The organism is Pedobacter sp. 22226 (assembly GCF_052045455.1).
GTDB lineage: Bacteria > Bacteroidota > Bacteroidia > Sphingobacteriales > Sphingobacteriaceae > Pedobacter > Pedobacter jeongneungensis.
In genome coordinates this window covers 1-57671 of the sequence record NZ_JBQEPB010000014.1, presented here as the reverse complement: position 1 = coordinate 57671, position 57671 = coordinate 1, and the positions used below count along the sequence as shown (strand labels likewise).

Genomic DNA, 57671 nt, shown 5'->3' with positions numbered 1-57671 from the left:
TTTACCATCACCTCGTACGACGGGTTTGATCCGGAAACAAAAGGATATTCAATGCCTCCAATAAGCGTTTACACCGCAGGTTTACAGGTTTCATTTTAACTTTAAATTAATTCCAATGAAAATTATCCCTTATATATTATCCCTTGTCTTGATCAGCACAGGCCTTTCATGCAAAAAATATGTAGAAATCGAAGATCCAAAAGACCAGCTGGCTACCGGAACCGTTTTCACTACCGATGCTACCGCAACTGCAGCGATGGTGGGTATCTACAGCGATATGAATGCATCAAATTACCAGTTTGCCAATGTGCTGACGAGTTTTACCTGCGCCATGGCGGCCGACGAGTTTGTGTATGCTTCTGTGTTGGCCAATTTTGATGAATTCAAAAACAATTCCCTCACCTCTGGAAATACCTATGTAGGAATTATGTGGTCTTCGCCCTATAATTTCATTTACCGGTCTAATGCGGTTATAGAAGGGGTTACGGCTTCTAATACGCTTACACCAGCAGTAAAGAGCCAGTTGCTGGGTGAAGCTAAGTTTATGCGTGCATTCTGCCATTTCTATCTGGTAAATTTCTTTGGTGATGTACCGCTTATCCTCAATACTGATGTATTGAACAACAGCAAGAAAGCCAGGACCCCAAAGGCTGAAGTTTATGCCGCAATTATCCAGGATTTAAAGGATGCAAAAAGTTTACTTGTAGCCGCTTACCCGGGCGCCGGTGAACGTACACGCCCAAATAAAACAGCGGCTACACTTTTGCTGTCGAGAGCCTATTTATATACCGGAAACAATGCTTTGGCAGAGTCTGAGGCCAATGAGGTAATTGCCAATACAGCGCAGTATTCGATTCTGAAAAATGCAGATCCGAATGACGCCGCACATATGACCAAGGCATTTCTGAAAAATTCAGGCGAAGCCGTTTGGCAGCTTCAGGTCGTCAACACCCTTGGTGGGAGGAATACCTGGGAAGGAAATACCCTTATCCCAACAGCCTCTCCGTTTTACAGGCTTACCAAAGGCGTCTATGGTCTGGAAACAGGTTTTGAAGCTGGCGATAAGCGGTTTAGTAACTGGGTTGGCAGCTACAGTACTGCTACAGCTCCTGTAGTTACCCATTATTATCCTTTTAAATATAAAGTGAGGGTTGGGGCAACAGGCGCGGCGGTAAGCGAATATTCAATGGTACTCCGCTTTGCCGAGGCTTTTCTGATCCGTGCAGAAGCCAGGGTAGGCCTTAACAGGCTTGCTGAGGCTGCAGATGATTTGAACGTACTCCGGGCCCGTGCCGGACTGATACCGTTAGCTGTTGCAGCAAGCCCCGCAGTTGCCATGGCCCAGGTTGAGCAGGAAAGGAGGGTGGAGTTGTTTTCGGAATGGGGACACCGCTGGTTTGACCTTAAACGCTAGAAAAGCCTTTCGGGGGATCCTTTAAAATCCCGGGCAGATGATATTCTTCCGCTGAGCAAACCGTCATGGAAACCCACTGCAGTACTGTTTCCTATTCCCGTTGAGGCCATGCGTACCAATCCAAATATGGTTCAGAACCCAGGTTACAATTAATTAATCCTTATGAAAAAGATTATTTTCACCTATATGCTCCTCGTGCTCGCCGTTGTGCAGGTGCTGGGGCAAAGCCTAACGGTTAAGCCCGAAAAAATAAATAGAGGAGATACTGTTACCATTAGTTACGACCCTACAGCTGCCTATGCTAAAATATCGCCTGATGCTTCCTCGGTAACAATTGTCTTCACTTACTCTACTTTTTACGACCTCCCCTGGAAAATGCCTATGGTCAAAAAAGGGAACATCTGGACAGCCTCTTTTGTAGCTGGCAGGTTCGCAACATTTGCAGCCTTTTATCTTCAGAGCGGAGAGCAAATTGAGCAGCCTGGTGCCGGTCAACACTATGCTTTGCGTGTATTTGATGGGGAAAAGAGAGTGAGAAGTGGTTTTCTGCACGAATCCTACAGCCTGTCTGCCCAAATGCCCAAAGCTTCCGATATTCAGGTCAAAAAGCTTATTCTGCTCGGCGAAGAACTAAAAAACAACCCTGATAATTATGAAGCGAAGGTAGCCAGGCTCAATACCATGATGGCTATGGCAAAAAGCAGTGAAGAAAAACTGCGGCTAAGGGAGCAAGCCAGAAAAATCATTGCAGCAAAATTTGAAGAAAATCCTACTTTGCCGGGAAATGTGAACCTGGTGACGATGGGCTATCTGATGATCGGCGAAAAGAGCAGGCTCGATTCCGTGCGAAAAGTAATTATGCAGCGCTTCCCGGATGCAGATATCTCCAGAGACTTGCGCGCCGCAGTCATTGCCAAAGAGCAGGATACTGCCGTTAAAATTGCAAAGCTGGAAGCGATGCTGAAGAAAAGCGATAAGCCTGGTGAAGAAGGATCTGAAAGTATCCATAAAATGCTCTTTGATTATTATGCTTCTGTCAGGGATTCTGCCAGGGCATTGTTTCATGCTGCAAAGCTGAACGTGAAAGTTAGCCCCTACACACCTCAGGTACTTAAAGATATCGCAGCCAGGCTAACCGAAAATAAAACCGCTCCCTCAGCAGCTATTGCCTATGCAGAGCGATCGTTAAAAATTTCCGGTAACTGGCCGGTAGGGATAATCCGCTATTTTCCTGAGTTCGGTTATATTCCTTCCTATGTACCGGATAGCACAAGAGAACAGGCTGTTGCGGAAGCGAGGTCTGCCTTATTATCCATCAAGGCGCTCAATTATATTGAGCTGCACCAGATCGATTCAGCAAGGCTGCTGGCAGACCGGGCGGCAGAACTTTCAGATGGCAGGGAGGGGCTGATCAATAGTGCAGAGGTAGCTGCAAGGCTAAATGAAAATCGTAAGGCATTTGATATCCTCTGGAAGCTGCTGATTAAAAATCCGACAGATTCAACTGTACTGAAAAGCGCAAGAATCAATTTTTTAAAATACAATCAGTCAGAAGCCAGTTTCAAATCAAAGATAGCAGAGCTGGAAGCTTTAGAGATCGCCCGGCTTACCGCTAAAACGAGGATGTTGATGATGAATAAGCCCGGACCTGAATTATCGGGCCTGGTAGACCTGGAAGGCCGGCCGGTGACCGCAGCAATGATGAAAGGAAAGGTTGTAATCCTTGATTTTTGGGCAACCTGGTGCGTTCCCTGCATGCAGGAAATGCCTTATTTTCATAAAGTGTTCGAGAAATACCGCAACAATAAGCAGGTCATGTTTATGGTGGTCAACAGCGGTTCCAACAACACCATCGAAGATGCTAGAAAGTGGGCAAAACAAAACCCTCAATATCAGTTTCCGATTTATTTCAACAACGATAAAAATATAGGAGAAAAAGTAGGATTTACAGTAATTCCTACCATCGCTGTTTTAGATCACCAGGGAAAAATGCAGTTCAGGACCATTGGATTTGAGGGTGAGATCCTCCAGAAAAAACTCGATGTCGAAATCGCTGTTCTGCTTGATGCCATGCAATTGGGTAAATAAAGATACTGGTCGGCATTGGATGGCCTTTGATTCCATCTCGTGCCGATCAGGTTTATGTAAATATTAAAAACCACTTATAAGTTCGACGAGACGCGATTAGATAAACTAGAGAATGAAGCTGACCAGGAGATCACTCTAAGCCGTCAGCGATTAGAAATTTTCAGGTAGCCGAACTGAGAGATAGTCTTAAGATTGCCATTTTTAATTAATAGTGGTAGCTATAGATCTATGCTAAGACTTCTCTGACTTTGGTGAAGGGGAGTGATTGAACCGAAACAAATAAAAACCTCGTAATAGCTGGCAATTTGATATTTTATATCAGTTTTCCTTATGTGCAAATCCGCAAGCGTCCATAAAAATTTAATTGATTAACCAGAAAGTTATTTATTTTTCTATGTGCTTTTTGAAATCACCACAGACGTAGCCCTCTGCAATAATCAGGTTATCTTCACCATCTATGACCACATGAATGGCCACCGTTGTGATATGTGCCCGCAAAAACTCCCTTGATTTCTTCTGATTTACCATCTGCTTTGAATAGCCGGTCTCTCCCTGGAATTAATTCATGAGCCTTCTTCAACGTCTGGTCCGCCAGGAACATTTTTTGATCTAAGCCAACGATGAGAGTAGAATTTTCGGTTCTTATAAACATAGCTGTCAACCTTCCTCCAGGCTCAGAACCACTACTAAAAATTATCGCTTTTTCAAGGACTCCTGTAGCTGTCCAGGCCAAGGCCAAGTCTCCAATTTTTAGATTAGAGATGGGAGTGAGACCTCCAGGAACAGCGATTAAAGTATTAGATGCTAGAAACGACATGGTTTAGATTTTCGTCTAAAATCAATATAATAATGAAGTTATGCTATAAAATGTATTAGACAATAAATCTGATTGATTCACTCATTACAATTTGAAATCGAAATACCGAAGTACAGTATCTGTTTCAGTTTAAATTCTATTATTCTCTTTTGAATAGCTGAAAAAAATACTGTAACTACTATAAGCTATAAAACGATTAGTGTATTTTGATTAACTGGCTAAATGAAAAAAGAAGGGTATTGTTGCTTTAGGTGTAGTTTTTAGCTAAAGAAATAGGAGTTCCTGAAAAAACCAATTGTACAAATTAATTATGGAAGCCTTTAAAATGAGAACTTAAGTTGTATATGGAGATATAGTTATATATGGCTCCTATTTGCGTTTAATTAGGTTTTTAACCTGATTTTGCTTCTGTTAAGCTCCTTTTAGGGGCTTTTTTTTATGGGTTAAATTTTAATAAGTGTTTTGATAGGGTTGCATTTAGGGTTACTTGTAGGGTTACAATCCGGCTAAAAAATAACTATTTCAAAGGTTATATATTGCCTTGAAAGCGTTAAAATAACAATGATTTATAATGATTAGCTACCCCAAATTACCTAAATAAATTAAGTGTTAAATAAGTTAAGTAATTATTGCATAGGTTGTTATGTTTCGTGATGCTTTTTAAGTGGTGTGGAGTGCTTTAAGACATATTATTTATCCTGATGCTTGCCTTTACTAAAGCTAAACTGTTAATACCATCTATTCTGATATCTTTAGCCTGGTGGTTGGAGTTTTGACTTACCAGTTTAATATATTCATCTCCTTTGTCTGATTTTTGAATGTATTTCACCGTCACCATTTCATCGCCATCAAATGAATAGGATAAAAGATACATCTCGCCCCAGAATATATTTTCAACAAAGTTTTGAATTACCTTGTATATTACGATATCTCCCGATTTTAACAAAGGATACATGCTATCTCCAACAATACTGATCGCGCCATCACATTTTGGCAGGTTGGGTATTTTAATGCGATCTAAAATGTTTGCTTTTTCATTAAATACCGAGGTTAAGCCTGCGGCCGCCTGAAAGTCATATAGGGGGATTTCCTGCAGTTCCTGTTTGATGTCTGTACGCATCAAATATTTTTTATTAACTATAGCAACTTGTTCGTTGTTGGGATTTTGAGGTTCTTTCATCATTAAGCCGGTTCCAGTTATTAACCACTCTAGATTTATATCTCTATACTTCGAGTAAAATTTCTCAACCGTATCCATCGTAAGTCCGCTGCTTTTATCCAGAACGCCATTAGAAATGCCAGTTTCAGTGTAAAATTTGTTCTTACTAACTCCTTTTGTTTCAAGGTATTGAATGATACGCTCCTTTTGGGTTGAGATATTTTTCATGATTTATTTTTAAAATTGAGATATTTATCTATACATTTGCTTTCGTATTAAAAGCAATAAGAGCAATGAACAAAAGTAATCAAAATCGTAATACCTACAATACCGTGGTCATCTCCGAATTATCATCGCGGCACGGATTTACAAAAATTTTCATCAGGCAATGCCTTAAGGGTGATCGTAATAGCCTTACAGCTGATACCATTAGAAAAGAATATAAACAACTGGTAAAGAAAGTAGAAACCGCATTAAACCACTAATATATGCATAACTCTCCGTACGAATTATTTAACAATCAATACGGTGTACGCTTGAGCTACATTGTAAGTGATGTAGATAAGCGTCATGCCGAGAGTGTGGCTTTATTAAGCTACAGTGCATATAAACTGCGTTCTCACCGTAAGGAAGGTTTCAGGATTAAAGAAGGAAGGGGCCCTGGGAACGAAGCATTGATAAATTTCTCAAAATTGCCTGTGCAGGAACAAAAGGTACTGATTGAAAAATGGGGTGATCCTGCTAAAACAACCAAACATCATCAATTTAAAGATTTTATTATTCCTGATGCTGCAGCGCTTAACTTTTTTAGTGCTTATCGTCTTGCTGACGGTCGGTCGCTGCCTAATGAAGTTATTTTAAATTATACGATGAACGCTTCTGTTTTAAACGCATGTCGTACCATCATTACCAATAACAATATAAAACGTAAAATAATGGGTGGTGTAAAAGCTAACATTTGGGAAAAACTGGCCGACTGCGTAATAAACTTAGATAAAAAAGAATTTGCTCATGCTTTACCGCCAAATTACCGCCGTTTACAGGAAAAATTTAGAAAGTATAAAAAAGAAGGATATACTGCATTAATACACAGGGGATTTTGCAATGATAACAGCAGAAAGGTAACAGTAGACGTTGAACGTTTGATTTTGAGCTTATACATTGCTCAGAACAAACCTTATGTGGGCGATGTGAGCAATGATTACCTTCGTTTTCTGGCTGGAGACATCGATATTTTTGATTTCGAGACAGGTGAGGTTTTTGACCGCAATCAATTCTGTGAAAACGGACAACCGATTACCTTAAGTGAAGCCACGGTTTGGAACTACATTAATGAACCTGGCAATAGAATTATTGTGGATAAGTTCAGAAGCGATAGTCTCACGTTTAATAGTACACATCGGCCGCATCACCACAGGCATTCGCCCAATTATTCTTTTAGTAAAATATCAATGGATGACCGTGATTTACCACGAAAAATGCCAAATGGTAATCGGGTTAAAGCTTACTATGCTTATGATATTACTAGTGGATGTGTAATTGGTGCAGCCTATAGTCAAACTAAAGATAAAGCATTATTTATCGAATGTATGCGCAATATGTTTCATTTCCTTGATAAGAACGGGTATGGCATGCCCATGCAGGTAGAGGTAGAACATCATCTGGTAAATACTTTCAAAGAAGATTTAATGCAGGCTGGAATAGTTTTTCCATTCGTACGCTGGTGTAACCCTGGCAACTCGCAGGAAAAGTGGGCTGAAACCGGTAACCGGATTAAAAAGTATGGTTACGAAAAACGTTATCAGGATGGTATAGGTCGTTTTTATTCTCGTTTGGAAGCCAATAAAACCAAAAGCGAGAAAATATTCGATGCGCAGAACGATAACTATAAAGAGAAAACATATTCATATCAGATGCTTGTGGCGGATGACAAAGAAATTATTGAGAAATATAATAATGACCTGCATCCAAACCAAAAAAAATTCAAGGATTTAACGCGCGCGCAGGTTTTGGCAATGTATATAAACCCTCAATTGGCCCGGATAGACCAGGCATTGTTACTGCGGTACATTGGCAATGTTGCGGCTACGAGTATCAGAAGAAGTCAGTATGTACAAGTGCAATATGCCAAGTACGCTTTACCCGATCCTGGAATTATGCAGCGCCTGGCACCTAACAATTATGAAGTGAAAGCTTACTTTTTAGCAAACAACCTTGGAGAAACCGAAAGTGTTTACCTCTACCAAAACGACTTATTTATCTGCAAATGCGATAAAATACAAGCATACAACAGCGCAAATGCCGAATGGACAGAAGAAGATCCGCTCAGGTATTCGAAACAGGCAAGCTATGTATCCAAATTCGATAGCATGGTCAAACAAAGAAAAGAGAGTTTATCAAGACTTAAAATCATCGAAAATACCAATTACTACAGAGAAGAAAAAGTAGAAACCATTGCCGAAAGTGCGGTGCAGCCGAACAAGCTATTTGATTGGCCAGATGAATACGATTACGAAGATTACAACAGATTAGACGCCATAAACGCATTATAATATGATACCCGAAAACATAAAAACTAAAATTGTTGCCGCTATTGAGCTGCAGCGATCAAAATTTGCAAGCGATGCTGCACAGGCGGTGACTTTAGGTATAAATGCCGCACAGCTTAACCGTATAAAAAAGGGAGACATTCAAAATGTGCTGAGCCATGGAAAATGGATCAATATCGCCCGGAAACTTGATGTACAATTAACTGATGCGCCAACCTGGGTAACCGCAAAAACCAATGTTTTTCACTTTGTATATACCCAGCTCGAAACTTGTCAAAATAATTCCCTGTCGGGAATATTGTGCGATATGGCTGATATTGGAAAAACCTATACCGCCCGCCAATATGTTAAAGAGCATCAAAACTCGGTGTATGTAGATTGTGCCCAGGTTAAAAGCCGTCAGAAATTAATTCGCTATGTAGCTCGGGAATTTGGAGTAAACCATACCAGCAGATATACAGATGTATATAACGACCTGATTTATTATCTGCGCAGCATTGATAAACCCATTATTGTACTCGATGAAGCCGGCGACCTGGATTACCCTGCCTTTTTAGAGCTAAAAGCTTTGTGGAATGCAACCGAGCGGTTTTGCGCCTGGTACATGATGGGAGCAGAAGGACTTGAAGCTAAAATAACCAGGAATAAAGACCTTAAAAAAGTGGGTTACACCGAAATATTCAGCCGTTTCGGCAATAAGTATCAGCAGGTGGTACCCCAGGGGAAAGAAGCAAGGGAAGATTTTATCAGACGCCAGGTGGCGATGGTAGCAAAAGTAAATGGAGCAATTGATATCCAGAAAATCTATGCCAGAACAGGAGGGAGCCTGCGCCGTGTATTTACTGAAGTTCAAAAATTAAAAGCAGTATAAAATGATTTTAAAAAGAGCATTAAGCGGTGCCGAAGTAAAAACCATGAAATTTAAAACCATGGATTTTACAGGTGGATGGCTGGATTTGCTGGGTAAACCAGAGCCTGCCGGTTGCTGGTTGGTATGGGGCAACTCCTTTAACGGTAAAACACGTTTTGTACTTACCCTATGCAAATACCTCACCGCTTTCGGAAAAGTAGCCTATGATAGTTTAGAAGAAGGTTTCTGTAAAGACATGCAGGATGCATTGATCGATGTAGGCATGGAAGATGTTAAAAACAAATTTCAGTTTTTAGGTAAGGAAAGTATTCCTGATCTGGTTACCAGACTCGATAAACCTAAAAGCGCAGCCATAGTGGTGATAGACAGTTTGCAGTATTCAGATCTCAACCTCAAATCGTACAAAGAACTGCGCGCCAGGTTCCCTAAAAAACTATTCATCATCATTAGTCATGCCGATGGTAAAGAGCCTGAAGGCCGGGTGGCAAAAAAAATTAAATATGATGCAGCTAAAAAGATCAGAATAGAAGGCTACCGTGCTTTTTCACAGGTACGCGGAAAAGGATCGGCACATTATGATATATGGCCTGCAGAAGCTGCAAGGTACTGGAACGAATTAACCTGATCAAAAATGGAAAACTTTAACCAGCACATCAAAGAGATGTCGCAGCATTTGAACATAAGCAAGGAAGAAGTTCATAACCTGTTTCTGGATCTGGCAGACGAATTTTTAATGGATTATGCCGGTAATGCAAATGCTGCTAAAATCTGGAAAGCAACACCTAAGTTTTGGTTGTGGTGGCAGCAAATGTGGCGAAACCGCGATAAGATGATTCTGAAGCGATACCCTGAACGGTTAACCGGTAAAAATACATTAAGCCTTTATTCGGTATGGCAAAATCCGAAATACAACGACATAAAACCAACCTGTGTGGTTTACGAAGCCTTTATACGCACTTTAAAACAAAAGAAAATTTTACTTAAACAACTCATATAACCATGGAATTACAACAAATTGAAAAGCTGCTGAAATATTACAACAACAGTGAAATAAGAGTAACTAACGATATGCATCCGCACTTTAATGCTGTAGGAGATGTGATTGGGGGTGAAGAATCAGGACTTAAAATAAAACGTTTCGATACCCAGCAAATCTTTCTTGTACAGGCCGCCGATATTAAGATTACCAAGCGAAAATAAACCCTGAAATATCGATAATATACAATTAACCTGATAAATATAAAGAAAATGCAAAACACATCAATCAACATTAACGAATTAAGCACTGCCCAACTGGAAAAATTACTTGCAGATAAAAAGAAAGCTGAAAAACAGCAGCGCATGGCAGAAAAAGCTGCCTACGAAAAAGATAAAGACAGCACTATCGAAGTACTCTGGGATGAAGCCAATGAACTGGCACTGGCCACAGCAAGGTTTAAAAATAAATTGCATACCATTATGGATCTGCAGGCCGAGAAACTGAACCAATATGGTGGCATTAGAGGTAATAGCAAAGGAGGTTTTGCAATTGTACATAGCAGTGGCGCTAAAAATATTACTCGTCGTAGAGATACCGATCGTTTCTGGGATGAACGTGCAACAAAGGCTGTTGGTTTAATTAGAGATTTTTTGAGTGATACCGTGAAAAAAAGAGACGCTCAGCTTCATGATATTTTAATGAGCTTCCTCGAGAGAAATGTTAAAGGTGATTTAGAATATGCCAAAGTAATGGACCTGCTTAAACATGAAGACAAATTTAACGATGTGCGCTGGGTAAATGGTTTACAACTGATTAAAGAAAGTTATAGCCAATCGTTTAAAGCCTTTGGTTACGAATTCAAAAAAAGAAATCAAACTGGTAAATGGGAGAGCCTGAGCCTTAATTTTTCAAGTCTTTAAACCCGGCTGTAATGAATAATACAACTACTAAAATCATACCTTCCGTTTTAGCATTTGGAATCATCTTTATTATTGGTATGCTTATAGACTACCTGAGCCGGAAAAAGGCATTAAAAATTACTGAAGGTATAGATGATACCTAAAATACAAATGGCTTTAAAAACAGCATATAAAATGCATTTACAAATTCACACATAACAATAAATCACATTTAATAAATTAATACCATGGCAAAACAGCAATTTAAATTACGGAACCAGGATGTTAAAACCTATTTCGACGATTTGTGCAGGAAATACCCGGAGTGGCGGTTAGATGCCCTTGAAGAGAAAACGGCACAACGTTTCTACATTAGTCCGCGTACAGTTAGGGCAATCTTAAAGGGCGAAGGCAATTACGCCCTTTAAGTGTTGTTTAAATCAGCTTTAAACCACATTAAGGCATGTATCATCGCTAAACTGTTCATGCCCTTAAGCCAAATTTTTAAAATTCAATCGGCTATTCTAAAGTAATTTTCTTCGTTGAGTATTTAGGAGCAGTTACTTTATAAACCATAGTCGAAAAAGTAAGTTTATAGATCGAAATATCTACAACACCGGCTTCTTCATCCTCAATTACATTTTCTTCTGCTAGCTGTTGCAGGGCGGTAAATGAATTGCCCTTTAAAAATTGCAGCCCATCTGCAATATGATCAATCAGATCAATCTCTGCCAATCCATCACTATTTCCTGTAGTACCCAGAATATGGTCAGCAAAACCATCTCTGGTATATAGTTTTACTTCAACTGTGGCAATCCCTTCTTGTCGGTGTTCCACCATAGTGGTCCATTGTATTGGTAAAATTTTAATCAAACAGGCGGTATGGTAATGAGTATAATTTTCGTTGCCTGGGCCAAACTGTTTACGGTGTAAATCAACATATTCAATCCCTGTTATAGCGGTAAGTTTATCTCTTACCGCCAAAAATAATTCCTTCCGTGGTGTCATAATTTTTGTCTCTTTTTAAGTGGTTTAACACAATGCCCTGTATTTATAATGGCATTGTGTTGTGCAAGTGTTTTTGCGATAAGCATCATTAATAGGTAGCCTCTATATGTAAACTGTTCTCGTCAGTAAACCTCAGCTCCTTTACCTTCATCCTATCGTATTCAAAATTCTGTTTGGCCTCAATCAGCATGGCCGTTGCATTCTCTCCGTTTAAGAGGTTTAAAATGCCTACCCCAAGTTCAGGGTATTGCTTGTACTCGCCTTTTTCGGCGATTAGAATGTGTTTTTGGTGCAACTCGTCTGAGAAGCCTACAAGGAAATCTCCTTGTTCCAATTCTAAGTCTGTGTTAAATATTAAGTCTTGCATGTTTTAATTATATCAGCAAATCTCTATCAAATTTAAGTCTTCGTGAAAACAGGAATCAGGCATTGTAGGCACACTTTACAAGGCTTGTTAAATAAAATACAATGCCTGATACCCAATTTTTTTAGCCCCCAAAATCGTTGCAGTTTTGTCCTAACAACGGGGGATAAACACATCAACTCCCGATAAAAATCAAAGAGAAAAATGGCAGACTGGATTAATGTAGCTCAAAAACAAATAGGCGTAGAAGAGTATCCAAAAGGAAGCAATGGCGGTAAACAAGTAGAGGTTTATTTAAAAGCGGTTGGGTTAGGTAAGGGTTACGCATGGTGTATGGCTTTTGTGTATTGGTGCGTGCTTCAGGCTTGCACGGCAAAAGGAACAAAAATGCTACTGAAACGTACCGGCGGTGTAAACGATCAGTATATCGCCTGCAAAAACTTAGCCGTAAGCACACCTCAGGCGGGTGACATATTTATCATGCTTAACCCGAACGGTACCGGACATACCGGCTTTGTTGAAAAGGTACTCGATAATGGGATTATACAAACCATTGAAGGAAATACAAATGCCGACGGATCGAGAGAAGGATATCAGGTGGCCAGACGTACCAGAAATATAAAAACCATTAAAGCATATATCAGATTAAATGGAGCGGTTTAAAATAGTTTTTTTCGGGTTGATTGTACTTTGTTTGCAGGTGGCTTGCCGAACCAGGCAGGTTGCCACAAACGAGGTATCAAAAACCAAAACCATTACACGGGTAAAACGCGATACCATTATAAAAACAGATCCGGACAGCAGCTTCTATAAGGCATGGATTGATTGCATTAATGGCAAACCCGTTCTCAAACCGAACAGCGAAACAAAAAAGGCAGGTAATTACCTCCATGTTCCAAATGTAAAAATAGAAAGCAACGATCTGAGTGTAGACTGCTATGCAGTTGCACAAAAACTATTTAAAACCTGGCAGCAGGAATACATAGAAGAGCACGAAACAGTATCCACTATAAGGTCCCCCATTCATGTGTCGAAACCTTTAACGTGGTGGCAGAAAATACAGATTTATCTGGGAAGGATAGCGCTTTTACTCAGCGTGGTGTACCTGGTTTATCGCTTAATCAAACAAAAATTAAAAATAAATTAAATAACGTTAAAATGAATTTACCTTCAGTAAAATTTAACATTCAAAACGGCGGTTTATTACAACAGCCAGCAACAAGCGATAAAGTTATCGGCCTTATTGCAACCGGTGTAGCCGTAACAGGAACTTCGGGCCTAACACTTGATACCTCGTATCAGTTATTCAGTTTAAGCGATGCAGAAAACATCGGAATTGTAGCAGGCGGTGCCAACGATTTTATCTACAAACAGTTAGAACAGTTTTATACCGAAGCTGGCCAGGGTGCCGAGTTATGGTTAATGCTGGTGTCGGCAGCAACCACTTATACCGAGATGCTCGATGTAACCAAAGCACACGCTAAAAAATTACTTGCCGATGCAGGTGGCGCAATTCGTGTGTTGGGTGCTTTGAAAAAATCGACTGGTAGCGAAGTAGCTGTAGAAGGCTTAGATAGCGATGTGCATACTGCAGTAGTTAAAGCGCAGGCTTTGGCCGACTATTACGCTGAAAAGTATATGCCTGTACGTGTAATTATTTCTGGTAACAATTACAGTGGAACCATTGCCGATTTAAAAGATTATACCACAACTGCATTTAACAGGGTAGCCTGCCTTTTGGCCAATACCGATGCCACTAAAGTAGCTTCAGTTGGTTTAGCATTAGGTCGCTTGGCAAAAACACCTGTACAAAGAAACCTTGGTCGTGTAGCCGATGGTGCAGTAGAAAATCTTACCGCTTACTTTACAAATGGCGAAAAGGTAGAAAGCCAGCAAGATGCCTGGGATGCCGTTTATAACAAGGGTTACATCTTTTTAAGATCATTTGTAAGTAAGAGCGGTTATTATTTCAGCGATGATTTAACCTTAACCAGCGAAACAGACGATTTTAACAGTTTAGCACGTGGTTTGGTATTGGATAAGGCTATTATTTTAGCCTACGCATCATTAGTAAATAACTTATTGGATGAGGTTGAAGTTGCAGCTTCAGGCGCAATCCATCCGGCAGTTGTAAAAAGCTGGCAAAGTCAGGTCGAAAATGCCCTAAACACCATGGTTGCCGCTGGTAACTTATCAAATGCAGAGGTTTATATCGACGAAAATCAGAACATTTTAAGCACAGGCATTATGCAGGTTGTAATCAGATTACAGCCAGTTGGTTATGCTAAGCAGATTACCGTAAACATTGGTTTTACCACAACAATTAATAACTAATATGACTTTTGGAAGTAAACAATATTCGTGGAGCGATGTAAGCATCGCCATAGGCGGAAAAATTATCAACGGTGTAACGGAGGTAGAGTACACTGTAAAGAAAGAAAAAGAGGCTCTTTACGGCCGTGGCTCTGATCCGCACGCTATTTTAAGTGGTAAAAACACTTACGAAGGGAAGCTGGGCATTTGGCAGAGCGAACTCGAAAGTTTGGTTCAATCTGCACCCAACCGCGATGTATTGTCACTAAAATTTGATGTAGTGATTACCTATGTACCAGAAGATGGTGGTGCTATTGTAGTTGATATTCTTAAAAACGTAGAATTTACGGAAGTAAAGAAAGCCATGAAACAGGGCGATAAAAATATGGTGGTAGACATGCCGATCGTTTTCACAAAAATTAAAACCCAACAATAACCCAATCATGAGTAAAGTTACAACCCAACAGATTGCTGACTGGAAAAAACAGCATACCGACGTGTATAAAATGCCTATCGATGATAAGGTATGTTATTTAAGAGCACCACTAATGGTAGACTGGAAAAGGGCATTTACGATTATGCAGAAAAGCGGCGACGTAGGTTTTGCCGAAGAAATGCTGGCCACCTGCTGGTTAGGAGGTGATGAAGAGATCAGAACAAAAGACGATTATTTTTTATCAGCGCGTAAAGAAATCGCCTCCCTGTTTAATTATTCGGAAGCAGTTGTTTCTCCTGTTGAGAACAAAAGCTCTAAAATTACAATCGACGAGTTTAACTGTGTTGTAAGGGTAATTACCAGGGAAGATTTGAAACTTGCAGATAAGAGAAATCCATCCAATAAGCCTTTTGTAACGCAAGAAGCCCTGTTTGATCTGATTTGTACCGAAAAGGATGAAGCATTTAATGATAAAAACAATGCAAGTTTAAGGTTCCCCCTTTATCAGGCCATCGAAAATTTACAAAATCAAAAAGCTGCTCAGCTAAAAAAGCTTTAACCGAGGCTGTCGTTGATCCCGACGACACCTCAGCTTACTCATTAGCTGAAATTAGTGTAAGGCTAGGTGACGCTTTTTTGAAATATTACATGCACATTCAAAGCCCTTCCTCTCTCTCTGATGAGGAATGGGCTGAAGAATTGCAAAACTTACACTACATCAGACAACAAGAAGCCGAGGCTTCAAAGCCCAAATAATAAATGAATCCAATTGAATATCTAATTAATCTAAATGACCAGAGCAGCCCTGCTTTAAACAAAATTGCAGAAAGCGTTGGATTGGTTATCGCTCAACTCAGAATAATTAGTGTTGAGTTAAAAACGATGGTGGAAAAAACAACTTCAAGCGTTGTAAACATCTCGAGGACGACAATGACAGCTGTTGCTTTCGGAGCCCAGAACTCTATTGCTGGGGTGAGGCAAACCATAGAAAGAACTGAATTCCGTTTTGAAAGCTTTTCAAAATCTATAAAAAAAAGAGCAACAAGTTTAAAAGAATCTATGTCATCCCTTTCTCTAAAACAGGAAGATTTATCAGAATCTAGCCCGGCAGTATCAGCTATAAGCGAAATTGGGAAAAAGATTTTGGAGTTAACCCAACAATATGATGGTTTCAAAAAAAACTTAAGCGAAACCTTTCAGTCTAAAGAAATTGGTGAAGAAGCCATGAATGCCATTACACAGTTTGTAACCAATTCTCCTTCTCAACTAGCAGATGTTGTGGGCGCATTCGATAACCTGGCGAAAAACGGAATTAATCCCACTTCTGCAGAGCTGATGTCGCTTGGAGATCTGGCTGCCGTTAAAGGTAAAAAGTTTGAAGATGTGGGTTCTGCATTATTAACAGCACAAAAAGGTGATTTTCAAGCCCTCAAGCAATTTGGCGTAGAAGCCAGCGCATCAGGAGATAAAGTGCGCCTTTCATTCAATGGTGTAACCAAAACGGTCGAAAATAATGGCCAAGCAATGAAAACAGCACTTGCTGAATTTGGGAATATGAATGGCGTTGCAGGTGCTATGGAAAAGGTTGGTAACTCAGTTGATGATATTAGCAATTTAAAATTTTTGTTAGAGTTTATCCCGGTAATTTCAAGGGCTTTCGAAATCTTGCAAAATGTGATTCAGCCGGTGATCAATTCTGTTTGGAATTTTTTAAGAATAATGCTTGGTTTGGACGAAAGCAGCAATGGGGTTTCGGTTTTTACCGATATCCTGACTGGAACCCTCTTTGTAGTCGACCTCATATCAACAGCGATTTCGGGTTTTATTGACCTGATATCACCACTTGCTCCCGAAATTTTTATGGTGGTAGGTGCAGTTATAGCATTAAATATAGCCATGGCGATGAATCCGATAGAATGGATCGTACTGGGGATTATTGCCCTCATTGCCATCATAGGTGTAGTGATTAAATATACCGATGGCTGGGGTAAATCATGGGAAGCATTAAAAACAATATTTACGCTGGTTTGGGATCAAATTGGTGCCGATTTCAATTTTGGTATTGATAATATGGTGTATGGTTTTAACATGATATATCTACAAGCCCGAAACGTAGTAGAGCAAATCGTTGGTACTTTCTCAAATCTAGGTGAGGCCATTGGAATGGCACTTGACGGCAATTTAACTGGCGCTATGGACAGGGCTTTTCAAGGAGTTAGAACAGAAGCCGGAGCCGAGATAGAAAGGCTTAGAATGGAGCACCAAACTCAAACAGAAGCATATTACCGGGGAACCGCTCAAAGGGTACAAAAGTTTGTTGGTGCAGTAAATAACCTGGGGATTTCTTTTGATGGAGAAAACTTTTCTAAAGATATTAAAAAAGTAGCGGGCGGGCTTTCTGGGGCTGGAAAAGATACCAGTTCTTACGACAAATTTGCCAGAGATAATAAAGGACCAAAAGATAATGGCGGAACTAATTCAGCAAATAAAAATGCTATAAGCGGTATTACTGGTGGCGGTACACAAACCTCTCACATCACCATCAACCTCGCCAAAATGCAGGATCAGATCGTAATCAATACCATCAATTCAGGCGAAGGGGCTACCAAAATGCGCCAGCTGCTCGAAGAAGAATTAAACCGTTTACTAGGATCAATTACACTAATGCAAACTGCGTAATGACATTAAATATTAAAGAATTAACGGCGCTGGCCCATTTGAGTTATATCGCTTCGCCATACCAAGGCTTTGATAAAAAGCTTAAAATGTTCAACCTGCCCGATATCAATAACATTGGCAGCACATTAGGTTCGCCTTATTTTATGCAGCTAAGCTTAAAAAGACAAAATGGTGAAATCATCACCTTGCCAAACGAACCGCTTGTTTCGATATCGTTGCAAAAAACGATTGTAGAAACAGCAACCGTTGGTGAGGGAAGAATAGGTACCGTAAAAGAGTATATCTGTACCGAAGATTATGATATCGAGATCAAAGGTGTTTGTATCGGAGAAGATGGGAGGTATCCAACTGAAGAGGTTAAAACCGTAAAAGATCTCTTTCTGGTAAACGAAGCCCTTGAAATACAGGAAAACAATTTTTTCGAGCTTTTTGGTATCAATAAAATTGTGCTTAAAAGTTTTAAACTCGACGAAATGGTTGGGCAGGAAGGAGTACAAAAATATACCATCAGTGCAGTAAGCGATATGCCTTTCTTCGCTGAGTTATCAGAAAGAGGCAAATTTATTAACGAATCAGTAACAAAAGCACTAAATAATGTTCGTCTTACAGGGGTACTTTGAAATAGGAATTTATAAGTTCAGGGTGATAAACAACATCGAAATTACTCGTTCGGTAGATGAAATTACCGATACCGCAGTAATTAAAATGCCAACCAAATTTTTGATTAAAGAGGGATCTGGAAAAGCAGTATATGTAGAGGAAGCAATCAAAAAAGGCGATCCCGTTAAAATCGTTTTGGGTTATGAAGATAAATTGGAAAGGGTAGAGTTTACCGGCTATGTAGACCGCATTAAATGCACTACACCGATAGAAATCTACTGCGAAGATGCCACCTGGTTATTAAAACGCAAAGCTGCTTTCTTTAGTGAAAGTAAAACTACTTTAAAAAAAGTACTCGAAAGCATTGTGAGTGGTACAGCTTTAAATCTTGCAGCGAATATTCCTGAAATGGCGCTGAATAAATACCTTATCAAGGATAAAAATGGCGCTCAGGCCCTGAAACAGATTAAGGATGAATTTAAAGAGATCTATAAAATTTACCTCAATGATAAGGGCGAACTGTACTGTGGCCTGCAGGAGTTGAACAATGTAAACCAAAAGGCCAGCTATGATCTTAACTATAACATCATTGAGAATAAACTCGAATTTAAAAGTGGCGATGATAGAAAGGTAAAGATCATTTGTGAAGGATGCGCCAGGGATAATAAAAAGATAACGGCTACGCGCGGAGATAAAGACGGAGAAGAATTTAAGTTCAACAGCAAGGTGGTTACCGATCAACAGTCGATAGATAAGCTGGCAGACGAATACCTGAAAATTGCAAAATATGGTGGCTACAGCGGAGACATCACCAGTTTTTTACTTCCCGTTGCCGCACCCGCAATGGCTGTCGAAATTTTCGATAAAAAACACCCCAATCGTGAAGGGAAATACTTCATAAAAAAAGTAGTAACTACTTACGGTACGGGTGGCGCGAGGCGAACAGTGAGCATTGGCAATAAACTAACCACCAACAAAAAGTAATGATTGAAGAGATCGCAAAAAAAATAAAACTGCTGGGCAAACAGGATACCGATACCACCATCATGATAGTAAAGACAGTGGATAAAAAAGAAGGTACCTGCACCTGCGATGAAGGTGGAATTTTACATACTGATGTAAGGCTCTCTGCCATTATTGATGAGAAATTGCAAAAATATTACCTCTTTCCAAAAGTGGGCAGCACTGTGTTGGTAACGCCTATCGATGCTGATTATAACATGCAGTTTATATCGGCAATAAGCGAGCCGGAAGAAATGGTTTTACAGATCGGGGAGGTAGTTTTTGAAATCAATAAAGACGGTTTTTTACTGCAGAAAAATAACGAAACGCTAAAAGCCCTGATGATTGATTTAATCAAAGAAATTAAAGCAATGAAGTTTACAACCAATGCAGGCCCTACTATCGCCCTGGTAAATACACCGCAGTTTTCTGCTATAGAAAACCGTTTCGAACAATTTTTAAAAGATAATTAAAATGGCTTTAAACAAAAACAGATTAAAATCTAAAATCATAGCCGCTTTTGAAGCAGAACAAACCGAACAGGAAGATTATGTAGCTAGTTTAGACCGAATAGCGGATAAACTTGCCCAATGCATGATTGATGAAATTAAGCAGTTAACCATCACCTATAACAGCGGTTTGCTTGCGCCAAACGGAGCAGTATCAGGCACCTTTAACACAACCTTAAGCTAATGGACGAATTTATTAAACAACATGTCGGCGAATTAATTACAGCAGTTATTGCCGCTTTTGGCGGCTGGTTTTTTCAACGGAATAAACAAAAGGCTGAGCTGCAGGCCAACGAAATCGATAACGCAGATAAAGTTTTAAGGTATTACAGGGAAATGGTTGATGATTTGGGGCTTCGGCTTAAAGAGGCAATACTGGAGCTAAACAAAACAAAAGAAATGGTTAAAGAACTCGAAGAGAAAGTGGAAGCATTGACTGAGGAATTGAAAAAGCATAAAAAGTTAAATAATACGAATCATGACTAAGGAAGCCCTACATAATCAATCGGTTCTGGATTTTGTTCTTAATCATACTGGCAGCATCGCTGCGGCTATCGACTTCAGTTTCGATGCGGCTATTTCGATCACCGACGACCTTCAGGTTGGCAACAGTTACCCACTTAGCGGCGAGCTGCTGGCAGACTCCGATATTTTAAACTACTACATCAGTAATAACTATAAACCCGCAACAGCAACCCTTATTGATACCGATTACGGAATCGGAGAGATGAGGATTTTAAGCACTTTTATTGTAAGATAATGGCAAGAAGTATAGAACAAATTCAAAATGAAATTATTAGTGCTAAAGAAAGTAACTCCGATTTAGCCGAACTAACCAGTACCAGTAAAACAGCAGTTTGGAGACTGATAACCTTTGTTATAGCTTTTTCCATTTATGCTCTCGAAAAACTGTTCGATATTCATAAAGCAGAGACTGATGATAAAATCTCCTTGCTAAAACCGCATACTGCAAGATGGTACCGCCAAAAGGCACTGGCTTTTCAATATGGTTATCCCCTGGTTACCGATTCGGATGTTTACGACAATAGTAATGTTAGCGAAGACCAGTTGGAATTGAGCAGGATAGTGAAATATTCGGCTGTAACAGAATCAGATAACGGTACTGTAATTGTTAAAATCGCGACCGAAAACGATGGTGTACTGAGCCCGATAAGTGATGTGCAAAAAACAAGCTTTGAAACTTATATCCGTGAAATCAAGGATGCCGGGGTAAACATTAACACCATAAATTTTTTACCAGATAAACTGTATCTGAACATGACGGTTTATTACAGCCCGTTGATTTTGGATGCTCAGGGCAACAGTATAATAAGCGGTGGCAAGCCTGTAGAAGAGGCCATAACTCAATATCTTAAAGAACTGCCATTTAACGGCGAACTGATATTGGCGCATCTGGTCGATCGCCTGCAGGAAGTTGAAGGCGTTCTGATTCCACAGGTAGATAGTGCACAAAGCAGCTGGATCGAAGAGAACATCGATTCGTCTACTTATGGATCACCGGTAGCCATTATTGCCAAGGTTATCCCAACATCGGGATATTTTGAAGTTGTGAATTTTAATAATATAAAATATGTGGTATACGATAGATATAAATAAACTCGTCATCCTGCTTATTCCTACTTTTCTTAGGAAACCTGTCTTTGTGGCATGGTTACAGGCTTTGGTAGCACCTATTATAACGCTCCATCAGCAGTGGTACAATAAAAGGCTAGATAACCTGTATAAGTTGGCCCACAATGGTCAGGTGTGCCATTTGCGCGCCGCTTTGAATGATACTTTCGATCCCGACCAAAGAAGGATCAAGATTGCCAATGGGAATAAATATCAGCGAAGGTACATTTACACCAGTGGAGAACAGAAACAGAAATACTTAGGAATAAATTATCTGATGCAGGTAGGGGATTACGCTGATACCGGCATTGATTTTAGAGTTGTAGTACCTCAGGATTTCGATCTGGTAAACAATATATACCAGTTAAAAGCAATGATAGATTTTTATAAACTGGCGGGCAAACGCTATAATATTGAAAAAGAATGAATCAAATAAATTTACAGCAAACCGGTGGTTTCCCACTCGAAACAGATACACTGGATTTTATGCAAACCGCATACACAGCATTGCAGGCTATTGCTGCACTGGGTGGCGATAATTACATCTTATCAGGTTGTGCAACCACCGGAACCACGGTAGCCGATGGTTATATCGTAATTAACAATGAAGTATTACCTTTTAAAGGAGGTTTACTTCAAACTAATATTGTTATTCGTGAAGATAAACAAACACGCCCTTTTGAGAACGGACAGGTTAAAGATGTATTTTTTACCCGTTACGCCTCTTTCGGTACCGGAACAAATGCCATTGTCTGGGCAAGCTTGTCGAGGTTAAAGAATCTTGCTACATTTAAAGATCTGCCTACTCAAATAAGTTCGGCAATTGATTTCGATGGTGCAGACACCCTGGCCACCTCAAGAGCAGTAAAAACTTTAAACGATAAAATTAACAGCCAGTTTCCTGCAGGAGCCATTGTAATATGGAGTGGTGCAATTAACGCAATTCCAACAGGCTGGGCATTGTGCAATGGTCAAAATGGTACACCAAATTTAATCGATCGCTTTGTTTACGGAGCTGGTGGATCCCGAGCTGTTGGTCCCGGTATCGGTGGTTCTGAAACCCATACTTTAACTATTGAGCAGATACCAGCACACCATCATCAACTCATTGGTGGAAATATCGGGCAAAGTTATACCGCTGACCGTGGTAGTGGACGAAACTCAGTAGATGCGACTAATCCTTTTACTACAGATACAGGGGGCGGTATGGCACATAACAACATGCCTCCATTTTATGTACTGGCTTACATTATGAAACTCCAAAACGGTGGATTCATAGTTGACATCATATAATGGAGAAAAATAATTAACACCAGCGCAGGCATTTGATATTATTTATCAGGCTACTGCAGCCTTACCATTAAGCCGTGCAGACAGTCGCTTATAATATCATGCCTTTAAGGTATTCGCGCAATTGTTGCCAGAGGAAGAACAAAGCGCATTTCAAAACTGAAACACCGAAATAGATGTATCGCATTTCTCAAAAAAATAAAAATGGCAAAACAAACTTTAAATACAATAAAAAACTGGTTTAAAACCGGTTTAAAACCTACCCAACAACAATTTTGGGATACCTGGGATAGCTTTTGGCATAAAGACCAGGTGATTCCTGCAAGTTCCATCGAAAATCTGGATGTCCGTTTTGATGAAAAGGCTGATGAAGAAGCTTTCGAAACTCATCTTAGTGATCTCAACGCCCATAATATTGGCAATCTTTCGATACCTGCTGGTTCAACGAATACTTTAACGGGGAGTAGCACACGTGCGAACCTTTTTTACAATACCGGCGATCAGGTACTCTATATTCATGATGGGGTAGAATGGCGACCGGCAGTAGAGGCTGATTTAACTCAGTTTTATACTAAAGCAGAGATTGATACTTTGCTAGCTCAATCAGGTACTGGGTCAAATTTACAGATGGTTGCTACTAATGGAAACGTTTACAAGAACGACAAAGCATTTATTAGAGTTGAACAAACTGACGATTTTGGCTCTAATTATGCCGGATCAGGAGTGTCTATAATGGCACCCGATTATTATAATACCAATAAAGGTGGGATCAGATTTAACACTAAATATGGAACCGATCGGGAAGATGTAGTAATGCTTAGTCTTCCTGAAAATAGTCAGTCGGGGGCAACATATGGAGTTTATAATCTTTTATTACCTTTAAAAGACGGTACGTTGGTAACATCAGGAGATATAGGGGATAAAGCTAATTTGTTGGGCGGCAATACTTTTAAAGGGGATCAACGACTTGAAAGCAATTCAGCATTGGATGAATACAGCAGTTTCAGATTAGAAGATGTACATAATGGAAGTTATACTCAATTAACAAATAATGACTTGTCTTTTAGTAATAACAGCTTTATTTCTACAATTAATCAAACAGTTTTAACAGCAAACAGGATTCAGAATTTTCAGGATAAAGATGGCACTATAGCCTTGTTAAGTGATGTTACCGCAGCAGGTTCGGGCTATGCTAAACTATCTACCAGAAATGATTTTTATGGAGAGCAATATTTTAATGGAACTGGAATAGTTGCATATATTCTTCCTGGATTTTTTGGAACACTTAATACTAACACGTCATTAACATCTAACCTAAATCCTGATATATTATTCTTTGGAGACGGTTTAGGTAATGGTACTTCATACGCTTATGGTAAAATAACACACAATAAGTTTACATATACGTTGCCGGATACTGGCGGGCGATTGTTAGTAGATCAAAATTTAACTGATCAATTCTCAACTAAGCAGAATGTTCAAAAGGCTATATACTTTACGGCTTTTAACAGAATTATAGATATGTCTACAGACATAGAAATGGTTAATGCCAATGGCGGTAATGTAATTATTTCTTTACCAGAGTTGGCTGCAGGTGGCCTTTACCAAAACAGAGAAGTTACGATAAAGAAATATGATCCTAGTGGCAATACAGTTACCATTAATGCCTTTCCTGGAGACGATATAGAAGGGCAATCCAGCAAAGTTTTGTATAGTCAGTGGGATTATATAACGCTTGTGTCGGCTGGGAATAGTTATTGGATTATCACATCTTATGGAATTTCAGCACAGCCACTTTAAACTCACTAATGCATCTATATTTTATTTCACATCATAATCAAATAGATTATAAAATCGGCAGCAATATAGATGTCATCAATAATCAAATAAAACGGAATATTAAAAATCTGAATAACTGGATTAACTCAATACCTGCATCGCCTCAAATAATTAAACAATGGCAAAACAAACTTTAAATGCAATAAAAAACTGGTTTAAAACCGGTTTAAAACCAACCCAGCAACAATTTTGGGATACCTGGGACAGCTTTTGGCATAAAGACCAGGTGATTCCTGCAAGTTCTATTGAGAATCTGGATGCCCGTTTTGATGAAAAAGCAGATAAAGAAGCTTTCGAAGCGCATCTTACTGATCCGAATGCGCATGGTATCAATACGCTGATAAATATCATGAGTAGGCCAGCCCCTATTTATGCTAACAGAGATACGATATATAAATTAGAATGGACTACTGATAGAATAATAAAGTATGGAAAATACGCCCGTCCATTTGCAGTAATTAAGGTGCCAGATACTGAGGTGTGGAAACCTGTATTGGATTGTCGCATCGAGTACAATGATGATGGCACCACAAAGTTTATTGAATGGGATTTAGATGGCTATGAAGCTAAGATATTTGAAAATTAAATATTGCTAATAGGGTAAGATCAACAAAAAACCTTAGTTGCGTGAGCCGGCAAAGGTTATCACATATTTTGCCCAAACATAAAATATTGCTGAGCAATTGCTGTGGTGCAAATCTGCATACATAGGGCTGGTAAACTATCGCCCAAACTTACATTTAAAGTGTTCATCTTCAATACGCTTGCTGGGCCAACAAATCTAACTGTTGCATAAAGCAACAAAAACAATCTTTTTATTTTAAGCTAAAACAAATATGAAACAATTATTATTTTTAATTCTGCTATTGATAAATCTGACAGCAATAGCACAAAATCCCCCTCCATTGAAACAGCGCTCTGATGGCTCTTTAACTCAGGGAGATACCTATTTAGCAGTTCTTAAAGGTTTGCAAATTCCATCTGGAGCAGTCAATACCTTAACCGGTTCAGGAACCCGTGTAAACCTGTTCTATAACACGACTGATAACGTTCTTTATATCCATAATGGTGTCGAGTGGAAGCCCGCGATTGAAGCCGATTTAACTAAGTTTTACACTAAAGCGGAGGTTGACCAATTATTTGTAAACAATAGTAACAACTTTATAAAAAACAATCCGACATCAAGCGAAGGACAAAGCGCTGATATAAACATATCAGGAAGTTTAAAAGTCGGTGGTACAGCATCAACGAATATATCAAACGCATCTATATCGATGTCAACGCAAAGTGGTGGGGGCTCCATAAACTACAATGGTTTAGGTTTTGGAAGTGCTGAAGGGAATTTCGGATTGGATTACGGTTCGGTTAGAGGTGGAACCAGTGCAGGCACTTTTAGGCTAGACAAAGGAGGTATTGTCGCAAATGAAAGCGGCAAAAGTGTTAATTTGACTTCATCTTATTTATATCTAAATGACGCAAATATAAACAGGTCTGTAAACTTAAGTCCCTCAGACCTTTCTTTTAGAAACCCTGGAAATAAAACGTTAATTGTTCAAGGAGATGACATTCCACCTAATTCAATGATTAACATTAGTTGGCCAATAAAAACAGGCAGATTAGCTTTAGAAAGTGATTTTAGCCAATATGCTAAATTAATCGGAGACAATGCGTTTAAAATGGATTTCGATAACGGTTCAGGTTTGACATTGAGTTATTTAAATAATACAGATGGAGTTCCTCAAAAAACCTATTTACAACCAGGCTCGATTCTATTGCTATCCGACACAATAGGTGGTTCAAAACCGCCGTATTTGTCATTGACCCCAGATGGAGTATCTTTTGCTAAAGGGAATGCGTCTGCTAGGATATACGTATCTGATCCCCTAACAACTTCAAGAAGCATTATACTAAGAGATAAAGACATTACAGTCGCAGGATTGGAGGATTTAACGGATTACGCTAAATTAAATCAATCAAATACATTTAGCGGTACACAAAAAATATCCGATCAGTTATTAATCGGCTATCCATCAAATCAAGATGGTTCAGCTTTACAGGTTAATGGTAATGTTTATAGTGATGGCTACGGTTTAAAAAGCATTAATGGTCATCCTGGTGTTGGTCTTATTTACGGAGACTTTACGCAAGGTAGAGATTTTTTATTACAAGATAAAAGCGGAATCATTGCGTTAATGGATGATATCCCAGTTATGCCAGCAGCTGCGAAAACCTCTTTTACCACAGATGGTACAAGCAAGTATTATGAGTTAGGAGCAGCCGCCAACAATGTATTTTCTGGATATAATGGTTTTAACGACGGGTATGTTCCAACTTACGGATTTGGTTTGACTATAATGCAGAATGTTAATGATAGAAATTCTACACCATCATTTATAAAAAATGTAGCTCAGATAAAAGATGGCCAGGGCGGGACTGTTAGGATAATTTTTGAAACTGCACCGCCTGCGGGCATTACCTTTTATGTTTCGTGGTTACTCACCGGTTGGAGTGAACCTAATTAAAAATTATACTTTTTCAAATAGAAAACACATTGATCATTTAACGCATTTGCTTGTTAATAAAAGTGTTTTTTAATCATTTCTGATAGTACATCGATATCATTCATTGTAGGGTCATATAAGATATCAATCACGACATTATAGGCCTTTGTTGTTCGAATACCCACTGATTTGATAGATTATCTCTTAATAAGACAAATACAGTTTATAAGATTGTATTGATGATTTGGAAATAAGAACCAATATTAATAATAAAAAAGTTCTTTAGACAGGAGACGCATTACCTTTTACTAGGGGAACGCTTACAGGAAAGTTAAATATTAATAATGTAAATGATTTTCACATAGAATTATCCGGCAATAGAATTAGTTTTGGTACCGCTTTTAATTCTACTCATTACGGTAATTTAGGTAATTACTTCACCGCAACAAGTGGTTTTTTGGCTAAAATTGGCGCAGATATGAGGTTTGAGGGCATTGCTAATAAATACAATATCGGAATGTGGGGTGATCATTTGGCTGTATCTAGCAATAAAGGGGGGATAAGATTTATAGATGAAGATATTTATTCCTACGATCAGGGGAATATGAGGCATTTTTAAAAAGTAACACCTAAACACCGCAAAATTATCAATTATACCTAGGTGATAATAATAATCAAATGATTTTGATAACCTAGGTTTACGTGGATTAAACGATAATGCTTTTGAGGCAGGTATTAGAATGACAGGTGGTGGTGGTTGGGACATTAGCTATTCAGGTGCAGCTGTTAGGTTTTTTCAAAATAATGAGCAGATATTTGGTATGTCTGATCAGATTTACGGATATAAAGATATGACCTTAACCAATAATCTTACTGTTGCTAATGGTACAATAAATACCGGAGCACAAAAATTCATTTACGGATTAGGTGCACCTACAGAAAGTATTTTCAGATTTGCTGTTGTAGAAAACGATAGTAAAGAAGTTAAAGGCGTTTTGCCGAGTGCTATACCGTATTTTCTTAAAAATCAGTACGATAGTCAAGATGGTTTCTTGAAAATACTGGGGTAAATAACTGCAGGAGGAGGTATTATAATACTAAAATAGGGGATTACTATGCAGGAACTGGTAAGTTTACTTCTTTAGAAGCCACTGGACTCACACTTAATATGCCTGGAAATGTAGGGTTTGTAGTATATCCGTCAGGTTCTACTACTGCTATACAAGAATCATCCGCATTTAGGTACTAATCTCAGGTTGAAGGATTGTCTGATACTGACCCAGCACACGATTTTAAAGTATTTAACAATTCTGCCTTTCAGATCCGTAGGGACGGAAAGTTAAACGTTGTAACGGAACCTGCAAGTGCAACATCTAGGTTTACTCTACTGGTAAGGGATGATGCGACAGGTTAAGTTAAAAAAGTAACATCTGCAGAATTGAGGTCAATAATGGGATTATAATGGAGCACTTTTTAATCATAATAATGGGCATGCTAGGCATCCTCATTTACAACCTCTTTAAAGCCAAAGAGTACATTGCCAACAATACCTTTATATTGGCGATCTTCATAAAAGAAAACCTAGCAATCTGGCTTTGGGCATTTTGTGTAATTGTAGTGGCCACCTCGATTCTTTACATCGAACCCAATGCAAATGCAATAATTAGAAATCTTTCGGGTTTAGATTTAGCCAATACCAAAACAGGATGGCTTTTATTCGGGGCGGGTTTATGCGGCCTGTTCCGAAATGTAAAAAAGAAAAAAAGCACGGGTTAACCCCGTGCTTTTTTTGTGTGTTTAAATTTCAATACACAAATCGATTTTAAAATTTGTACAATTCGATTTGGCGATTACATGTAGTTCGAATTTCAGCATTACAAATTAAGATACAGATTAAAAAAATAGTGTAGAGTATTTTCCAAACCGCATTCAAAGCTTTTTGCTTTCCATTGATCCTTAGTGATTTAACCTCGTTTTTCCCTTCCGTTTTGATGAAAAATATTACACCAGAAAATTACGAAATAGATTTAAAATATTTTTGTCACTATATAGTGATATATCGTATATTTGTTCAGCTAAAGAAACATTGCAAATTGGCTATGTATCTCTGCATCATACCGCAAACTATATTAACCTGATCGAAATTGAAATGAAAAAAGCAATTCCACTTAACGAATTATCTGTAGAAGAATTATACAAGAAAAAACAAAGTATAAAAGGTGCTTTAATAGGACTTGGTGTGGTTATGATTGCTGCCTTCGCTGTTTTACTTTACCTGGTTTTTACGGCTAAAACACCAAAAGTACTGGCAGCAATTCCTATATCATGCTCATTAGCTTTGTTACCCGCTTTTATTAGCCTCACTCAAATTAATACTGAAATTAAAAATCGCGCCTCAAAAAGATAGTTGTTCCATGTCGCCAGATTGCCTGAATTGTGCTGCTCCAGTTACACATAATTACTGCCCCAATTGCGGGCAAAAATCTACCACACACCGTTATTCCATTAAACATTTCCTCGCCCATGATTTTGTTCACGGAGTCTGGCATATTGATAAAGGTATTTTATTTACCCTCAAAGCACTTTTCACACGGCCGGGCCACAGTGTCCGCGAATTTATCCAGGGCAAAAGGGTTCCGTATTTTAGTTTCGTTACGCTCATACTGCTTATCTTAACGGCATCAAGTCTCATTGCGCCATATACGCACGGTAGCATGTCTGATCTGATGCCCCAGGGAAGCAAGGCAATGATGAGTGAGATCGAAAAATTTATCTCCGACCATCCAAAGCTCATTCTCATTATTACCATTCCCATTTATTCATTTTTTACTTTTATCTGGTTCAGAAAAGCAAAACTTAATTATTCCGAGCACCTGGTTTTAAACTCTAACCGCATTATTGTCGAGTTAATTATTGGTTTGCTAATTTCGGTCGTCACTATTTTTTACACCAATAGTAAAGTGCTGGTATTGTTATATTTTGGCGCGGTAACCTTATTTTCATTTCTGTACAGCATCTGGTTCTATTACCAGTTTTTTTCTGGCTTTAACTATAGTAAAAAAGGATTACTTTTAAGAAGCATCCTTGTTCCTGCCTCTTACTACCTGGTGTCATTTTTAATTGGGGTAATATCTGCTATTATAAATCTGAAGCATTGATTATTTTTCATCTGCCTGTGAAAAATAATCAATGAATTGCTGAAATACCTCCTTTTACATTTTTAGTCCTTATCTTTGGCGCGAAATGTATAAAAGGCTTATCGTCATTTTGCTGTTAATTTCCCTTGTTGGATCCAATCTTTCCACTTATTTTGTATATGCTGGATTTGAAGTGAACCAAAAGCAGCTGGCTGAAAAGTTTTGTGTGAATAAAAACAGGCCCTTGATGCACTGCAATGGAAAGTGCTACCTGATGAAAAAGCTAAAACAGGCCGAAGAGAAAGAAAAGAAACAGGAGCGCGAAAGTCAGCGTGCAGCTTTTCAACTGGCCATGCCCAGTTCACCCGTTTCTTTCCATTTTACCCCTTTACGTCCCAAACGTCACTATTCGCTGGCTAAAATAGAAAGTCCCATTAGTTGTCATTTCTCTATATTTCAGCCACCAAAGCAAGCCTGTTAATATCCGGAATAGATTAATCATCTATTTCTGTTAAACTCTGATCTTTTTTTTGCAACTGCAGAATTTTGAGGTCAGAACGATAATAATATACAAGCGTTTGTAAATTCTTTATGAAATTTATTTTTTCTTACCTGCTGGCCATTATCGTATCTTGTTTATGGTTTTCCTGTAAGCAAGAGCAAGACTATAAAACGCTCCGGTCGGAAGTAGTTGCCAGGCACGATAAAGTAATGAATGATGCCGATCTGGCCAATGGTCAAAAGATGGTTCTCGATTCCATCTACCGGTCGGTTAAGTCTTCCGGCAATAAATCTGATGTTTTGGTTGATTCGGTCGCCTTAATTGAGGTGATTGGCGGGATAGAGAAAGCCAATAATCAGATGGAAAGCTGGATGAATCATTTTGACCCTGATATTTCGGGAAAAAGTGAGGCAGAGGCAATAGACTATTTTAAGGTTGAGCTGAAAAAGATAAATAATCTCGACAGGCAGTTTAAGGCGGCAATTGTTCGTTCAGACCGCTATCTCGATAGTCTTCATATTGAAAAAAGAAAAGCGCTGCATTAACAGACTTTATTTTCAGGGATATTTTCCCAAAAATTATGACATACAGATTTATGCTATTTGCATTTCTGGCTATGCCTGTCGGGGTAATGGCACAGAATGGCAAAACAAAAAATACAGATACTACGAAAACTGATAGTGTTAAACATTTGCAAACCGTTGATATTAACTCGCGCTATTACCGTCGGTATAATATTGGTAAATCGTCGGCTACTTTAAAACAGACCACTCCGTTGTTGCAATTGCCGCAGAATATCCAGGAGATTGACAAAAGCATCCTTTTAGATCAGCAGGCCATTAATATCAACGAAAGTGTTACGCGGAATGTAAGTGGTGCCATCCGCAATAATACCGCCGATTTTTATGGCCCCTTTATTTTTATGCGTGGTGCTGGTGTAAATACGCTTCGCAATGGGGTAGATCTTTCTATGATTTATTACGGACCGATGCCTGAGGATGCCGCCATTATAGATCGCATGGAATTTATCAAAGGTCCGGCCGGTTTTATGAATGCCATTGGCGATCCGGCTGGTTCGTTCAATATCGTAACGAAAAGTCCTTCAGGAATATCTGCCAGCAACGTCAGTTTTACTGCCGGAAGTTTTGATCTTTTTCGTTTGAACGGTGATTTTGATGGAAACCTTGATAAAAACAAAAAATGGCAGTATCGGTTAAATGTGGTTGGGCAAAAAGCCAAATACTTTCAGAAATTTGCCTTCAACGATAAATTTGTGATTGATCCGGTACTGAAATACAACATTAACGACCATTCATCCATCACCGCCGAATACATTTACCAAAAACAAAAATTTCTACAGTACCTGCTTACCGTATTTACGCCTGATGGATTTGCTTCGTTACCGAGGGATTTTAGCATCGCTGATCCCAATAAAGAACCAGTTAAAGGTTCGGAAAACAATGCTTTTCTGACTTATGAAAACCAGATTGGAAAAAACTGGCATTTAACCGCAAAAGGAGTTTTTGCAGGCAGCCATTTAGATGGGAATTACTTTTTTGTTTCCAGTTACAATAAGGCTGCCCCGAATTTATTGCCTAGGCGCGTAACTTACGAAAGGTTCAACACTAATGTTTATGCTTTTCAGGCTTTCGTAAATGGAAAAGTGAAAACCGGAAGTATTACGCATAAACTTTTGGGTGGGGTAGATGCCAACCGTAAAAACCTTTTGGCTTATTCGGGCTATAACGATAAAACCGCTAATCCAGCCTTATATTACCTGGATATCAACAACCCGGTGTATGGAATCAGTTTCGATTCGAACAAAAGAGATGGAGCGTTAAAAGATATCGCTACCAACAAACAATCTGTTCAATATTATGCCGCATATGCACAAGATGAACTGAATATGCTGGATGATAAATTAAGAGTTACTGTGGCGGCACGGATTACGGGATCAAAAAGTGCTGTGACCATTCCAACGGTGAGCGAAGTGAAAGACTGGGTAGTTACACCAAGGGCCGGGATCAGTTATTCAATTTTGAGCGATTTTGCCGCTTATGCCGTTTACGATAATACTTACACCCCGCAAAGTGGTTTAAGTACTGCCGGAGGAGTTTTTAAACCCCTAAAAGGAGAAAATTTTGAATTTGGCCTGAAAAAAGACTGGGCCAACGGCAAGTGGAATACAACCTTATCTTTCTATAGGTTAACCCGCGACAATATCATTGTCACCGAGCCTGCAACACTATTACAGTCGCAAATTGGTCAAACTAAAGCTAAGGGGATCGAATTCGACCTGAAAGGAGAAATTGTTAAAGGACTTAACGCTGTAATCAATTATGCATATACTGATGCAGAAATTTCAAAAGATGCCAATACAGCACTAATCGGACTTCCTTCCCCATACCTTACCAAACATATTCAAAATACCTGGCTAAATTACAGGCTTCCGCTTGGGCTGCCCGGTTCATTTACCATTTCGGGTGGTTACCAGCTTCAATCTGGCCGTTCTGGTCGCTATTCCGTGGAGAATAACCTGGCCATTGCGCCCATTTTCAGGCTGGATGGTGGCATTGGCTGGACCGATAGCCGCATTACCGTGAATGCCATTGTAAACAATATCCTTAATCGCAATAACTATGGCAGTGCCTGGGTTACGCCAGTGTCTTCAAATCCGGTTGGATTAAATGCCTACGTACCATTTGCGCCAAGAGAATTCAGGTTAACGGTTGGATATAATTTTTAAGGAGATGAAAAGAAAGAACAGCTTTACCAAATGGGCATTCAATCTTCATGGATGGCTTGGTCTGATGGCCGGGCTGTTCTTTCTTTTTTATGGGATAACCGGCGCCATACTCATGTTCCGTGGGGAACTGGACAAATATTTCAATCCCGAGCTACATCATATTACGCCTCAGGGGAAAAGGTTGGGGGCGGATGCGATTTATAGAAATCTGGTACGTTCTCATCCTAATCTTAAGAAAATTGTACTGCATGATTTTCCTGTTAACAAGTACGACAGCTATGAGTTTATGATTTACCTGAATCAACAGCAAATCACTAAAAATTACCTTTATTATATCTGTGTAAATCCTTATTCGGGCGAGATATTGAAAGAAGGGAGTTATGCCGATCTTCAGCCTTCATTCTTTCGCTGGCTATATTCGCTGCATTACAGCCTGCAATTGGGGATGCCGGGTAAACTGTTTTCGGCGATAATCGGGTTAATTATGCTGCTTTCATTAATCACGGGAATAATTGTGTATCGGAAACATTTCTGGGATGCGCTTCGGTTTCGGGCAGGCCTTAATTTTAAAAATTCGGGGACGGCTATTTCCTCTTTGCACCGAATTATTGGCGTATGGGCCATGTTATTTACCGCATTACTGTTTTTTACGGGTTTTTGGATGAATAGGGAACATTTTAGCTCCGAAACATGGAAAATAAATCCACCGGTTAAAAATACTTTGGTAAAAGTGAATATCGATTCGCTTGTTGCTGCTTCGCGAAAACTGGTTAAGGGCTTTGAGCCCATTGCGGTAAATATTCCTACCTCACCTGGAATTCCGGTACAGGTTCGCGGACACATGCCAAGCAGTGGAAATCAGCTTTATCGCGGCAAGGAGAGTGGGTTTTCTTTCGATCAGAACAACGGGAGATTACTAAAAACGAGTATCATCGAAAAACAGCCTTTCGCTGCACGGTTTGATGCCTGGATGTACCAGCTTCACATTGGTGCTTTTGGTGGTGTTTTACTAAAATTATTTTATGTATTGCTTGGTTTATTGCCGGGGTTTCTTTCTGTTACGGGTGCATTACTTTGGTTTAAGCGTAAAAGGAAGTTTCATATCTAACTAACAAGCGCATAAAATAATCAAATGGAAAGCTTTTCGCCCTGCCAGCCAGTGGTGCGAAGAAATTGTTCCCAGTTCAGGCTATTTGGGTTTGTTAAACGGCTCCATAACAAATCGCGGTCTTTACTGAAATAACCATAACCAACAGCATATTCTGCCATTCCGAGTATTTCGCGTACTAAAAGCTCGTTTGAACTAAATTCAGGAAAATAATCAAGAAAATCTGCCCGTGTAAAAGCAGAACTATATACAGCTTTTTTTCCGGTAACACTAATAAAAGTATCTACCATTTCCTGGGGGGAAATAATATCACCAATTACTGGTAAAGATTTGCCAGCATACTTGTCTGGATTTGATAAAATTTCTAAAACAGCAGGTCCTGTAGCAGTAAGCGGATCAACAAATGGGGCACGAAAATTTTTTGGCAAATATATCGGAAACACGAGTGTATCACCCTCAATCCTGGGCGTATAGAACTCCATTAAATTAGTGTAGAAAAAGGCCATGTAGATAAATGAACTTGTAACTGGAAGTGTGCGGATGTATTCTTCAATATTCGCCTTATCAGTAAAGTGGGGTGCAAATTTTTTGCCTCCCGTAATTTTATCTACATTTTCCAAACTGCTGAAAATAAGGTGTTTTACGCCTGCTTTAACTGCCGAGTCTGCCAGCTGTTTACCCAAATCAAACTCGTGCGTTTGTGGAGGTGCTATATTGGGTGTCATCATAAAAACAACATCTGAGCCACGGAACGCTTCTACAAAATCTTTCTCATATCCCAGATCAAGCGGTATACTGATCAGTTCGGCACCCTTTTCGATTAAATTCAGTGCCTCAGGCGAATCAATACGGCGGGTAATACCACGCACACGATAACGTCCACTATTTAATAGTGTACGGGCAACACTAATTCCCTGCTTACCCAAAACACCGGTGATCGTAATGAGTGGTTTATCTTTTTGTATTGATGCATTTTCTATTTTTAGATTGGATTTCATGATTAAAAAATTAAGCTATAAAAAGTATAGTTGCAAAACTATTTATAGTTACATAAATTTGCAATAACTATCCAATTGGATAGGCCTAAAGAATTAATGGTTATGAATATAGAATGTGAAAGTGACTATATAAAAGTTAACGAAAAGTTATATCCCTGCACTGTCAGTTTAGCGATGGATCTGATCGGTGGAAAATGGAAAACCGTCATTTTGTATCATTTAAAAGATGCTGATAAACGCTATAACGAGCTCAGAAAAGAAATGCCTGGCGTAACTGAAAGAACACTGAGTTTGCAATTAAAGCAATTAGAGGAGGATGGCTTAATCTCAAGGAAGGTATATGGTGAAAAGCCGCCTATTAAAGTTATTTATGGCTTAACAGAATTTGGCAGATCGTGCATACCCTTACTCAACGCCATTCTTTTATGGGGCAACCACATCGCGGAACAAAAAGGAGAATTTATAAATACTCAGGCAGCGAATACCTGATTGAATGTGATTGATACATACTAACATGAGTGGTAATTGAAATAAAATTCATTCTTATGAGTTTAAAGGTAATCTTGTTAAAATTTTCTATCCTTAAAGTTACTTGCTCTTAATATTTTCTTAACCATTACGCAACTTTACCGGCATCTTACACAAATACCTTCGCGTAAAAATAATTTTATGAAGAAGATCGTTTCGCTGATCGCCATACTTGGGCTTTCGGCAGGGTATTTATCCGCCCAGGAGAATCACGTAGTATTGATCAGTATAGATGGTTTACGTCCCGAATTTTATTTAGACCCGCAGTGGGGCATGGTCAACGTGCGCCAGGGCATGAACAAAGGATCTTACGCAGAAGGTGTGCGCGGGAGTTTTCCTACCGTAACTTATCCTTCGCATACTACTATTGTAAGTGGTGTATTGCCTGCAAAACATGGTATTTATTATAACACACCGGTTGAGCCTCTGGGTATTTCGGGCAAATGGTTCTGGTATTACAAAGATATTAAGGTACCTACCATCTGGACAGCTGCTAAAGATGCGGGTTTAACTACTGCAGGCGTAAGCTGGCCGGTTACTGTAGGCGCACCGATTAACTATAACCTGCCCGAATATGTAATCCTGCCACAGGGTAAAGGCGAAAAGAAAGATGAAATTAAAGCCATGTTGCAGGAATCGAATCCGAAAGAACTTTTTCAGGAAGTTCAGGATAATGCCATCGGTAAATTTGGTGAATTCGGTGCTTCGATTGATTTTTTTACCAGCGATCAGAACAAATCAAGAATGGCCGCTTATATCCTGAAAAGGTATAAACCCGCTTTTTTAGCGTTGCATATTGCACTGCTTGATCATTTTGAACATGAGCAGGGTAGAGATGGTGATAAAGTACGATCAGCGATTGTTGGTGCTGATGTAGCCATTAAAACCATTATAGATGCGGCAGAAGCTGCCGGTATCAGTAAAAATACCACTTTCATTATTACAGGCGATCATGGTTTTGTAGATATCCATACCCAGGTTAACCTAAACGTAATGCTGGCTAAATTGGGCTTATACAGCGATACAAACAGAGAAAGCTGGAAAGCTTATTTCCAGCAGAGCGGTGGTTCTTCTTTCCTGCATCTGAGAGATCCAAAAGATAAAGCCACTTTAGAAAAAGTTAAACAGGCTTTAAACGATCTTCCTGAAGGTATTAAAAAAACTTTCCATGTACTGGATAAAGAAGCTTTAACCAAAGCACAGGGCGATCCGAACGCATTTATGGCACTGGCTGCCAACCAGGGTTTTAGTTTTGGCGCTGCGGCATCGGGCGAAATGCTTACCCCTGCCAGCGGTGGTACCCATGGCTACCTGCCTACTGATTTTAAAGAAATCCAGACTGGTTTTGTTGTTTTTGGTAAAGGCATTAAACAGGGTACTGTGTTGCCATTAATGGGGCAGGAAGATATTGCGCCTTTAATTGCAAAATTGTTAAACCTGAACCTTAAAACCGACGGCGTTTTGTACCCAGCCTTGCTGGCTCCGGTTAAGAAATAAGATTTTCTCTCTTTGTCTCTTTCTAAGATCGTCATTTCGAATGCATCCGAAATGACGATTTTTTCTACTCCCCATCATCCATTTTACATTTTTCCATATTACATCCATTATTAAATGTTAATTTTCGCCAATGGATGCGATTACAAATTTTCCAACGCTCGATATCAGCGAATTTTGGCCCAGTCAGGATGCGGGAAATAATTTATTGTACCACGAAATCATCGGGGAAAGACACATCGAAAAGCCACATAAACACGATTTTTTCCTCTTTATGTTATTCGAAGAGGGGAGTGGCACGCACAGTATCGATTTTATCGATCACCAGGTTGCGGGCAGGCAGTTACACTTATTGTTTCCTGAGCAGATCCATAAATGGGAATTACAGAAAAATACCCATGCGCATCAGTTGATGATTAGCAGGAGTATCTTCCAAACCCTGGCTAATTCTTTACGGTTTTCGTTAATTCTGTACCAGAATTATCCGGTTATCAATTTAAGTGTTGCAGCCTATCAGGATATCTTATACGAGTTTAAACAGATTAAAAATGAACTTGCAAAGCCTGATATATTATGGGAAATTGTACAGTCCAGAACCAGGCTCATTGCCCTGATGATCAGTCGGGAATCGGAAACTATTTTTAATAACCAAACCGTTTACCAAACTAAACCCTTGCTTTTTAAATACCGATCGCTGATTGATGCCCATTATAAAGCTGAAAAACTCGTGGCTTTTTATGCCGATCAATTGAATATTTCGGCAAATTACCTGAATATCCTCTGTAAAAGATATTTCAATGTATCAGCTACAGCACTTATTCACGAGAGATTGATCCTTGAGGCAAAGCGGATCTTATTAACTACCGAAAAACCAATTAAAGTAATCGCTTTCGATCTCGGCTTTTATGATGTAGCCTATTTTTCCAGATTCTTTAAAAAACATACGCAGATTACTCCACATGCTTTTCGTGAACAGTGATGAATAAAGCTGTAAATTGTAGTCCATTATTAAAAAATTTGAATCAATAGTTATAAATGATACAATTTTTGAAATAAATCCTACTACTAAAAAAACTGACAGGATCTTACATTTGTAATTAAGAAAACCCTGTTACGATGAATCCACAACCGATCTCCCGAAAAGATTTTATCAAAAGCTCTTCTATTTTGCTTGCAAGCACCTGTATTCCTACAGCAGAAGGAGCAAAGGCAAATGAAATGCTAAAAGAAAATTCTACAGATAAAACACTTACCTTAAAAAATGTAAGGCTTGAAACCGGATTCGACTACGATGGTGATGAAGTAATCCACACCAAAACAGAACTTTTTACGGTAGAGATTGAAAAAGGGAAGATCAAAAATGTACTGCCTAATCAACCCAAAGTAAAAGCGATTGATGCTAAAGGGTTATTGATGCTTCCGGCTTTCAGGGACATGCATATCCACCTCGATAAAACCTATTATGGTTTACCGTGGCAGGCTCATTTAAAAAAGAACAAATCGGTAAAGGATATGATCGCTTTTGAGCAACAGGTAATTCCTGAATTATTAAAAACTTCCATTCCGCGTACAGAAAAACTAATCGGGTTGCTTCAATCGTACGGAACCAGTTATGCACGGTCGCACGTAAATATCGATCCTACTTCCCAACTCGATTCTTTAAAACATTTACAAACTGCCTTAGAAAATAAAAGTAAGTCTTTCGGGGCTGAGCTGGTGGCTTTCCCTCAGCATGGAATTTATTACACCAAATCTGCTGATTTATTAAAAGAAGCAGCCAAAATGAACATCGATTTTATCGGCGGACTCGATCCGACTTCTATTGATGGCGGGATCGAAAAACACATGGATTTTGTAGTTCAACTGGCCCTGGATAATGGAAAAGGCATTGATATCCATCTTCACGAATCAGGAGAATCCGGAATTAAAACCATCGAATACCTGATTAATAAAGTAAACGAGAACCCGGTTTTGAAAGGGAAAACTTATGTAAGTCATGCTTTTGCCTTGAGGTATCTTGACAAATCGAAAACCGAAGAAATAGCTGAAAAATTGGGTGCTGCAAAAGTAGGTATTGCATCAACCATTCCACTTTCGGGCAGTCCGATGCCCATTCCAATGCTTTACAAATATGGTGTAGAAGTACTTGCAGGTAACGATTGCATTGTAGACCATTGGAATACCTTTGGCACGGGCAGCATTCTGCAAAAAGCGAACATTGCTGCCCAGATTTACGGTTACCGTACCGAATTTGAGCTTTCGAGGATATTAAAACTGGCTACAGGTAACATCCTTCCTTTGGATGATAAAGGTAAAAGACAATGGCCTTCAACTGGCGATCAGGCCAATTTGGTGCTGGTTGATGCGAGCTGCTCTGCCGAAGCCGTTTCGAGGGTATCACCTGTTAAATCATTAATCCATGAAGGGAACCTGGTTTTTTGATTTAATTATTAGTTTATATTTTGCTAACTTAAATTATGATTAATGTTAGCCCCGAATTACAGCAAGAAGCACAATTACTTATCGCCAATAACCAGAAAATATTGGCAGTAAAGTTAATTATCGATCATACCCGCTGCGGTTTAAAAGAAGCCAAAGATTATATAGATGGTTTACAGGCTGGTTTTCAGCAACCTTCATCAAATCCTGTTCATCTGGATGAACAGGTATTGGCTATTTTAAATCAGGGTAATAAATTGGCTGCAATTAAACATTACAAAGATGCCACGGGTGTAGGCCTGGCGGAAAGTAAAGACTATGTGGAAAAGCTGATGCAGTACATGGTTAGCGGCAATATTGCACAGCAAAGCAGGGATACCGACATTCAAAATCTTATTTCCAATAATGCCATCAACAGCCAGAATCCCCTCAAAAGATTTTTAATCAAATTGTTGATTATTTTCCTTGTGGCGATAGCTTTAACTTATCTCATGTTCAAAATTTAACTTGGGCAGATTGCAATATTTCTGATAGAATGAAAATGTGGCGTTCAAAAGTCTTATCTTGAATTTACACACAAATAAATCTTTAGAATATGAAAATTACATTGGACACCAAATCCCTTTTATTGGGATTTTTAGGCGCTGGCTTAATGTTCACCGCCATCAGTTTTAAAAACGAACAAAGCCCTTTTATCGGAAAGTATCGCACAGAAGTAAATGCCAATAATATGGTGGTTATCCTGAATAGCGAACCGGAAATTACATCATTGCGCCACCTATACAACAAAGTGGAAAAACGACCTGGATAAAAGGAGAGTTTAATAAAACTTTTAGTGCTGCTATTGATAACAAAAAGGAGTCAAAGTAATAGAAGTTGTTAAAGAGGCAGGTCGTCATTTCAAGAGGAGTGCGGAGTCGAGGAGTCTACCTCAAGATAGATCTCTCCATTCCACTGCGTTTCAGTCGGGATGACGATTTTTCTAGTGGATTCTATCAATGGTAGTGCAACGAAGGATCTTTTATCAGTAAATTTACTATTCATAAAAGATTCTTCAATACGTTCAGAATGACAGCAGGTTACGCTCTTTGCATTTTCCCTCAGTATCCTTTGAGGTTAATAAACATGTACGGAGTCGAAAGACTACTTTACACTTACCCTTTCCACAATAGGCTTACCTGTTGCTTCATCAGTTCCCTCTATCTCGGCATATTTTACATTCGGGAGCCAGAAACTTCCGCCCTGTATCCTTATAAACAAGCGGCTAACTTTAATCGTATGGTTGTTAATCGTTACCGAAGCATGATAACTTTTATCAGCGGAGCGTTGCAGATAAAAAGGTAGCTTTTTATGCGATACAAAGCGAAATTCGTATTTATCGCCTCCTAATGCTTTTGTATCAATACCATAGGCAAATTTTCGCTGGATATAACCGAGATCTTTCTTTTGCCCTTTCTCTCCATAACGGATCCAATATACTTCAATGGGATTATCAGCGTTGAGACTGCCATTTTTTTCTAAATTTAAAGCATAAATAAGTGTATTTGTATTCGGATCGCGCTGCAGATAAAACAGCATGTGATCTATATTTTTAGGCGTAGGGAAATTAATGGGAGAGGGGTCTTTTGCTTGTGCCCGGGATTGGGTTATGAAAAGAAAAAGGCTTAAAACGGTTAAAAATAAGTTTTTGGTCGATATTGAAAATGGCGGTGGTATGAAATGCATTTTAGGTTTTTTAAATGGAGAGCTTTTATTTCAGCTCAGGTGTCAGTTTTTTCTTGATTTTCCTTTGGAGTTTCTTCTTCGCTTTCTTTTAATTGTTCGTTATAAAGCCGGTCTGATTCGGCCTTACAATGTTCATAGTCGTTTAACTTTTCGCAGGATGTGTTTCCATGGATTTCAAAAAAATCCCTGATTGATGGGTAATCAAAATGAACTGACATTTCTTAAAATTTAGGTTACCAATTTCAGAAAGAGGGGATAGCCGTTAGTCATTCGCCGAAAATAGTCGCGTCGGCTATTTTCAAACTCATCTTTTCTGCTACCTGCAGATGGAATTAGCACCTTGTTAAAAACAGGTTGCTAAGACATCAAAGGGCCATTCCCTCCGTCTTTCTTGATAAGTATGTAATACAATTTCAGACGTCATGGACGGAATCGAACCGCCGTACTAGGTTTTGCAGACCTTTACCTCGCCACTCGGCCACATGACTATGTGTTCTTTTTCGATTAGCTTATTATCTGCTTTTCGTATAAGACAGAACAAAGGTAAAAATTAATTCTATAAATTCTATAGAAATAGTAGCTTTTTTTTAATTTGTTTTTTCGGCTTGTCATCCTGAGTGTAACGAAGGATCTTTTGATGGAAGATGTAAAATGGAAGATGGAATGAACCAAGCGTTGCGTTCACTTCCTTCAAATACCGTCATTTCGACCGTAGTTGAGAACCCGAAGGCTCTGCGAAGCAAAATCTATCTCTAGATAGATCTCTCCGTTTCACTGCGTTCCAGTCGAGATGACGAAGCGATATGCTCTCCCTCCATGCTCTCCCTCCATGCTCTCTCCCCAGCGCTCTCTGCTAAAAAAAATAAATTATTCTACTGTAAATCAGTTGATTATAAATAAAGTCTATAAAATCTATAGGAATACTTGTTTAAATTGTTCAAAGTTTATACTTTTACAAAAAATTAAAACAGTTCACTAGCAAATCTACGTTCGATATGAAACTCCGCAGACAACCTCAGCCATATTCTCTGATCAATTTTTCAGGTCAGTATAACTGCTGTTGCCGCTAATATAAGCTAAGATACGGATCACCTGATAAAGGTTTTCATTCAGATATTCTCATTTAAAAATCCTGGTACCCCGGGGCATTTTGATAGAATATTATGGTGGTCATGTATTTCAGTCAATAAGTTGCCGGGGTATCAGGAACAGCCAAAACTAATCACCACCACTAGTTTAGGTTATTACTCTAATTAATTCACCACCATTAATTAGTTGATTTATACAGAAGAAGGGAGAGTCAGTACTCGTTGAACTTCTAGCAACTTTCCATAGGAAAAAGTGCTCAAACTGATCTAGCAATAGATTATAAATTAACCGATAACAAGTAAACACACTGTTTCTCGTTAAGGATCATGATGCAATAACAGCTGATAAACAGCCTGTAGCCTTGCTGTATGGTTTTCTGTGCGAATCATTGTGCCTTGTTATCAAAAACTCTAAAACGATAGTGTTTAACTAATAATGATGATTATGAAAACGAGAATTACCTCAAAAATTGCATGCCTAACCACCTCAGTTTTGCTACTGGGCGGCATTGCATCAGCCAGGGTGGCAAAACCGTTCCCTAAAGAAGGGATCTGGAGGGGAGAGTTTAGTGTAAGCGAATCAAAAGTGCCTTTTAACTTCCAGTTAAAAGGAAAAACACCACAAACAGCCATTTTAACGCTCATTAATGGTTCCAGACGTGATGATTTTCATGTAGAACGACGCGGCGACGACTCGATTTACGTAAAAATGAACACTTATGATGCGGCGCTGGTCGCGAAGATCGAAACTGATGGTACCTTATCTGGCGAATACCGCAGTCTGGTACCCGGTTTCAGGGGCAATTCTTTGCCTTTTGTTGCCGAACATGGCAAAAGTTACCGCTTTGTAGAACCGGGTAAAGATGTAGCTCCAAAACACAACATTACTGGTAAGTGGGAAATTAGAACCTATACCAAAGAAGCTGTACCGGCCTCAATTGCTTTGTTAAAACAGAACGGCAACAAACTTACCGGTGTAATTATGACCGTTGTAGGCGATACCCGCGAGCTCGAAGGTACCGTACAGGGCGATGAATTTGAGTTGTCGGGTTTTACCGGGCCGAGTCCTTTTATTGTGAAGGGAAAAATCAACGATGATAACAGCATTACCGGCGAACAGGGTTTTGGAATTTACAAAAACCTGAAATTTGATGGTCAGCGTAACGAAAAAGCCGAACTTCCTGATCCTTATAAACTTACTTTCCTTAAAGAAGGTTACAGCAAACTTGATTTTACCTTCCCTGATCTGAGCGGGAAAAATGTTTCTTTAAGTGATGATAAATACAAAGGTAAGGTAGTGATTATCGAAACCATTGGTACCTGGTGCCCGAATTGTACAGATCAAACGGTATTTCTTTCACCATGGTTTAAAAAGAACCAAAAACGTGGGGTAGAAGCCATAGCCATTGGTTTTGAGCAGAAAGATGACCTGGAATATGCCAAATATACCTTAGGCAAGCTGAAAGAAAAATATGATATCACTTATGATATTCTGTTCGGTGGTATTGCCGATAAAAAAGTGGTGGCCGAAAAATTGCCTGCGCTCAATAAATTCATTGCTTTCCCAACTACGATTATTATCGATAGAAAAGGAAATGTGCGGGAAATCTACACCGGTTATACCGGAACCGTAACCGGAAAATACTTTAACGATTACGAAGCCAAATTCAATAAAGTGTTAGACGAGCTGATTGCTGAACCAGTGCCCGAAAAGCTCGCCGCAACCGAAACACTAAAAAGTAAATAAAACCAAACCAACTATATTAAATATTGGGCTGTATATAAAGATTTGTTAATAGTATGATTGACAGAGAAGTTTCCTGGTTATTGAATGGACGCAAAACGTCGTCATTGCGAGGAGGCTTTTTCAGCCGAGGAAGCAATCTTACAACGATCGCTAAAAGTGTGCGCTTTAAGATTGCTTCGTGCCTCGCAATGACGGACTTTTTTATTCTGCCAAAGTAACTCGTCCAAGAATACGTCAAAAAATTGAGATACAGCCCATATTTTAACCTACACCTAAAATTATAAAAGATGAAAAATTACTATGCTAAAATGCAGGTGCTGGCTTTAGCATCCCTCATTTCTACTGCAGCTTTTGCTGTAAATAAAGTAGATGAAGAGCCAAAAGTGGCCAAAAAATTTATAAAAGAAGGAATATGGCGAGGCGTATTCAAGGTTGCTGAAACCGAAGTGCCATTTAATTTCGAACTTAAAGGAAAAGATGCTGAGCATGCTACTTTCACGCTGTTAAACGGAACCCGCAGAGACGATTTCCACATCAAATATTTAGGTCAGGATTCTTTGTTCATCAAAATGAATACCTACGATGCCGCTTTGGTAGCTAAAATAGAAAGCGATGGCAGGATCTCTGGCGAATATAAAAGCCTGGTGCCAGGTTTACAGGGTAATGCTTTACCTTTTACTGCCGAACAAGGCAAATCGTATCGCTTTGTTGAACCTGGTAAAGATGTAGCACCTACCGCCAATTTAACCGGTAAATGGGAATTTAAAGGATTTTCGAAAGAAGCTGTCCCAAATAAAGTAGCCATACTGAAACAGGAAGGCAATAAACTTACCGGCGTAATTATGCAGGTAACCGGCGATAGTCGCGAACTCGAAGGTACCGTACAGGGAAACCAGTTTGTGCTTTCAGGCTTTAGCGGCCCGAGCCCGAAAATATATAAAGGTACCATTAACGAAGACGGTACACTTTCTGGCGAAATCAGTCAGGGGATTTACGATAACTTAAAGTTTACAGGTGTAAAAGACAGCAAAGCCGAACTGCCTGATCCCTACAAATTAACACACTTAAAAGAAGGTGTTAAAAAACTTGCTTTTACTTTTCCAGACCTCAACGGCAAACCGGTTTCGTTAACCGACGATAAATATAAAGGTAAAGTGGTGATTGTAGAATTGGTAGGTACCTGGTGCCCTAACTGTACCGATCAAACCGTATTTCTTTCGCCCTGGTTCAATAAAAACAGCAAAAGAGGTGTAGAGGCTATTGCGATCGGTTTCGAACAGAAAGACGACCTCGAATATGGAAAATATACCCTGGGTAAACTCCGCGATAAATACAATATCAAATACGATATCCTGTTCGGAGGACTGGCTGATAAACGTTTGGTTGCCGATAAACTTCCGGCTTTGAACAAATTTATTGCTTACCCAACCACCATTATCATCGACCGTAAGGGTGAAGTACGCGAAATCTACACCGGATACACCGGAACTGTTACTGGAAAATACTACGATGATTATGAGAAAAAATTCAATAAAGTACTGGACGAATTAATTGCAGAACCAGTACCATCGGCAGCCTATTTTGAGGCGCAGGCAAATGGAAAATAGATACCACCTCAACTAAAAACCAAAATATAATGTTACAGTACAAAACGATTGCACTCATTGCTACCACCATCGTAGCTGGATCTTTAACCGCTTTAAACGGACCAAAACCTAAACTTAAAGCACCTGCCGAAACTTCGGTAAGTAAACTGGTAAACTATAAAGTAAATGCCGAACAGAGTAAACTAACCTGGCTGGCTAAAAAAGTAACCGGAGAACATTCGGGAACCATCAATGTTACTTCGGGATCTTTGGCCCTGGATAATAAAGTGCTAAAAGGCGGAAGCTTTGAACTGGATACCAAAACCATTGCGGTAACCGATTTAACGGATAAAGAAACCAATGCAAAATTGTTGGGCCACTTAAAAAGTGCTGATTTTTTTGCCGTTGATAAGTTTGATAAAGCTACTTTCAATATCACTTCGGCCCAAAGTACAGGTGCGGGTACTTATAATGTAAAAGGAAAACTCACCATTAAAGGCATTACCAACGAAATTACTTTCCCGGCTACGGTTAAGCAAGATGGCAACAAAGTAACGGCCAATGCAAAAATTATTATCGACAGAACCAAGTATGATATCAAATTCAGATCAAAAAGCTTTTTTGAAAACCTCGGCGACAAAACCATTTATGATGATTTTGAGCTGAATGTACAGCTTGTTGCCAATAATTAAAAAATCTCTTGTTAAGGTTAGTGGAGTGTGGGAGGATGTTTGTTCTCCCTGCCTCTGGCTATTACCTGGTTGTCATTCTGAGTGCAACGAAGAATCTTTACAGTCGTCACCCTGTCCCGATTCATCGGGATCAGGGTCTATCATGCAAGTAAGGTATTCATTTCTGCGTATCGATCGGGTTCCGTGTTTCATCGGCCAGGGATTCTTCACTGCGTTCAGAATGACAGTCAATATGATTTGAAATAGATCTCTCCACTCCGCGATGCTCCGGTCGAGATGACGACACTCTTTAGCATGACGATTCGATATTACCCCAATAAACCAATGAAAAAAAGCAAACTCATAATCCCCCTAAGTCTTATCACCTTAGTGATACTGATGGCCGGTTTTGGTGCCGATGATCCGACAGTAATCAACAGCAGGGAGCGTTTGGGCGAAAAATTGTTTTTTGATCCGATTCTTTCCAAAGATAAAAGCATCAGCTGTGCTTCGTGCCATAAACCGGAGTTTGCTTTTGCCGATACCGCAAGGGTAAGTTTAGGTGTTGGCGGAACTAAGGGAACGCGTAATTCGCCATCGGTAACCAACCTTTCGGGCCGGCCGAATCTTTTTTGGGATGGCAGGGCTGCCTCTCTCGAAGATCAGGCTTTGCAACCCATCATCAATCCGGTTGAAATGAACCTGCCCATTGCTGATGCCATCGATAGATTACAGAAAGACAAAGAATATGCAGCACTTTTTCAAAAGATTTTTAATGCACCGCCCACCCAAAAGAATTTACTGCTGGCCATTGCTTCTTTCGAACGGACTTTAGAAACCGCAAATAGTCCTTATGACCGTTACATCAATGGTGATGATAAAGCGATATCCGAAAATGCCAAACGGGGCAGAATGTTGTTTATCGGAAAAGCCAACTGTAACAACTGTCATTCGGGTGAAGATTTTACTGCCGATCGTTTTAAAGGCATAGGATTATTTAACGATGAAGAGTTGAAAGACCAGGGTAGATTTGAGGTAACCGGTAATCCGGAACATAAAGGACATTTTAAAATCCCGGGTTTAAGAAATGTTGGCTTAACGGCCCCATATATGCACAATGGGATGTTTAAAACGCTAAAAGAAGTAATCCAGTATTATAATAACCCAGACGCAGTAATTAAAAATGGCAAAAACAGGGACCTTTCCCTAAATAAACCATTGGGATTAAGCGAAACCGACATAAACGATATTGAAGCTTTTTTACTGTCGCTAACCGACGACAGATTTCAAAAACCAAACCATAAAACAGGCCAATAGCCAAAACCCGAAAAATCAATTTTAAAACATTTTTCAACCCGAAAAAAGGTCGAAGGGCCATTGGTATGTCTATTCCAAAATAAACAACATGAAGATAAAATTACTATTCATATTACTGTTGAGTACAGTTATTTACTCAAAATTAGTTGCCCAGCAGCGGATCATCACCGGGGTGGTGGTTGCTGCAGAAGATCAGTCACCATTACCTGGCGTATCGGTAAGAATCAAGGGATTAGATGGCTCTACCGTTACAGATAAGGATGGCGCATTTAAAATTTCAACCAAAAACGGACGCTTTATCGAAGTATCCTACATCGGTTATAAAACCGCCATCGTAGAAATTGGATCGGCTACCAAACTGAACGTTTCGCTCGAACAAGCTGATAATACTTTAACCGAATTACAGATTGTAGGCTCGAGGAATGCTAACCGAACCAAACTTAATTCGCCTGTTCCGGTAGATGTAATCGATTTAAAAACATTGCAGCAAACCTCACCACAGGCCAGTGTAACGCAGTTACTCCAGTATGTATCACCATCTTTCCACTCTTCGGTTTCCGGTGGTGGCGATGCCGCTTCGGCAACTTCTACCGTACAATTGAAAGGCCTGGGCGTAGATCAGGTATTGGTGCTGGTAAACGGAAAAAGAAGACATAAAAGCTCGAACATCAGTTGGGGCGGTTTGGGTAACGGGGCAACCGGATACGATCTGAATGCCATTCCGGTGGGTTCGATAGATCGTATCGAAATTTTACGCGACGGTGCTGCGGCCCAATATGGATCGGATGCCATTGCAGGCGTAATTAACGTGGTGCTGAAAAATACTCCTGATGAAATTACGGCAAGCACGATTGAAAGTATCCGCCGCAGGGGAGATGGCTTAACCACCAGGAGCAATGCTAATATCGGACTAAAACTGGGCGCAAAAGGTTTCCTGAATATCACTGGCGAATATGCCACACAAGCGGTTTCACTTCCTTCCGGAAATGATTCAGATGGGATTTACATCGGTCCGGCTTATGGTGGCGGAGCCAATACCAGGGGTTTTGACCAGATCTATACCAAAGAAATTGATGATGCCATTATTGCCAGCCGCGGTATCGACCGGCATTTCTTTGATCAGCGTGGATCCACCAATAAATCCAAAGATGGTTTATTATCATTCAATGCCGGAATCCCGTTGAGAGATGGTTTTGAAGTATATTCATTCGGTGGCATCAGTCACCGTAACTCGCAGTTTACCGCTGTATACCGTTTGCCGGGCTGGACAGAGCGCAACAATACCTTTGTTTATCCGGATGGATTTCTGCCTGCCATGGATAACATCATCACCGATCAATCTCTGGCAATAGGTGTAAAAGGCAAGATAAGCGGATGGAACTTCGACGTATCCAATGTTTACGGGAGAAATGCTTTTGATAACATCATCAGCAATACGTTGAATGCCAGTTTAGGTCAAAAAACACCTCGTACCTTTAATGCGGGCAGTTACAATGCTTCACAGAACAGCGGAAGTTTAGATTTTTCAAGGAAATTTGATAAAGTACTTAAAGGTCTGAATGTTGCCTTTGGCGGACAGTACCGCGTAGAAACCTATCAGATTATTGCAGGCGAAGAAGGTTCTTATTCGAAAGCCGATTTAAGTACCATTTATTCTATTGGTTATACCACTGGGGGCATTCCATATTTCGTAGCTGCGGGCAGCACACCTTTAAACGGACTTTCTCCGGGTTCGCAGATCCATGCCGGTTTCAGGCCATCAAATGAAGTGAATGTGAAACGTTCTATTTCTGCTGCTTATGCGGATCTCGAATTGAACGTAACCGATAAATGGCTTTTATCAGGCGCGGTTAGGGTAGAAAATTATTCCGATTTTGGAAGCGTAACCACCTACAAAGCCGCAACGCGTTACGGTTTCGCTAAATGGCTGGCCGTTCGTGGTGGTTACAATACCGGTTTCAGGGCTCCCGATCTGGCACAGTTTTACTACACAGAAACCTCTACTACCTTTCAGAACGGAGTTGCGATAGATCAGGTTACGGCAAATAATGTAAATCCTGCAACCAAAGCCTTGGGTATTCCATCGCTACAACCCGAAAAATCGAAAGGTTATTCTGCAGGATTGACATCACAGCCGATCCAGAACGTAGAATTAACGGTTGATGCCTATCAGATCGACATTAAAGACCGTGTAGGAAATACCGGACGTTTTTCTGCTACAGATGCCAATCTACCTGCGGATGTAAGGGCACTATTTGTACAAACCGGTACCATACAGGCCAAGTTTTTCTATAATTCATTCAGTACACGCACCAGGGGCATCGAATTTACAGGAAGTTATCGTTTTTTATTGCCCAACGGCGGTAATGTAGCCTTTTTGGCGGGTGCAAATCTGCAAGAAACAACGCTTACCAAAGTAAATACACCTAAAGGTTTGGAGGCTTACCGTTACATCATTTTCGACGAAAGCGAAGAGGTGCGTGTAACCCGTAGCATCCCAAAAACTAAAATTACCCTGCAGGGAACCTACAACATTAACAAGTTTAACTTTTTACTGCGAAGCGTATATTTTGGATCCGTATCGGCAGTGAGTCAGTTAAATGCCAATTTTCCGAAACCTGATTATTATTATCAAACCTATAGTCCGATATGGATTACCGATATTTCGGCAGGGTATCGGATTACGCCTCTGCTACAGGCTACCGTTGGTGTAAATAACCTCTTCAATGTGCTGGGCGATTATTCTATCCCTGCGCCGGGAAGTAATATTACCCGTACAAATTCACCAAGTGCGGCACAATCGGGAACAAGCACCGGTTTACAACCTTTTATCCGACTTTCGGCAACCTTTAAATAAGACCACAGATGAGAATTTATAAATTTCCAACATTATTTTTTGTATTAGCCGTTTCATTGTTTGCTTCATGCAAAAAGACAGATTACCTCGATATTAATGCCGGCGACAGGCCACCTTTAAGTGCAAAAGTTAAATTTATCAATGCACGCCAATCGGTTACGGCCGTTAATTTCTGGGATTTTACCCGAAAAGTTACGACTACTGCATTGCAACGCAATACGGCAACAGGTTATTTAGATACCCAATACGGAAAAGTTCAGTTTAACCTCACGGAAGGAACAGAGCCATCTTACAAAGCATCTTATGTTTTTGGTGGAAGCGCAAATTTCGTACAGGAAACCAATTCGGCATCTTTTGCTGGTCCGAACGGGCCCATTGCAGATTTTGCACACAGTTTGTTTACCGTGAAGAAAAAATTAACAAGTACGTTAAATCCGGGTAATATTGATAGTTTGATCCTGGTATATGATGATTTAACCCTTCCTGCAGCAGGTAAAGCCAAAATCAGGTTTGCCAATTTTTCGCCCGATGCACCAAAAGTTGATCTTACCTATGCCGCCGGAACAGAAATATTTGCTGGTGTAGCTTATGGTAATTTTGGTAACCAAACCATTATTCCTTACACATCAGGGAAAGCACCTGCAGTAATTGAAGGCTTGAGCTGGAGAACGCTGGGTCCATTTAAAGAAGTAGATGCAGGCACCAATGTGAGTTTATTGATAAAAGATAACACTACAAAAGCGGTGATTCCATTAACAAACAATGCTTTAAATGCAGCCACTTTCGAGGCTGGGAAAATTTACACGGTTTATATCAACGGTACAATAGCTGGAACACCAGCTATTACCGCAACGATTATTATGCATAATTAACATTTTCGGTTGGTAAGATACCAACCGATAGAAGAAACTCCTGGCTCAAACAGGTTTATATTTGGTTAGAAAAAGGGGCATGTCTGGATAGAATGCCCCTTTGTTGTTTAAGATGCTGTCATCCTGAGCGCAGCGAAGGATCTTTTTTTGCTTATCGTCTTTACCATATAAGACATTTAAGAGAATATAAGCTTAAATGGTCTTATATTTCTTATATGGTAAATAATGCCCCTCGTTTATATGAGGATCACTGAAAGCAGCATTTGCAATGCAGGATCGAATATTTGTGGCGATACAATCGCCTTTCTCGAGATAGATCTCTCCCTGCCCGAAGCAGGTGGGCGCTCCACTGCGTTCCGGTCGAGATGACGAGAGGGGCCTTACCCCAACTTCCTTCCCGTATTAATCACATTAACACCATTAAAACGGGTGGTGGCACTGCCATGCGAAACGGCGCTTGCCTGCCCCGGTTGTCCTTTCCCATCCGAAAAGGTTCCGCCCAGGCGGTAATCATTTTTATCGCAGCGTTGCACGCATGAATTCCAGAATTCCTGGGTATTGGCCTGATAAGCTGCATCTTTAAACATGCCCACAATTTTTCCTTCTTTAATTTCGTAAGCCAGTTGTGCGCTGAACTGGAAATTATAACGTTGCTGATCAATGGAATAAGAATTCCGGCCGAACATATAAATGCCTTTTTCTACATTTTTAACCATATCTGCTGCGCTTAAAGCAGCATTTCCAGGCGCTAAAGATACGTTAGGCATTCGTTGAAACTGGATACTATCCCAGCTATCTGCATAACAACAACCTTGTGATTCCTTTAAACCTAAAATATGCGCCTGATCGCGGATGGTTTGGTAATTCACCAGGATTCCGTCTTTAATGATATCCCATTTCCCACATTTTACACCTTCATCATCGTAACCCACAGCGCCTAAAGATCCTGTTTCCAGTTTATCGGCAATAATGTTTACTTCTTTGCTCCCGAAGTTGAATTTTTTCGATTCCCATTTATCCAGTGTCAGGAAACTCGTTCCGGCATAATTGGCCTCGTAACCCAAAACACGGTCGAGCTCTGTAGGGTGTCCAACCGATTCGTGAATGGTTAAGAAAAGGTGCGAAGGATCCAATACCAGATCGTATTTACCGGGGGCAATGGGCTTTGCTTTTAACTTTTCGTCAACATGTACGGCGGCTTCACGTACATCTTCCAGGATGTCGTAACGCTTTTTGTACATCGTAACGGGACCGCCTTTAATTTTTTCTTCGTCTTTAGGTTTCAGGTATTCAAAACCCATACCCATGGGTGCGCTTAATGCATTTCTGGTTTCGAATTTGCCACTTGCCGCATCGGTTTTGGTGAGCGTAAAAGTTGGCCAGATCCGGTGGATATCCTGATCGATATAAGAGCCATCGGTTGAAGCAAAATATTTCTGCTCATTGATCATGAAGAGGTTGGAACTGATGTATTTCGCACCGCCTCTCATGGCTTCGCTGTTCACTTTTAAAAGCAGGTCCACTTTATCGGCAATGGGTACTTCAAAAGCATTAATTTCGATAGGGGTTTTCCAGCTTACTTCGCCAAAGCCTTTTTGCGGAGCCAGTTGAACGGGTTCTTCCATGATTTTGGCATTGCCTTTTGCAATGGCAACGGCAGCTTCTGCTGCTTTGGCAATGCTAGCATCATCCATATTGTTGGTGGCGGCAAAACCCCAGCTTCCGTTGGCAATTACACGTACACCCAAACCATAAGATTCGGAATTGGAGATGTTTTCTACCCGTGTTTCCCTGGTGGCTACAACCTGGTTCAGGTAGCGGCCAATCCGTACATCGGCATAAGTTGCACCCTTGCTTTTTGCTGCATTAAGGGCAACATCGGCCATTTTTTTCTTCAGGACAATATCAACAGGAGTTAAAAATTCTTCAACAGAAATAATTTTGCCAAAAGCAGGGATGTTGGGGATCATGCTGGCGCCAAGGCCAACACCTGTCATGTATAGGAAATCTCTTCTTCTCAATTTTTAAAGTTTTTATAAGTTGTTTTCGGCCCTTCGACTTCGCTCAGGGTGACATTCCTCGAAAGGTCGTCATTTCGAGCGGAGTGCAACGCAGTCGAGAAATCTATCAAGAAAGATCTCTCCATTTCGTTGCACTTCAGTCGAGATGACGGTAACTAGGGGCGTACCTCGCAATGACGGAGTTTTTTTGCAGATTGCTTCGTTAAATCGCGTCTGACAATGAAGTGAAGGTAAAATCCCTGATTTTCATTGGCGGAATCAATCCGCTTCCGGTTCTTACAGGTTTACCCAATGCTTCCACATTGTTAAGCATAATTACCGGACTCTCATTAAACCTGAAATTTTTGATCGGGAATTTGATTTCGCCGTTTTCGATATAAAAAGTACCATCACGGGTTAGCCCTGTTAATAATAAGGTTTGCGGATCAACTGAACGGATGTACCAGAAACGGGTTACCAGAATGCCTTTCTCAGTGCTTTTGATCAGCTCTTCCAGTGACTGATTGCCACCTTCAATAATCATGCTGCGGCTAAATGGAAGGGGTTGAACATTTTTCTGTGCAGCCCAATATCTTGAATAGGATAGGTTTTTTACCACACCTTTTTCTACCCACTGCGTCCTTTTTACCGGTAAACCTTCGCCTGTAAATGTTGAAGACGGGATTTCGGTATTCATGGGATCGGAATAGATATTTACATTTTCAGAGAACAATTGTTCCCCTAAACGTGTGCCACCACCTTTTTTACTCATAAAGCTCCGGCCTTCGTCGGCACTCCGGGCATCGAAGCCCCTGAACATGTTGCCAATAATATCGCTGGCTGCAAGTGGTTCTAAAATAACGGTATATTTTCCGGGTTCGATGGCTTTTGCTCCCGCTGAGCCATTGGCTTTGCTTGCTGCAATTTTGCTTAGCGCAAGGGTATCCATTTTATCAAGATCGTTAAAATCCTGCTCTACATAACCCGAACCTGTTCCCTGTTTGTTCCTAACGGTAACCGAGAAAGATACGTTGGTACCTTTGTTGTAGGCGAACAAACCTTTAGAGTTCATGATTGCATTAAAACGGGTAGCGTTTTCGAGGAAACCAGCAGCATCTAAACCGGCGGCTTTTGAAACGCTCAAACTTTTACCCACCATTTCGGCCCTGGTATCAGGTGTAATGGCAGCAGTTTTTGCATTGAAGGTATTCGATTCGGCAAATGTTTGCGGACCTAATGGTGGCATAAATTCAGGGTTTTCTGGTGCCAGCATGGCCAGTTCTTCTGCTCTTTTTACCACTTTTTGCAAAGAGGCATCGTCAAATTCGTTAATGGTTGCCGAACCTGTTTTTTTACCAAAAGTTGAGCTTACCCCTAAACTCATGGTGCTGATCTGGCCTGCAGTAGAAACGGCATTACGTGCATAACGGATGTTTCCGCCGTCCGAACCGCTTAAACTTACTTCACAGAAATCGGCTTTAGAAAAACCGACTACTTTTTTTAATATCGCCTGGGCTTCTTCTTTACTTAATATGGCCATAATTATATTTTTCTTGCTGTATTGATAACATTAACTCCATTAAACCGTGCAGTAGAACTGCCATGCGAAACGGCACTGCTTTGCGAAGGCTGACCTTTTCCGTCATTGAACGAACCACCTAAACGGTAATCGCCTGCATCGCAGATCGAATTGCAGGAATTCCAGAACTCCTGTGTATTGGCCTGGTAAGCCACATCGTTAAGCATGCCTACAATTTTGCCTTCTTTAATTTCGTAGAAAATCTGTCCGCCGAACTGGAAATTGTAGCGTTGCTGATCGATAGAAAAACTGCCGTCACCGATGATATAAATACCTTTTTCTACATTTTTGATCATGTCGTCAACACTTAATTTTTCTTTACCCGGTTGAAGTGAAACATTTGGCATACGCTGAAACTGTACATCATCCCAGCCCTGCGAATAGCAGCAGCCGTTTGATTCGGTTAAGCCGATAATGTGTGCCTGATCGCGGATGGCCTGATAACTTACCAGAACTCCATCTTTAATCAAATCCCATTTTTTGCATTTTACGCCTTCATCATCATAACCCACCGCACCTAACGATCCAACCTGGGTTTTATCGGCCACAATGTTTACTTTATCGCTGCCGAATTTGAATTTTTTAGATTCCCATTTATCTAAAGTAAGGAAACTGGTACCTGCATAATTGGCCTCATAGCCTAAAACACGATCAAGTTCGGTAGGATGACCAACAGATTCGTGGATGGTTAACCAAAGGTGTGATGGATCGAGCACCAGGTCGTATTTACCCGGCTCAACCGATTTTGCCTTTACTTTTTCATTGGCAACACGTGCTGCTTCTTTCACATCTTCGAGCATATCGTAACGGTCTTTGTAACGGGTTACAATACCGGTAACTTTATCTTCGGGGCGTGCGTGCATATACTCGTAACCTTTGCCACTTGGAGCACTTAGGGCATTACGGGTTTTAAATTTACCCGATTCGCGGTCGACCTTGGTTACATTGAAGGTAGGATAGATGCGGTGCACATCCTGATCGATATAAGAACCATCAGTAGAAGCAAAGTATTTCTGCTCATTAACCGCGAAAATAACAGAGTTTACAAAGTTGGCTCCGTTCTGCATCGCCACGTCGTTTACATTCAAAAGCAGGTCTACTTTTTCTTTTACAGGAACTTCGAAAGCATTGATTTCGATCGGAGTTTTCCAGCCTACTTCGCCATAACCCTTTTGAGGGGCGAGTTGCACAGGTTCTCCCTGTATTTTAGCATTGGCTTTTGCAACGGCAACGGCTTGTTCGGCTGCTTTGGCAATGGCATCCTTAGTTACGTTATTGGTAGCGGCAAAGCCCCAGCATCCATTGGCCAAAACACGGATGCCCACGCCGTACGATTCGGTATTGGCCACACCTTGAACGCGTTTTTCGCGTGTGGCTACAAATTGGTTTAGGTAGCGTCCAATGCGGATATCGGCGTAGGTTGCACCCTTCGATTTTGCAGCGTTAAGGGCAACATCGGCCAGTTCTTTTTTAATTTTTACATCCACTCCATCAAGTGCCTGTAAAGGATCGATGGGCGTTCCGAATGCAGAAAGGTCGGGAAGGATTAAGGCACCCATACCCATTCCGGTTAAGTAGAGGAAATCTTTTCTTTTCAATTGGTTCAGTTTAGTTAGTTTACGTTCTCAATATAGCGAATTTTGAGGCTAATGATTCCGAAATGAGTATAACATTTTAGTTTCAAAGCTGGAAATCGAATAAATTTTGCCACAGAGACACAGAAAAGCACGGAAATTAAGCGAAAAGCTAGGGTTTAAATGATTTCGATACGATTTTCATCCCCCGCGATCCGTCATTTCGACTGAAGCTGCTGATTTTTCATCAGTAGCGGAATGGAGAAATCTGTGAGAAGATGTTTGTTATTAGATCTCTCCATTCCGCTTTGCTTCAGTCGGGATGACGAATCGATTCATGCTTGCGCTCGTTTCCAAACGAGTGCAGAAATAGTTCTACGATTTTATCGTTTTAAACGATAAGCTATTGAACGCTCGTTTGAAACGAGTGTTAGCAAACAGCAAATCGAATAAATTTTGCCACAGAGACACAGAAAAGCACGGAAATTAAGCGAAAAGCTAGGGCTTAAATGATTTCGATACGATTTTCATCCCCCGCGATCCGTCATTTCGACTGAAGCTGCTGATTTTTCATCAGTAGCGGAATGGAGAAATCTATTGGAAGATCTTTGTTCTTAGATCTCTCCATTCCGCTTTGCTTCAGTCGTATTCTAGGTTTACCACAATTGCAAATTTATTTTAAGAAAAACTCCAAATAAAGAGTTTTTCTTATCTTTTATGACGCTCTCCTATAATTCTCGACATACATTTCTCC

At 40.0% G+C, this 57671-nt stretch carries 59 protein-coding genes, 1 tRNA gene, 1 pseudogene and 2 riboswitches (1 of these 63 running past the window's edge); of the genes and pseudogenes, 50 read left to right on the top strand and 11 right to left on the bottom strand.

The features are described 5' to 3' along the window. The 3 genes and pseudogenes from ACTJKC_RS24885 to ACTJKC_RS24875 form a co-directional block, all read left to right on the top strand. On the top strand, positions 1–99 hold the end of the coding sequence (locus tag ACTJKC_RS24885; RefSeq protein WP_440796311.1) for a TonB-dependent receptor. It extends 3138 nt beyond the left edge of the window; 99 of the gene's 3237 nt are visible here — the last part of the coding sequence; its start codon lies off the left edge, out of view; it ends in the stop codon at positions 97–99. A 16-nt stretch (positions 100–115) separates the two neighbouring features. Next, positions 116–1567, top strand: a pseudogene (locus ACTJKC_RS24880) (RagB/SusD family nutrient uptake outer membrane protein). 9 nt (positions 1568–1576) lie between these two features. Further along, positions 1577–3502, top strand: coding sequence for a redoxin family protein (locus ACTJKC_RS24875; RefSeq protein WP_440796309.1), 1926 nt, complete (start codon positions 1577–1579; stop codon positions 3500–3502). 448 nt (positions 3503–3950) lie between these two features. On the opposite strand, the gene ACTJKC_RS24870 is transcribed toward ACTJKC_RS24875, so the two are convergent. Next, positions 3951–4319, bottom strand: a complete 369-nt coding sequence (locus tag ACTJKC_RS24870) for a hypothetical protein (RefSeq protein ID WP_440796307.1) — start codon at positions 4317–4319, stop codon at positions 3951–3953. Positions 4320–4998: 679 nt separating this feature from the next. Continuing rightward, on the bottom strand, positions 4999–5706 hold the full coding sequence (locus ACTJKC_RS24865; RefSeq protein ID WP_344849614.1) for a S24 family peptidase: 708 nt from the start codon (positions 5704–5706) through the stop codon (positions 4999–5001). Between the two features lie 65 nt (positions 5707–5771). On the opposite strand from ACTJKC_RS24865, the gene ACTJKC_RS24860 reads away from it, so the two are divergent. The 9 genes from ACTJKC_RS24860 to ACTJKC_RS24820 all read left to right on the top strand — a co-directional run bounded on the left by ACTJKC_RS24860 (position 5772) and on the right by ACTJKC_RS24820 (position 11204). After that, a complete protein-coding gene (locus ACTJKC_RS24860) occupies positions 5772–5963 on the top strand; it encodes a hypothetical protein (protein ID WP_025143069.1) in 192 nt (63 codons plus the stop codon). 3 nt (positions 5964–5966) lie between these two features. Further along, a complete protein-coding gene (locus tag ACTJKC_RS24855) occupies positions 5967–8030 on the top strand; it encodes a hypothetical protein (RefSeq protein ID WP_440796305.1) in 2064 nt (687 codons plus the stop codon). Between the two features lies 1 nt (position 8031). Then, on the top strand, positions 8032–8898 hold the full coding sequence (locus ACTJKC_RS24850) for an AAA family ATPase (protein WP_440796303.1): 867 nt from the start codon (positions 8032–8034) through the stop codon (positions 8896–8898). A 1-nt stretch (position 8899) separates the two neighbouring features. Continuing rightward, the gene (locus ACTJKC_RS24845) at positions 8900–9523 is read left to right on the top strand and encodes a hypothetical protein (RefSeq protein ID WP_440796301.1); all 624 of its coding nucleotides are present in this window, start codon (positions 8900–8902) and stop codon (positions 9521–9523) included. A gap of 6 nt (positions 9524–9529) precedes the next feature. Next, on the top strand, positions 9530–9895 hold the full coding sequence (locus tag ACTJKC_RS24840; protein WP_440796299.1) for a hypothetical protein: 366 nt from the start codon (positions 9530–9532) through the stop codon (positions 9893–9895). Between the two features lie 2 nt (positions 9896–9897). Next, positions 9898–10098 (top strand): hypothetical protein, encoded by a 201-nt coding sequence (locus ACTJKC_RS24835; RefSeq protein ID WP_440796298.1) that lies wholly within the window; start codon positions 9898–9900, stop codon positions 10096–10098. 48 nt (positions 10099–10146) lie between these two features. Continuing rightward, entirely contained in the window at positions 10147–10797 is a 651-nt protein-coding gene (locus ACTJKC_RS24830; protein ID WP_344849626.1) for a DUF3164 family protein, read from the top strand. An 11-nt stretch (positions 10798–10808) separates the two neighbouring features. Then, on the top strand, positions 10809–10940 hold the full coding sequence (locus tag ACTJKC_RS24825; protein ID WP_440796296.1) for a hypothetical protein: 132 nt from the start codon (positions 10809–10811) through the stop codon (positions 10938–10940). Between the two features lie 84 nt (positions 10941–11024). Continuing rightward, complete coding sequence (locus ACTJKC_RS24820; protein ID WP_025143062.1) at positions 11025–11204, top strand: hypothetical protein; 180 nt, start codon at positions 11025–11027, stop codon at positions 11202–11204. Between the two features lie 91 nt (positions 11205–11295). Here ACTJKC_RS24820 and ACTJKC_RS24815 read toward each other — a convergent pair whose 3' ends face one another. Continuing rightward, positions 11296–11784: a hypothetical protein gene (locus ACTJKC_RS24815; RefSeq protein ID WP_344849632.1), complete on the bottom strand. Its 489-nt coding sequence runs from the start codon at positions 11782–11784 to the stop codon at positions 11296–11298. 88 nt (positions 11785–11872) lie between these two features. Further along, entirely contained in the window at positions 11873–12151 is a 279-nt protein-coding gene (locus ACTJKC_RS24810) for a hypothetical protein (RefSeq protein WP_025143060.1), read from the bottom strand. Between the two features lie 201 nt (positions 12152–12352). On the opposite strand from ACTJKC_RS24810, the gene ACTJKC_RS24805 reads away from it, so the two are divergent. The 26 genes from ACTJKC_RS24805 (at position 12353) to ACTJKC_RS24680 (ending at position 34442) form a co-directional block, all read left to right on the top strand. After that, the gene (locus ACTJKC_RS24805; protein ID WP_344849634.1) at positions 12353–12811 is read left to right on the top strand and encodes a CHAP domain-containing protein; all 459 of its coding nucleotides are present in this window, start codon (positions 12353–12355) and stop codon (positions 12809–12811) included. After that, positions 12798–13295 (top strand): hypothetical protein, encoded by a 498-nt coding sequence (locus tag ACTJKC_RS24800; RefSeq protein ID WP_440796293.1) that lies wholly within the window; start codon positions 12798–12800, stop codon positions 13293–13295. Before ACTJKC_RS24805 ends, ACTJKC_RS24800 begins: the two co-directional genes overlap by 14 nt. Before the next feature lie 11 nt (positions 13296–13306). Next, the gene (locus ACTJKC_RS24795) at positions 13307–14482 is read left to right on the top strand and encodes a DUF2586 family protein (RefSeq protein ID WP_440796291.1); all 1176 of its coding nucleotides are present in this window, start codon (positions 13307–13309) and stop codon (positions 14480–14482) included. 1 nt (position 14483) lies between these two features. Then, entirely contained in the window at positions 14484–14897 is a 414-nt protein-coding gene (locus ACTJKC_RS24790) for a hypothetical protein (protein ID WP_344849640.1), read from the top strand. A gap of 7 nt (positions 14898–14904) precedes the next feature. Continuing rightward, the gene (locus ACTJKC_RS24785; RefSeq protein WP_440796290.1) at positions 14905–15456 is read left to right on the top strand and encodes a hypothetical protein; all 552 of its coding nucleotides are present in this window, start codon (positions 14905–14907) and stop codon (positions 15454–15456) included. Between the two features lie 200 nt (positions 15457–15656). Then, positions 15657–17576: a hypothetical protein gene (locus ACTJKC_RS24780; protein WP_440796288.1), complete on the top strand. Its 1920-nt coding sequence runs from the start codon at positions 15657–15659 to the stop codon at positions 17574–17576. Further along, positions 17576–18196 carry a DUF6046 domain-containing protein gene (locus tag ACTJKC_RS24775; protein WP_440796286.1) on the top strand — a complete coding sequence of 207 codons (621 nt, stop codon included), beginning with the start codon at positions 17576–17578 and terminating at the stop codon, positions 18194–18196. Before ACTJKC_RS24780 ends, ACTJKC_RS24775 begins: the two co-directional genes overlap by 1 nt. Continuing rightward, a complete protein-coding gene (locus ACTJKC_RS24770; protein ID WP_440796284.1) occupies positions 18171–19160 on the top strand; it encodes a hypothetical protein in 990 nt (329 codons plus the stop codon). The genes ACTJKC_RS24775 and ACTJKC_RS24770 overlap by 26 nt, the downstream gene beginning before the upstream one ends. Beyond that, a complete protein-coding gene (locus ACTJKC_RS24765) occupies positions 19160–19651 on the top strand; it encodes a hypothetical protein (protein WP_440796282.1) in 492 nt (163 codons plus the stop codon). The genes ACTJKC_RS24770 and ACTJKC_RS24765 overlap by 1 nt, the downstream gene beginning before the upstream one ends. 1 nt (position 19652) lies before the next feature. Continuing rightward, entirely contained in the window at positions 19653–19871 is a 219-nt protein-coding gene (locus ACTJKC_RS24760; protein ID WP_344849649.1) for a hypothetical protein, read from the top strand. Further along, positions 19871–20173, top strand: coding sequence for a hypothetical protein (locus ACTJKC_RS24755; RefSeq protein ID WP_344849650.1), 303 nt, complete (start codon positions 19871–19873; stop codon positions 20171–20173). The genes ACTJKC_RS24760 and ACTJKC_RS24755 overlap by 1 nt, the downstream gene beginning before the upstream one ends. Next, positions 20166–20447, top strand: coding sequence for a hypothetical protein (locus tag ACTJKC_RS24750; RefSeq protein WP_344849652.1), 282 nt, complete (start codon positions 20166–20168; stop codon positions 20445–20447). The genes ACTJKC_RS24755 and ACTJKC_RS24750 overlap by 8 nt, the downstream gene beginning before the upstream one ends. After that, entirely contained in the window at positions 20447–21304 is an 858-nt protein-coding gene (locus ACTJKC_RS24745) for a hypothetical protein (RefSeq protein ID WP_440796279.1), read from the top strand. The genes ACTJKC_RS24750 and ACTJKC_RS24745 overlap by 1 nt, the downstream gene beginning before the upstream one ends. Then, entirely contained in the window at positions 21279–21746 is a 468-nt protein-coding gene (locus ACTJKC_RS24740) for a hypothetical protein (protein ID WP_440796277.1), read from the top strand. Before ACTJKC_RS24745 ends, ACTJKC_RS24740 begins: the two co-directional genes overlap by 26 nt. Continuing rightward, the gene (locus ACTJKC_RS24735) at positions 21743–22612 is read left to right on the top strand and encodes a hypothetical protein (protein WP_440796275.1); all 870 of its coding nucleotides are present in this window, start codon (positions 21743–21745) and stop codon (positions 22610–22612) included. Before ACTJKC_RS24740 ends, ACTJKC_RS24735 begins: the two co-directional genes overlap by 4 nt. 201 nt (positions 22613–22813) lie before the next feature. Beyond that, positions 22814–24409, top strand: a complete 1596-nt coding sequence (locus tag ACTJKC_RS24730; protein ID WP_440796273.1) for a hypothetical protein — start codon at positions 22814–22816, stop codon at positions 24407–24409. A gap of 157 nt (positions 24410–24566) precedes the next feature. After that, positions 24567–25034 carry a hypothetical protein gene (locus ACTJKC_RS24725; protein WP_440796271.1) on the top strand — a complete coding sequence of 156 codons (468 nt, stop codon included), beginning with the start codon at positions 24567–24569 and terminating at the stop codon, positions 25032–25034. Between the two features lie 250 nt (positions 25035–25284). Then, on the top strand, positions 25285–26970 hold the full coding sequence (locus ACTJKC_RS24720) for a hypothetical protein (RefSeq protein ID WP_440796269.1): 1686 nt from the start codon (positions 25285–25287) through the stop codon (positions 26968–26970). Positions 26971–27689: 719 nt separating this feature from the next. Then, positions 27690–28019, top strand: coding sequence for a hypothetical protein (locus ACTJKC_RS24715; protein WP_440796267.1), 330 nt, complete (start codon positions 27690–27692; stop codon positions 28017–28019). 421 nt (positions 28020–28440) lie between these two features. After that, entirely contained in the window at positions 28441–28725 is a 285-nt protein-coding gene (locus ACTJKC_RS24710) for a hypothetical protein (protein WP_440796265.1), read from the top strand. A 373-nt stretch (positions 28726–29098) separates the two neighbouring features. Further along, the gene (locus ACTJKC_RS24705; protein WP_440796263.1) at positions 29099–29356 is read left to right on the top strand and encodes a hypothetical protein; all 258 of its coding nucleotides are present in this window, start codon (positions 29099–29101) and stop codon (positions 29354–29356) included. Positions 29357–29363: 7 nt separating this feature from the next. Next, entirely contained in the window at positions 29364–30107 is a 744-nt protein-coding gene (locus tag ACTJKC_RS24700; protein WP_440796261.1) for a DUF3667 domain-containing protein, read from the top strand. 253 nt (positions 30108–30360) lie between these two features. Continuing rightward, the gene (locus tag ACTJKC_RS24695) at positions 30361–30567 is read left to right on the top strand and encodes a hypothetical protein (protein ID WP_440796259.1); all 207 of its coding nucleotides are present in this window, start codon (positions 30361–30363) and stop codon (positions 30565–30567) included. A gap of 110 nt (positions 30568–30677) precedes the next feature. Next, positions 30678–31133: a hypothetical protein gene (locus tag ACTJKC_RS24690; protein ID WP_440796257.1), complete on the top strand. Its 456-nt coding sequence runs from the start codon at positions 30678–30680 to the stop codon at positions 31131–31133. Between the two features lie 35 nt (positions 31134–31168). Beyond that, entirely contained in the window at positions 31169–33334 is a 2166-nt protein-coding gene (locus ACTJKC_RS24685) for a TonB-dependent siderophore receptor (protein ID WP_440796255.1), read from the top strand. A gap of 4 nt (positions 33335–33338) precedes the next feature. Then, positions 33339–34442: a PepSY-associated TM helix domain-containing protein gene (locus ACTJKC_RS24680; RefSeq protein ID WP_440796253.1), complete on the top strand. Its 1104-nt coding sequence runs from the start codon at positions 33339–33341 to the stop codon at positions 34440–34442. A gap of 20 nt (positions 34443–34462) precedes the next feature. Here the strand turns inward: ACTJKC_RS24680 and ACTJKC_RS24675 are convergent, their stop codons facing one another. Further along, positions 34463–35440 (bottom strand): NmrA/HSCARG family protein, encoded by a 978-nt coding sequence (locus tag ACTJKC_RS24675; protein WP_440796251.1) that lies wholly within the window; start codon positions 35438–35440, stop codon positions 34463–34465. Positions 35441–35542: 102 nt separating this feature from the next. Between ACTJKC_RS24675 and ACTJKC_RS24670 the strand changes: the two genes are divergently transcribed. From ACTJKC_RS24670 to ACTJKC_RS24645, 6 genes are all read left to right on the top strand, one after another. Further along, positions 35543–35929: a winged helix-turn-helix transcriptional regulator gene (locus tag ACTJKC_RS24670; RefSeq protein ID WP_440796249.1), complete on the top strand. Its 387-nt coding sequence runs from the start codon at positions 35543–35545 to the stop codon at positions 35927–35929. A gap of 180 nt (positions 35930–36109) precedes the next feature. Further along, entirely contained in the window at positions 36110–37465 is a 1356-nt protein-coding gene (locus tag ACTJKC_RS24665) for an alkaline phosphatase family protein (protein ID WP_440796247.1), read from the top strand. Between the two features lie 130 nt (positions 37466–37595). After that, entirely contained in the window at positions 37596–38441 is an 846-nt protein-coding gene (locus tag ACTJKC_RS24660) for a helix-turn-helix domain-containing protein (protein WP_440796245.1), read from the top strand. 137 nt (positions 38442–38578) lie between these two features. Beyond that, on the top strand, positions 38579–39904 hold the full coding sequence (locus tag ACTJKC_RS24655; protein ID WP_440796243.1) for an amidohydrolase: 1326 nt from the start codon (positions 38579–38581) through the stop codon (positions 39902–39904). 35 nt (positions 39905–39939) lie between these two features. Beyond that, positions 39940–40407 carry a hypothetical protein gene (locus ACTJKC_RS24650; RefSeq protein ID WP_440796242.1) on the top strand — a complete coding sequence of 156 codons (468 nt, stop codon included), beginning with the start codon at positions 39940–39942 and terminating at the stop codon, positions 40405–40407. Positions 40408–40496: 89 nt separating this feature from the next. Next, positions 40497–40712 carry a hypothetical protein gene (locus tag ACTJKC_RS24645; protein WP_440796240.1) on the top strand — a complete coding sequence of 72 codons (216 nt, stop codon included), beginning with the start codon at positions 40497–40499 and terminating at the stop codon, positions 40710–40712. Between the two features lie 332 nt (positions 40713–41044). On the opposite strand, the gene ACTJKC_RS24640 is transcribed toward ACTJKC_RS24645, so the two are convergent. From ACTJKC_RS24640 to ACTJKC_RS24630, 3 genes are all read right to left on the bottom strand, one after another. Beyond that, positions 41045–41626 carry a DUF4833 domain-containing protein gene (locus tag ACTJKC_RS24640; protein ID WP_440796238.1) on the bottom strand — a complete coding sequence of 194 codons (582 nt, stop codon included), beginning with the start codon at positions 41624–41626 and terminating at the stop codon, positions 41045–41047. Positions 41627–41661: 35 nt separating this feature from the next. Next, the gene (locus ACTJKC_RS24635; RefSeq protein ID WP_440796236.1) at positions 41662–41844 is read right to left on the bottom strand and encodes a hypothetical protein; all 183 of its coding nucleotides are present in this window, start codon (positions 41842–41844) and stop codon (positions 41662–41664) included. An 83-nt stretch (positions 41845–41927) separates the two neighbouring features. Beyond that, positions 41928–42027: riboswitch (SAM riboswitch) on the bottom strand. A gap of 16 nt (positions 42028–42043) precedes the next feature. Further along, positions 42044–42114 (bottom strand) — tRNA-Cys (locus ACTJKC_RS24630). A gap of 789 nt (positions 42115–42903) precedes the next feature. Further along, positions 42904–43001, top strand: a riboswitch (SAM riboswitch). Between the two features lie 158 nt (positions 43002–43159). On the opposite strand from ACTJKC_RS24630, the gene ACTJKC_RS24625 reads away from it, so the two are divergent. From ACTJKC_RS24625 to ACTJKC_RS24600, 6 genes are all read left to right on the top strand, one after another. Next, positions 43160–44461, top strand: coding sequence for a peroxiredoxin family protein (locus ACTJKC_RS24625; protein WP_440796234.1), 1302 nt, complete (start codon positions 43160–43162; stop codon positions 44459–44461). A gap of 287 nt (positions 44462–44748) precedes the next feature. Further along, entirely contained in the window at positions 44749–46068 is a 1320-nt protein-coding gene (locus ACTJKC_RS24620) for a peroxiredoxin family protein (protein WP_440796232.1), read from the top strand. 29 nt (positions 46069–46097) lie between these two features. Then, positions 46098–46739, top strand: coding sequence for a YceI family protein (locus ACTJKC_RS24615; RefSeq protein ID WP_440796230.1), 642 nt, complete (start codon positions 46098–46100; stop codon positions 46737–46739). Positions 46740–47063: 324 nt separating this feature from the next. Continuing rightward, complete coding sequence (locus ACTJKC_RS24610) at positions 47064–48035, top strand: cytochrome-c peroxidase (RefSeq protein ID WP_440796228.1); 972 nt, start codon at positions 47064–47066, stop codon at positions 48033–48035. An 88-nt stretch (positions 48036–48123) separates the two neighbouring features. Then, complete coding sequence (locus tag ACTJKC_RS24605) at positions 48124–50892, top strand: TonB-dependent receptor (protein WP_440796226.1); 2769 nt, start codon at positions 48124–48126, stop codon at positions 50890–50892. A gap of 8 nt (positions 50893–50900) precedes the next feature. Then, positions 50901–51764: a hypothetical protein gene (locus ACTJKC_RS24600; RefSeq protein ID WP_440796224.1), complete on the top strand. Its 864-nt coding sequence runs from the start codon at positions 50901–50903 to the stop codon at positions 51762–51764. A gap of 380 nt (positions 51765–52144) precedes the next feature. On the opposite strand, the gene ACTJKC_RS24595 is transcribed toward ACTJKC_RS24600, so the two are convergent. From ACTJKC_RS24595 to ACTJKC_RS24585, 3 genes are all read right to left on the bottom strand, one after another. Next, on the bottom strand, positions 52145–53785 hold the full coding sequence (locus ACTJKC_RS24595; RefSeq protein ID WP_440796222.1) for a TldD/PmbA family protein: 1641 nt from the start codon (positions 53783–53785) through the stop codon (positions 52145–52147). 202 nt (positions 53786–53987) lie between these two features. After that, positions 53988–55304 (bottom strand): TldD/PmbA family protein, encoded by a 1317-nt coding sequence (locus ACTJKC_RS24590; RefSeq protein WP_113951320.1) that lies wholly within the window; start codon positions 55302–55304, stop codon positions 53988–53990. Between the two features lie 2 nt (positions 55305–55306). Further along, positions 55307–56941, bottom strand: a complete 1635-nt coding sequence (locus ACTJKC_RS24585) for a TldD/PmbA family protein (RefSeq protein WP_440796219.1) — start codon at positions 56939–56941, stop codon at positions 55307–55309. Between the last annotated feature and the right edge of the window lie 730 nt (positions 56942–57671).

Coding starts and splice junctions, on each gene's coding strand:
- ACTJKC_RS24715 (WP_440796267.1), top strand. CDS start 27,690: ATGACAGGTGGTGGTGGTTGGGACATTAGCTATTCAGGTGCAGCTGTT.
- ACTJKC_RS24705 (WP_440796263.1), top strand. CDS start 29,099: ATGAAAAAAGCAATTCCACTTAACGAATTATCTGTAGAAGAATTATAC.
- ACTJKC_RS24590 (WP_113951320.1), bottom strand. CDS start 55,304: ATGGCCATATTAAGTAAAGAAGAAGCCCAGGCGATATTAAAAAAAGTA.
- ACTJKC_RS24875 (WP_440796309.1), top strand. CDS start 1,577: ATGAAAAAGATTATTTTCACCTATATGCTCCTCGTGCTCGCCGTTGTG.
- ACTJKC_RS24725 (WP_440796271.1), top strand. CDS start 24,567: ATGGCAAAACAAACTTTAAATGCAATAAAAAACTGGTTTAAAACCGGT.
- ACTJKC_RS24610 (WP_440796228.1), top strand. CDS start 47,064: ATGAAAAAAAGCAAACTCATAATCCCCCTAAGTCTTATCACCTTAGTG.
- ACTJKC_RS24830 (WP_344849626.1), top strand. CDS start 10,147: ATGCAAAACACATCAATCAACATTAACGAATTAAGCACTGCCCAACTG.
- ACTJKC_RS24665 (WP_440796247.1), top strand. CDS start 36,110: ATGAAGAAGATCGTTTCGCTGATCGCCATACTTGGGCTTTCGGCAGGG.
- ACTJKC_RS24700 (WP_440796261.1), top strand. CDS start 29,364: ATGTCGCCAGATTGCCTGAATTGTGCTGCTCCAGTTACACATAATTAC.
- ACTJKC_RS24735 (WP_440796275.1), top strand. CDS start 21,743: ATGAATCAAATAAATTTACAGCAAACCGGTGGTTTCCCACTCGAAACA.
- ACTJKC_RS24670 (WP_440796249.1), top strand. CDS start 35,543: ATGAATATAGAATGTGAAAGTGACTATATAAAAGTTAACGAAAAGTTA.
- ACTJKC_RS24870 (WP_440796307.1), bottom strand. CDS start 4,319: ATGTCGTTTCTAGCATCTAATACTTTAATCGCTGTTCCTGGAGGTCTC.
- ACTJKC_RS24685 (WP_440796255.1), top strand. CDS start 31,169: ATGACATACAGATTTATGCTATTTGCATTTCTGGCTATGCCTGTCGGG.
- ACTJKC_RS24845 (WP_440796301.1), top strand. CDS start 8,900: ATGATTTTAAAAAGAGCATTAAGCGGTGCCGAAGTAAAAACCATGAAA.
- ACTJKC_RS24660 (WP_440796245.1), top strand. CDS start 37,596: ATGGATGCGATTACAAATTTTCCAACGCTCGATATCAGCGAATTTTGG.
- ACTJKC_RS24640 (WP_440796238.1), bottom strand. CDS start 41,626: ATGCATTTCATACCACCGCCATTTTCAATATCGACCAAAAACTTATTT.
- ACTJKC_RS24810 (WP_025143060.1), bottom strand. CDS start 12,151: ATGCAAGACTTAATATTTAACACAGACTTAGAATTGGAACAAGGAGAT.
- ACTJKC_RS24675 (WP_440796251.1), bottom strand. CDS start 35,440: ATGAAATCCAATCTAAAAATAGAAAATGCATCAATACAAAAAGATAAA.
- ACTJKC_RS24730 (WP_440796273.1), top strand. CDS start 22,814: ATGGCAAAACAAACTTTAAATACAATAAAAAACTGGTTTAAAACCGGT.
- ACTJKC_RS24645 (WP_440796240.1), top strand. CDS start 40,497: ATGAAAATTACATTGGACACCAAATCCCTTTTATTGGGATTTTTAGGC.
- ACTJKC_RS24655 (WP_440796243.1), top strand. CDS start 38,579: ATGAATCCACAACCGATCTCCCGAAAAGATTTTATCAAAAGCTCTTCT.
- ACTJKC_RS24820 (WP_025143062.1), top strand. CDS start 11,025: ATGGCAAAACAGCAATTTAAATTACGGAACCAGGATGTTAAAACCTAT.
- ACTJKC_RS24785 (WP_440796290.1), top strand. CDS start 14,905: ATGAGTAAAGTTACAACCCAACAGATTGCTGACTGGAAAAAACAGCAT.
- ACTJKC_RS24695 (WP_440796259.1), top strand. CDS start 30,361: ATGAAAAAGCTAAAACAGGCCGAAGAGAAAGAAAAGAAACAGGAGCGC.
- ACTJKC_RS24850 (WP_440796303.1), top strand. CDS start 8,032: ATGATACCCGAAAACATAAAAACTAAAATTGTTGCCGCTATTGAGCTG.
- ACTJKC_RS24625 (WP_440796234.1), top strand. CDS start 43,160: ATGAAAACGAGAATTACCTCAAAAATTGCATGCCTAACCACCTCAGTT.
- ACTJKC_RS24860 (WP_025143069.1), top strand. CDS start 5,772: ATGAACAAAAGTAATCAAAATCGTAATACCTACAATACCGTGGTCATC.
- ACTJKC_RS24825 (WP_440796296.1), top strand. CDS start 10,809: ATGAATAATACAACTACTAAAATCATACCTTCCGTTTTAGCATTTGGA.
- ACTJKC_RS24650 (WP_440796242.1), top strand. CDS start 39,940: ATGATTAATGTTAGCCCCGAATTACAGCAAGAAGCACAATTACTTATC.
- ACTJKC_RS24680 (WP_440796253.1), top strand. CDS start 33,339: ATGAAAAGAAAGAACAGCTTTACCAAATGGGCATTCAATCTTCATGGA.
- ACTJKC_RS24635 (WP_440796236.1), bottom strand. CDS start 41,844: ATGTCAGTTCATTTTGATTACCCATCAATCAGGGATTTTTTTGAAATC.
- ACTJKC_RS24855 (WP_440796305.1), top strand. CDS start 5,967: ATGCATAACTCTCCGTACGAATTATTTAACAATCAATACGGTGTACGC.
- ACTJKC_RS24620 (WP_440796232.1), top strand. CDS start 44,749: ATGAAAAATTACTATGCTAAAATGCAGGTGCTGGCTTTAGCATCCCTC.
- ACTJKC_RS24805 (WP_344849634.1), top strand. CDS start 12,353: ATGGCAGACTGGATTAATGTAGCTCAAAAACAAATAGGCGTAGAAGAG.
- ACTJKC_RS24770 (WP_440796284.1), top strand. CDS start 18,171: ATGTTCGTCTTACAGGGGTACTTTGAAATAGGAATTTATAAGTTCAGG.
- ACTJKC_RS24765 (WP_440796282.1), top strand. CDS start 19,160: ATGATTGAAGAGATCGCAAAAAAAATAAAACTGCTGGGCAAACAGGAT.
- ACTJKC_RS24840 (WP_440796299.1), top strand. CDS start 9,530: ATGGAAAACTTTAACCAGCACATCAAAGAGATGTCGCAGCATTTGAAC.
- ACTJKC_RS24690 (WP_440796257.1), top strand. CDS start 30,678: ATGAAATTTATTTTTTCTTACCTGCTGGCCATTATCGTATCTTGTTTA.
- ACTJKC_RS24795 (WP_440796291.1), top strand. CDS start 13,307: ATGAATTTACCTTCAGTAAAATTTAACATTCAAAACGGCGGTTTATTA.
- ACTJKC_RS24755 (WP_344849650.1), top strand. CDS start 19,871: ATGGACGAATTTATTAAACAACATGTCGGCGAATTAATTACAGCAGTT.
- ACTJKC_RS24710 (WP_440796265.1), top strand. CDS start 28,441: ATGCTAGGCATCCTCATTTACAACCTCTTTAAAGCCAAAGAGTACATT.
- ACTJKC_RS24605 (WP_440796226.1), top strand. CDS start 48,124: ATGAAGATAAAATTACTATTCATATTACTGTTGAGTACAGTTATTTAC.
- ACTJKC_RS24780 (WP_440796288.1), top strand. CDS start 15,657: ATGAATCCAATTGAATATCTAATTAATCTAAATGACCAGAGCAGCCCT.
- ACTJKC_RS24800 (WP_440796293.1), top strand. CDS start 12,798: ATGGAGCGGTTTAAAATAGTTTTTTTCGGGTTGATTGTACTTTGTTTG.
- ACTJKC_RS24865 (WP_344849614.1), bottom strand. CDS start 5,706: ATGAAAAATATCTCAACCCAAAAGGAGCGTATCATTCAATACCTTGAA.
- ACTJKC_RS24760 (WP_344849649.1), top strand. CDS start 19,653: ATGGCTTTAAACAAAAACAGATTAAAATCTAAAATCATAGCCGCTTTT.
- ACTJKC_RS24615 (WP_440796230.1), top strand. CDS start 46,098: ATGTTACAGTACAAAACGATTGCACTCATTGCTACCACCATCGTAGCT.
- ACTJKC_RS24745 (WP_440796279.1), top strand. CDS start 20,447: ATGGCAAGAAGTATAGAACAAATTCAAAATGAAATTATTAGTGCTAAA.
- ACTJKC_RS24720 (WP_440796269.1), top strand. CDS start 25,285: ATGAAACAATTATTATTTTTAATTCTGCTATTGATAAATCTGACAGCA.
- ACTJKC_RS24600 (WP_440796224.1), top strand. CDS start 50,901: ATGAGAATTTATAAATTTCCAACATTATTTTTTGTATTAGCCGTTTCA.
- ACTJKC_RS24835 (WP_440796298.1), top strand. CDS start 9,898: ATGGAATTACAACAAATTGAAAAGCTGCTGAAATATTACAACAACAGT.
- ACTJKC_RS24790 (WP_344849640.1), top strand. CDS start 14,484: ATGACTTTTGGAAGTAAACAATATTCGTGGAGCGATGTAAGCATCGCC.
- ACTJKC_RS24815 (WP_344849632.1), bottom strand. CDS start 11,784: ATGACACCACGGAAGGAATTATTTTTGGCGGTAAGAGATAAACTTACC.
- ACTJKC_RS24740 (WP_440796277.1), top strand. CDS start 21,279: ATGTGGTATACGATAGATATAAATAAACTCGTCATCCTGCTTATTCCT.
- ACTJKC_RS24775 (WP_440796286.1), top strand. CDS start 17,576: ATGACATTAAATATTAAAGAATTAACGGCGCTGGCCCATTTGAGTTAT.
- ACTJKC_RS24750 (WP_344849652.1), top strand. CDS start 20,166: ATGACTAAGGAAGCCCTACATAATCAATCGGTTCTGGATTTTGTTCTT.